Below are 57,671 nucleotides of genomic sequence, written 5' to 3'. Positions count from 1 at the left end.
TTTTTATTTTATTCCCAAAGAAAAACTCCAACTTTAATTTCTGTTAAAATTGGCGGAAAAAAATTATCTTTGTGAGAATTAATAAATACTCACCCATCATTCTTACTTCGTGGCAAACATTGTAGAAGAAATCAAGCAGCCAATCAATGAGGAAATGAAACTTTTCGAGCAGAAGTTTTATGAATCTATGCAGAGCAGAGTCGCTTTACTAGATAAAGTTACCCGTTTTATTGTTACCACAAAAGGAAAACAGATGCGTCCAATGTTTGTGTTTTTGTGCGCAAAACTGATTGGAGACGTCAACGAAAAAACGTATCGTGGAGCTTCAATGATCGAGCTGATTCACACGGCAACTTTGGTGCACGATGATGTGGTGGATGAAAGTTTCAAGCGTCGTAATTTCTTTTCAATCAATGCGTTGTGGAAAAATAAAATTGCGGTTTTAGTCGGTGATTTTTTACTTTCAAAAGCTGTTTTACTTTCTACCGACCATAAAGATTACGATTTACTTTCCGTAATTTCCAGAACCATCAGAGAAATGTCTGAAGGTGAACTTCTTCAGTTGGAAAAAGCAAGAAAACTCGATATTACCGAGGATGTTTATTACGAAATTATCCGTCAGAAAACGGCTACTTTAATTGCTGCATGTTGCGAAATCGGAGCTTTATCAAATGGAGCTGATGAAAATTTAGCTAAAAAAATGATGCAGTTCGGTACGTACACCGGAATGGCTTTTCAGATTAAAGATGATTTATTTGATTATTTAAGTTCAAATGTCATCGGAAAACCAGTTGGAATCGATATCAAAGAACAGAAAATGACGCTACCTTTGATTCATACTTTAAAAATAGCCAACGAAACCGACAGAAAATATTATTTCAACACGATTAAACGTTATAATAACGACCAAAAGCGAGTAAAAGAACTGATTGCTTTTGTGAAAAGTTCAGGCGGTTTAGATTATGCTATTACTGTGATGAAAGATTTTCAGCAAAAAGCAAAAGATATTCTTAATGAATTTCCGGATTCTCAGGTTAGAGAATCTTTACATAAAATGCTTGATTACGTTATCGAAAGAAAGTTCTAAAAAATTTTTTTGTTTATTTTAATTCTCGAAGATTAGGGAAACTTAACAGATTTAAAATAGATCAGCGCAATCTGCAAAATCAGCGAGAGATATTTATAGATTAAATTTTAAAATGATTTTAAATAAGTTCTTAATCTAAAATCATTGTTGTAATCATAATCACCGACAAAACAATACAAAATAAAGCGGTTAAAAATAAATAATCCGCAATCTGCTCGTATCTATTCTCCATCTTTTCTTTCTTTGATCTTATTGACATAAATGAGAAAAAACAGCTGCATGCAAAAAATACGCATGCAACTCCCGCAAACTCATCTAAATAAGTGTTGTGGCTCGTTTTTGTGATTTTAAGTGAAGTGATAATCAGCATCGAAAAACCCAGTAAATTGCTGGATGCATTCAGAATATGGGACGATTTTTTTTCCATTTTTTTATATTATGTAAAATTAAGATAGAATAATCTTGATTATCAAATTTTTAAAAAACATTATTGAAAATTAAAATTAATATAAAAAGTGTATATTAGCAAAATACTTCATTAATAAAATTAATTTAATATTTGGCAATGCAAACAACCTATATTGAAACTCAACAGATCTCCTTTCAAGATTTTAAAAATCAAATACTTGAAGACTATAAGTTAGGAAGAATCTCTCGTGAAATGTCTTATCTGGGCAGAAGAGAAGTACTTACCGGAAAAGCTAAATTCGGAATTTTTGGAGACGGAAAAGAGCTTCCGCAGCTTGCAATGGCAAAAGTTTTCAAAAACGGAGATTTCCGTTCAGGATATTACAGAGATCAAACTTTTGCTTTGGCAGCAGATGCTTTGACGGTTGAAAGTTTCTTTGCTCAGTTGTATGCCGATACCAATGTAGAAAGAGAGCCTGCTTCAGCCGGAAGACAGATGAATGGTCACTTTGCAACAAGAAGTTTGAATGAAGACGGAAGCTGGAAAGATTTAACAGCACAGAAAAATATTTCTTCAGATATTTCTCCAACGGCTGGTCAAATGCCTAGATTATTAGGATTGGCACAGGCTTCAAAAGTATATAAGACCGTAAAATTTGACGGTTCTGAAAAATTCTCAAGAGAAGGTAACGAAATTGCTTTCGGAACGATTGGAGATGCTTCTACAGCAGAAGGTCATTTCTGGGAAACGTTGAATGCTGCTTGTGCGCTTCAGGTTCCTATGATTGTTTCAATTTGGGATGATGGGTACGGAATTTCGGTTCCAACAAAAAACCAGAGAGCAAAAGCTGATATTGCTGAAATGTTGAGCGGTTTCCAAAGAAAAGAAGGTGAAAACCAAGGTTGTGAAATTATTCAGGTGAAAGCTTGGGATTATCCTGCATTATTGGATGCTTACGCAAGAGCTGAACAGTTTGCAAGAATGGAAAGCGTTCCTGTGGTAGTTCACGTTATTGAAGTTACGCAGCCTCAAGGTCACTCAACTTCAGGTTCTCACGAAAGATATAAGAATGAAGAGCGTTTGTCTTGGGAATCTCAGTTTGACGGATTATTGAAATTCAGAGAATGGATTTTGAATTATTCAATTGAAATTGAAGGAAATGAAGAAGTTTTGGCAACTGTTGAAGAATTAGACTCAATAGATGATGAAGCTAAAAAAACGGTAAAAGCCGGGCAGAAAAATGCTTGGGAAAATTACCAGAAAACAATTACAGATTTGATCAATTCAGTTTTACCTTTAGTTGAAAACCTTAAAGGACAAAACTCTGAAATTGAAAACTATATCGGCCAGTTCAACAAATTAGTTTCAAAAGCGAAGAAAGATGTTTTCCATTTGGTAAGAAGATCTTTATTGGCTACGAGAGGAACCAATTCTGCGGAAAGAAACCAATTGATGCAGAAATACAACGAGATTTTTGAGGTTGAAAAAGACAATTATTCTTCTCATTTATATTCTCAGTCTCAATGGAAGGCTGAAAACGTACAGGAAATCAAGCCGATCTATTCTGATGCTTCAGAAGATGTAGACGGAAGAGTAGTGGTAAGAAATAATTTCGATAAAATATTCGAAAAATATCCTCAAACTTTGGTCTTTGGTGAAGATGCCGGAAATATCGGTGACGTAAACCAAGGTCTTGAAGGAATGCAGGAAAAATATGGCGACGTTCGTGTTGCCGATACAGGAATCCGTGAAGCTACAATTTTGGGTCAAGGTATTGGAATGGCAATGAGAGGTTTAAGACCAATTGCTGAAATCCAGTATTTAGATTATATTTTGTATTGTTTACAAGGAATGAGCGATGATTTGGCGACAGTTCAGTACAGAACAAAAGGTGGTCAGAAATCACCTGTAATCATCAGAACGAGAGGTCACAGATTAGAAGGAGTTTGGCATTCAGGTTCTCCAATGGCGGGAATTTTAAACCTTTCTAAAGGTATTTTGGTATTAGTTCCAAGAAACTTGACGAAAGCTGCAGGATTCTACAACACAATGCTTCAAAGTGACGATCCTGCTGTAATTGTTGAATGTCTGAACGGATACAGATTAAAAGAAAAACAACCTGATAACTTAGGTGAATTTACTGTTCCTGTAGGAAAAATTGAAGTTACAAAAGAAGGAAAAGATGTTACTTTGGTAACATATGGTTCGACTTGGAGAATTGTAATGGAAGCAGCGGAAGAACTTGAAAAATTAGGGATCTCTGCAGAAGTTATTGATGTTCAGTCTTTAATTCCTTTCGATTTAACTCATGAAATTGCTGAAAGCGTAAAGAAAACCAACAGATTGGTTGTCATCGACGAAGATGTAGAAGGAGGAACTTCAGCGTTTATTCTTCAGCAGATTTTAGAAAAACAAAAAGCTTTCAGATTTTTAGATTCAGATCCGTTGACGATTGCTGCAAATGATCACAGACCTGCTTATGCAAGTGACGGAGATTATTTCAGCAAACCATCTTCTGATGATATGGTTGAAAGAATTTACGCCATGTTTAATGAAACAAATCCTCAGAAATATCCTGCGATATTTTAATTGAGATTTTAGATAAATTTTGAAACCGCTTTCTTTTTGGAAGCGGTTTTTTTGTTGAAGAATATGTAAATTTGAAGGCTATCAAAATTTAGTGAAAATACAGATGAAAATCACAAAACTTGTAATTCTCTTCAATTACCAAAAAATAGTTTTAGGAATTATTGTTTCTATTGTTCTTTTTGGATTATCGTTTTTGATTAATTCGAGTCTTTTAGTTTTGTTTTTCAGAGTTTTAAGTATTCTTATTATTCTGAACATTATTGCTTCACTCGTGGCTTCTTATATTTTATATGACAATTCAGACTTATATGAATTAAATAATTTAAAAATAATTGTAGATTGGAATACAACTGAAAATATTATTTTAGTTCACGCCGGTTTTGATCCTTTATCGAAAAGCTTGGAAGAGAAATATCCAAATTTAAATTTAACAGTTTGTGATATTTTTGGAAACCGTCACGAACAGGAAAAAGGAATTGAAACTTCAAAAAAAATATTTCCTCCCAATCCTAAAGAAATAAAAATAAAACCTCATCAATTGCCTTTTGAAGATGGTTCTCAAAATGTAATTCTTGCCGTAACTGCACTTCATGAAATTTTAGATCACGATCAAAGGGTTTTATTCTTTAAAGAAGCTAAAAGAGTTTTAAGAGATGATGGTTTAATCATCGTTTCAGAACAGTTCAGAGATTTTACCAACTTCGTTTTTTTCAATATCGGAGCCTTTCATTTTTTAAGTAAAAAGCAATGGAAAAAAGCAATTTCGGAAGCAGGATTAGTGATTGTTGAGAATAAAAAAATTACACCGTTTGCGAATATGCTAATCGTAAGAAAATAATATTTTTGAAATTGTTATTTAAAATCTAACCGCATGAAATTCAATCTGAAAAATAAAATAAATTCAAATATTTCTTTCCTTACTAATGTTTTTAAAATCTGGATTTTAACAAGCATTACAATGGGAATTGCTGTCATGATTATAAATCTTGTAGAGCAAGATATTCGTACTATTCAGGGATTCACGATATTAATATTATTAATTTTTATATTTTCTTTTCCTGTAATAATAATTTTGACTTTTATTGTAAAATATATCAAAAAACGATTTTTTCGCTAATATTAGAGATTACGAATTATTGTATGATAATTTTTCAATATTTTAAACAATAGCATTTTTCTTCTCCCTTTTTTCCAAAAGCATTTTACAATCCTTCTCTTTCTCAGGATCATAAACATGATATTTTGTTTCCCATTCTTCTAGTTGATATAAGATAGGTAAAAGTGCCAAGCCTTTTTCAGTCAACGAGTATTCCACTCTTGGCGGAAGTTCTTTAAACTCTTCACGGATGATTAATCCGTCAGTTTGCATTTCTTTTAATTGATCGGTCAGTACTTTTCTTGAAATGACATTAATGCGTACGGCAAGTTCTCCAAAACGTAGTTTTCGGTCTTTAATTACCAATACGATAATTGGTTTCCATTTGCTTCCCAATGCAGACATTGCTTTGCCTAAAGGGCAGCTGTATTGCATCAATTCGTTCTGTTTCATAAGGTATATTATTAAAAAATTAACCACAAAAGTTAAATATCTCAGAGAAGCTTTTAATGCAAATACAAGTTCACAAAATAAAAATCTTTGATTTTTTTTTAAAACTTATGTGTGCTTATTTCTACACAATTATTAAACTTAAAACTACTCCAAAGTCTTTTGTGACTTTTGTGGTTAAAATAAAACCAAACTAGTTGTTAAGATTACATACGTTACTTTCAAGTTACTAATGTAAGTTACTGCAAAGTTACCACTATTTTCTCATTGAAAGATACAAAAACAAACTATTATTAGTTACTTTGTGTAACAATTATAAACAAATACTTTAAAAATGAGTACAGAATCATTGTTTAAACCTTTTCAATACAAAAATTTAGAACTAAAAAATAGAATAGTAATGGCTCCGATGACGAGAGCGCAATCTGATAACGGAGTTCCCACTCAACAAATTGCAGATTATTATGCAAGAAGAGCAGCTTCGGAAGTTGGATTGATTCTTTCTGAAGGAACAGTAATCAACAGACCCGGATCTAAAAATCTACAAAACATCCCTGATTTTTATGGAACTGAAGCATTAAACGGCTGGAAAAACGTAATCGATGCAGTTCATCAAAATGGAGGAAAAATGGGACCACAGATTTGGCATGTTGGTGATACCAGAATGGCAGAAGATTATCCTTTAGTGGATATGGAAAAAGTTTCTACAATGACTTTGGAAGATATTCAGGATACGATTGCTCAATTTGCGGCTTCGGCAAGATCGGCGAAAGATTTGGGATTTGATGTTTTGGAAATTCACGGCGCTCATGGCTATTTAATCGACCAGTTTTTCTGGGAAGTAACCAATACAAGAACTGATGAATACGGTGGAAAAACCTTAAAAGAAAGAAGCAAATTTGCAGTAGATGTTGTAAAAGCAATGCGAGCTGCAGTAGGAGAGGATTTCACCATTATTATCCGTCTTTCTCAATGGAAACAGCAGGATTATAAAAGCAGATTAGCTTTAAATCCTAACGAAATGGAAGATTGGTTATTGCCATTAAAAGAAGCCGGAGTTGATATTTTCCACTGTTCACAAAGACGTTTCTGGGAACCTGAGTTTGAAGGTTCAGATTTGAACTTCGCAGGTTGGGCTAAAAAAATAACAGGTCAACCAACAATTACCGTTGGTTCTGTAGGATTAAACGGTGATTTTATGGCAGCTTTTGCAGGAGAAGGTTCTGAAAAAGCAGACCTTAAAGAATTGGTAAGAAGACTTGACCGTGAAGATTTTGATCTGGTTGCGGTAGGACGTGCTTTGTTGAGCGATTATGAGTGGGCAAAGAAAATTAAAGACGGCAGAGTAGAAGAGCTTACAGATTTTGCTGGTTCTAGTTTAGGAGTGCTTTATTAAAAAACTACAGTGAATTGCAGGTTTGCTTCGTGGTCAATTTATTATTTAAACTTTTTTCTACAATTACCTGAGAAGTAAAATGAGCAGTTCACTTTTATTTTATACATAATTTTACCTATAATTTTTTTAATTTTTAGAGAAACCGTTTTCAATTTTTTTGAAAGCGGTTTTTTTGAATTTATTTTAACGCAAAGTCTGCAAAGATTTTTTTAATTATTGAAAATATTCTTCGTTCGCAAAGGCGTTTCACTCAGCAAAGAAATGGAAGCCTTCGCTGAACGAAGTGCCTTTGAGAACGAAAAATATGCAGTATGCGAGAAAAAATACCTTTGCGGACTTTGCGTTTAAAAACAACACTAAAAAACCGTCTGAAAAAATTCAGACGGCCTATTAACAAGTTTAAATATCTAAAATTGTCACCTAGTAGACAATAATGATTTCTTACAAACCAATGCTTTTGCTTGGCTTCAATTGCTTTCTGATGTTCTTAGGAATTGCATTTTTGTGAACCAAAATTGCAGTAGATTTATACTCAACATAAGGTCTTGTTACATATAAATATCCATCAAAATCATTGGTTACACCCCAAGAATTTTTCACCATATAATATTCTTTACCCGACTGATCTTTTGCCAAACCTACGATGTGCATTCCGTGGTCATCGGTGGTAGAAAGATTGTTTAAAGCTTTCTGACGCATATCTTCAGTAATGGTTTTATCTTTTTTAGGCTGAGTGAATAGATCTTTTTTTACTTCCGGAGTAATTTGATCAAGATCTACATCTGGAACGTAAGCAACTCCATTTTTGTATGAAAAATAAGGCTCAGAAACGTCTGTTGCCCAACCTACAGAATATCCTTTGTTGACGGCATTATCGATAATTGCAGTCAGATCATTCATTGGAATATTCCAGTCAGAATCATGGCTCCAGTTATCAGGGATCGGAACTACAAATTTCTGGTAATAAGGATAATCTTTGTATGAAGACAACTCAACATAATCTTCAGGTTTAATTCCTACTACTTCTTTAGCAAAAGTTTTCGGAGTATAATTTTTTCCTTCGTAGGTAAAGTTAGAAGGTACTTTTCCTAAATACTCATCTAAAATAGCATCCACAGAAGCCATCCAATTATCTGAAAGTTTTCCTTTTGAAGAAGCTTCAACCAAACTGTCTAAAACCGGCTTTAATTTACCCTGCATTTCTTTAAAATTATTTAAAGTTTGCCCTGCTTTCAAACCTGTATAAACATCTTGTGGAACTGCTCCGTATTTTTTGTACATGTTAACAACATCGTGAAGCTCACCTCCATCTCCCCAACTGATCGCTCCGCCATTTAACACGTATAATTTTGCTTTATCGTGATAAGAATTTCTTGCGGTAAAGATCTCAGCCAAATCAACTGGCTTTTTGCCCATCCTCTGCATTTCAGACTCCAGAAAAGAGTTTCCAGAATAGCTCCAACAAGTTCCTGATGAACCCTGATTTTTTACCGAAGTTGCTCCAACATCTTTTAATGTGGTAAACTGGAAATTAGCATTTTGAGAGTGATTGTTCTTCAATTTGTTGATCAGGTCATCCTGAGCAAACACCATACTTCCTGCGTATAAAACAAAAAGTAATGACGCAAATCTTTTGTTTTTCATAAGTAACGATCTATTTGTTTTTAAAGGTGATCTTTAAATTGTTTTTGACTAAAATTTATCGTCTTAATCAAACGTAATTTTATCAGCTTTAAATTGATATTCTAATAGTCTGCAATGTTAAGGATATGTTACAATATATTATGTTAAAAAAGGGTTAAAATTGAGTGGGAGAGTTTTAGTGAATTAGAGGAGTAGAGTTTTAGAGTTTTAGAAAAAAAATTATATCATAGAAAACCTCAAAAAGTTTGTGAAATAAATATTTAAGAGATTGATAGATTGTTCCTTAGGAGCTTTATACTTTTATGATCCCAATTTTCTATTAACAATAAATCGCGTTGGAATAATTACAGCTCCATCAGGAGCAAACTGTTAATAGCTAATAGTTGTTTTAAGATTATAGCTCCAGAGGAGCGACCTGTTATTTTCATTTTTATTAAATAATAATGATTTGAAATTTTAAACTTAAAAAAGTTTTTTATAGAACCTCAACCTTTCAACTATCAACTAAAAACTATCAACAACTTTCCTTATTTTTAAAAAAAGTTTATCATGTTTCCAACCTGCCCGAAATTTCCTGCATCTATAAGAGTATAAAGCCTGACTATGGAAAAAGAATTACTGATAGAATGCCAAAAAAACGACCGCAATGCACAGCGGAAAGTTTACGAAAAAATGGCGGGCAAACTGTACACAGTCTGCAAACGCTATCTGAAAAACGATGAAGACATACAAGAAGTATTGGCCGATACTTTTTATAAAATCTTCACGAAACTTAATCAACTGCAAAATCATGATATTTTCGAAGCCTGGGCTAAGAAAATTGCAGTGAATGAATGTTTACAGAAACTGAGAAGTATGAAAGCTTTGAATGTTTCGTTAGAAGAAGATTTTGTAGAATCGACAGGCTCTCCAACCGACAGTATTTCTTTTGAGAAAGATATTTTGAAGCTTCTGAATTTTCTTCCAGAAGGTTGCAGAGCGATTTTCAATCTTTTTGCAATTGAAGGTTATCCACACAAAGAGATTGCAACGATGCTTTCTATAAGCGAAGGAACTTCAAAATCTCAGCTGAATTTTGCAAGAAAAAAATTGCAGGAACTTTTGGTTAACCATAACATTTAAACTTTTACACAATGGAAAATAATCACGATATTGATAAAAAATTCAATGAGGCTTCTCAATCTTTGGAAGAACCAGCTACTTTTCCGGGTTTTGATAAAGTTTGGGCTAAAGTTGAAGAAAAATTAGATAAAAAAGAAGACAAGAAGAAAATTATCCCAATATGGTTTCCTTATGGAATTGCTGCAAGCTTAATTATTGGTTTAGGAGCATTTTATTTCATTAATAAAAATAATGTTTCTGAAATAAATAAACCTGCAATTGCTCATAACACGGTTTCTCCTAAAGTAAATTCTAGTGTTCAGGCGATTGACAGTATGGTAAAATCTAATATTGAGAAGGAAATTTATACTCAAAAAGAAGTTCAGAAGCCTGAAGTTTTAGTATATGAGTCAGTTGTTCCTATACCTAGAATTTCTCCGATTTATCATAATGAAATACCGTCGCAGAATTCAAATATAGCACAAGGAAATGTAGTTTACATGGAACGAGATGGTGACGGGGTTTTAGATAAAGATGACAAAGAAACTAATATTGAAGAAGTTGTAGTGACCGGTTATAGAGCTGTAAAAAAACAATCTTATACTTCAAGTGCTACTTCAATAACATCTACAGAAATTGTAAACAATCAAAAATCCAATTCGCAGGGTTATGTAAATTCATCACCAATAATTGCGATGGGAAATAATAATAGTACTCAATATCAAAATTCTGCACCAAATTATAATATCAGAAATGAATTCAAACAAAATAATAATATTTCACAAACTTTAATTGGAACAATTTCTGGTTTACAAATAGCACCAAACCACGGAATATCTGGTTCTTCTAATCCTATTATAATCAGAGGTATGAGTTCTTTAAATGCAAGCTCAAATCCTTTATATATTATCAACGGAAAAATTTCAGACAGTAAAGCTTTTAGCAATTTAAATCCGAATACGATTGAAAGCGTTTCTGTTTTAAAAGATGCAGCAGCTACATCAATCTACGGAAACAGAGCTTCAAATGGAGTGATTGTAATTAAAACTAAAAAACTTTCGAGAAAAGAAAGAAAAGCTTTTGAAAAACTGCAGAAAGTTCAGGATAGCATCAATGTATCAAAACAAATTCAACAAAAGAATAATGAAGAATATGATGCTTTTGTAGAAAATCCGTTTGAGTTGACGAAGAGTCAGCCAGTTTCTACATTCTCGATTGATGTAGATAAAGCGGCTTATTCCAACATTCGAAGAATGATTAATAATGGAGAATATGTGAATAAAAATGCGGTAAGAATTGAGGAAATGATTAATTATTTTAAATATGATTACCCACAACCTAAAAATAATGAACCGTTTTCAATCAATACAGAATACAACGATTCACCTTGGAATAGTAAACATAAGTTATTGAAAATCGGTTTGCAAGGGAAAGAAATTCCAACAAATAAACTTCCCAACTCAAACTTTGTTTTTCTTATTGATGTTTCTGGTTCGATGAATGAACCGAATAAATTACCACTGCTAAAATCATCTTTTAAAGTTCTTTTAGATCAATTAAGACCAACCGATAAAGTAGGAATTGTAGTTTACGCAGGAAGTGCAGGAATGGTTTTGCCACCAACTTCAGCTAAAGAAAAAGGAAAAATCATTGAAGCTTTAGATAAACTTCAGGCAGGTGGAAGTACAGCAGGTGGACAAGGAATTGAATTAGCCTATAAATTGGCTCAGGAAAATTTTATAAAAAATGGAAATAACCGAGTGATAATCGCTACAGATGGAGATTTTAATGTGGGAACATCTTCTACGGGCGATCTTCAGACTTTGGTGGAAGAAAAAAGAAAATCAGGAGTTTTTCTTACGTGTTTAGGTTTCGGAATGGGGAATTTTAAAGATAACCGAATGGAAACTTTAGCGAATAAAGGCAACGGAAATTATGCTTACATCGACAATCTTCAGGAAGCCAATAAATTTCTTGGAAAAGAGTTTGCCGGAAATATGTATGCCATTGCTAAAGATGTCAAAATTCAGATTGAATTTAATCCGAAATATGTGAAATCGTATCGCTTAATTGGCTACGAAAACCGAAAATTGAAGAATGAAGATTTTACCAACGATAAAATTGATGCCGGAGAATTAGGAAGCGGTCATACCGTTACCGCTTTATACGAAGTCATTCCAAACGATGTGAATTCTGAATTTTTACCAAAAGAAAACGATTTAAAGTATACGAAAAACACAAATGATGAAAATTTTAATGATGAATTGGCAACCGTAAAATTCAGGTATAAAAAACCAGATGGTGATACAAGTTCTGAAATATTTCAGGTGGTTAAAAATACCAATCAATCTTTTTTATCTTCAAGCGATGACTTTAAATTTGCTTCATCTGTAGCTTGGTTTGGCTTGGTTTTAAGAAATTCTGCTTTAATTAAAAATAAAGATGTAAAAGAAATAGAAAACTTGGCCAAAAAAGGAAGAGGAAAAGATGATGAAGGTTACAGAGCAGAGTTTGTGAGATTGGTGGAAACATATAGGTCGACACAAAAATAACATTTCAAAAAAAGAAATTTCTTCGGAGATTTCTTTTTTTTCTCTATTTTTAGAAATATTATCAAAGATGAAAAAAGTTTATCTGTTATTGCCTGTTTTTGCGGTGCAATTTGCTTTTGCACAAGATTCTCAGCGTTATTATTCGGGGACTTTTCTTAATGAAAAGAAAAAGCCTCAGAATTTTCTTAAAATATTCAATAAAAACAGTGGAGTTTATGAATTGACCGATGAAAAAGGCTACGCAATTATTGCTGCAAAAGAATACGACACTTTAGTTTGGAATAACGGAAAAAATATTGAGGTTGTTCAAGGTGTTTATGAGCTAAAATATCAGCAAAAATCGGAATTCCTGCCGGATTGACTTTACAAAATGCATTGTTGAAAGATTTGGTTGATAAAAAGCAGGTTTCTTATTATGAAATCTTCGATAATTATCTGGTTTTATATTGGGAACATTTTGATGCCAATGAAACAAAAACCATTAATCTCGATTTAAAAGTAGAATTTGCAGGTGAATATACCGGAAAAGCGAGTAATGTTTATCTTTATTATATGCCGGAATCTAAGTTTTGGAATGAAGGAATTAAAACTAAAATAGAACCTTAAAATTTAATCTTATTATAAAATCACACAATATGAACAAAATTAGTTTAACAATCGTAGTATTAGCAATATTAGTAAGTTGCCAAAAGAAAAAGGAAGAAGCAGTTTATTCTTCAATGGATATGATATCAGAAGCTCCAATGGTTTCCAAAGAAATGAAAATTGACGAAATTGCTCAAGATGATCACGCCAATAACCCTGAAATTGACACCAATGATGAAGAATACGCTTCTTTGATAGAAAACCCTTTTGAACTGACGAAAAGTCAACCCGTGTCTACTTTTTCTATCGATGTAGACAATGCTTCATACTCCAACATCAGAAGAATGATTAATGAAGGTCAAGCTGTGGATAAAAACGCAGTGAGAATTGAAGAAATGGTGAATTATTTTAAATATGATTATCCTCAACCTCAGAATAATCATCCGTTTTCAATTAACACAGAATACAGTGATTCTCCTTGGAATCCAAATCATAAATTGTTAAAAATCGGACTTCAGGGTAAAAATGTTCCTATGAATAATTTACCTTCTTCCAATATTGTTTTCCTGATTGATACTTCAGGCTCAATGAATGAAGACAACAAATTACCTTTGTTGAAAGAATCTTTGAAAGTTCTTCTCAATCAGCTTAGACCGCAGGATAAAGTCGGAATTGTAGCGTATGCAGGAAGTGCAGGAGTTGTTTTACCATCAACTTCTGCCTCAGATAAAAATAAAATTCTTGAAGCTTTTGAAAAACTTGAAGCAGGTGGAAGTACTGCGGGAGGAGAAGGTATTGAATTGGCTTATAAACTGGCAAAAGAGAGTTTTATAAAAGGAGGAAACAACAGAGTGGTTTTGGCAACAGACGGAGATTTTAATGTTGGAACATCATCCGTTGCAAATCTTGAAACTTTAATTGAAGAAAAAAGAAAAACAGGTATTTTTCTTACATGTTTAGGCTACGGAATGGGCAATTACAAAGACGATAAAATGGAAACTTTAGCGAATAAAGGAAACGGAAATTATGCTTACATTGATAATCTACAGGAAGCCAATAAATTTCTTGGAAAAGAGTTTGCCGGAAACATATATACGATTGCAAAAGATGTGAAAGTTCAGATAGAGTTTAATCCAAAGTTTGTTAAATCTTACCGTTTGATTGGTTATGAAAACAGAAAACTCAGAAATGAAGATTTTGTTAACGATAAAATTGATGCCGGAGAATTGGGAAGCGGTCACACTGTAACTGCATTATATGAAATTATTCCTGTGAATGTTGACTCTGAATTTTTACCTAACGAAGGTAAATTAAAATATTCTTCAAATACTTCTTCAAAAGGCTTTGGAGATGAATTGGCAACCGTAAAATTCAGATATAAAAAACCAGATGGAGAGAAGAGCACAGAGATTAGTCAGATTGTGAAAAATTCAAGTTCAGGAATTTCATCAGCAAGTCCTGATTTTAAATTTGCCACTTCAGTAGCTTGGTTCGGATTGGTTTTAAGAGACTCAAAACTGATTAAAAATAAGAACTTAAATGCTATAGAGAATTTAGCAGGAGAAGGCAAAAACCGAGATGAAGAAGGTTATCGTTCAGAATTTATGAAACTCATACAGAGTTATAAAGCAACTCGAAAGTAGTTCTAAAACAGACATTTTTTAATATGTCTGTTTTTATTTTAAATAAACTTTCAAAAATTATTGAAAATTCAAAAACTATTATTACATTTGTAATAGAAATTAAAAAGATAAGAAAATGCAACTTTCAGAAGCTAAAGAAAAATATATTCAGACTTGGGGAACATTTGCTACGAGTTGGGGAATTAATCGTACAATGGCACAGGTTCATGCTTTACTTTTAGCCAACGGAAAACCGCTTTCTACCGATGAAGTGATGGAAATGCTTGAAATTTCAAGAGGAAATGCCAATATGAATCTTCGTGCATTGATGGATTGGGGCATCGTAAAGAAAGAGTTTATTAAAGGTGATCGTAAAGAGTATTTTATCGCTGAAAAAGATGTTTGGTTTTTATTTAAGCAAATTACAAAAGAGAGAAGAAAACGAGAAATAGAACCGGTTGTAGCTTTTTTGGAAGAACTAAAAAATATTGACGACAACGATTCTGAAGAAGCTAAAGAATTTATCAAATTGATGGATGATTTTAGCAACGTAACGAGCAAAATAAATAATATTATGGATCTCGCGATAAAAAGTGATGATCATTGGTTGGTCGGGAAGATTACCAACTTATTAAAATAGAAAGGACTTTAAAATCCTTTTTTATTTCAAATTAACTTTCAAAAATTATTGAAAATATTATAATTATGAAAAATTTAATCATTCATTTAGTCCTGATTTTTTATTTCGGAGGAAAAACGAAAAGACTCAACTTTTAAAATGTATTGCTATGAAAACTTTTATTAAATATGATTATTATACCCAAATGTTTGTTGCTTTGAGCTTTATCATACTTTTGATTACAGATATTGCGGTTTTTCAAAAAGGTTATAGTTGGTTAGGATATTTCGTGATGGCAGCTTTCCATACGGTAAGTTTTCTGATTAGAATGTTTTCAAAAGATTATTCCAAAAGCACAGAATTTAAAATTTATTCATTTATAAGTCTTACAATTCTTATCTCACTGCTGTTTGTAATGATCTTTGACGATATAGATTGGGTGATAAATTTTATAGGATTTATTTTAATGTTTGGAATTCCTCTTACACCAATTTTAGCAATCTGTTATTTAATTATTGTTTATAAAGACTATCATGAATTAGTGCAAATTTCTTAATGAATTAAAATTATAAAAATGAAAACCCTACAAAATCACACCCTGATCTACGACAACGAATGTCCGATGTGTAACATCTATTCAAAAGGTTTTATAAAATCCGGAATGTTGGATGAAAGTGGAAGAGAAGACTTTACTGAACTCAGTTTTAAGAATAAAAACCTCATCGATTTCAACCGTGCAAAAAATGAAATTGCTTTAGTTGATCACAATAAAAATAAAGTCATTTACGGTTTAGACAGTTTGCTGTTAATCATCGGAAACTCGTTTCCGACGTTAGAAAAAGTTGCGAGAATACAACCTTTATATTGGTTTTTCAAAAAGCTGTATTCTTTCGTTTCTTACAACAGAAAACAGATTATCCCGTCAAAAAATGATACTGAGAATTCTTGCGTTCCAGATTTCAACTTGAAGTATAGATTGATTTATATAGGTTTTGTTGTTCTTTTTTCGGGATTGGTTTTGGGTATTTTTAGCTCTAAATTAGGTTTAAATTTAAATCAGAATTTCGCCAGAGAATTAATCATTTGCTTAGGTCAGATTGTTTGGCAAACTTTATTTTTAAGAATGTATTTAAAAGAAAAAACTTGGGATTACCTCGGAAATATGATGACAGTTTCTCTAATCGGAACCTTGCTTTTAGTTCCTGTTTCATTCATCAATTTAAGTTCTGTTTTTAATCTTGTTTACTTTGGAATTGTAGTTTTCATCATGTTTTTAGAACACATCAGAAGATGCAGAATTTTAAAATTAAATCTTCTTCCTACAATATCTTGGATGCTTTTCAGATTGACAGCTTTGGCAATCATTATTGGGTTAAATTTCTAAAAAAACGCAAAATGAATCATCTTGAACTCACCAAAAAAGTAGTATGGAAAGATCTTAAAAAGCTTTCCGTAAAAGAAATGTTGATAGAAAATAATATCTCTTTGCCATGGCTTTTTATTTCTCTGTTTTTGGCTTACAAAGGATATTATTGGGCAGCGCTTCCGTTTTCCGGATTCTATTTTTTGACTGCCTTAAGACAGGTTCACAACGGATTTCACAACTCTTTAGGAACTGGCAAATTTCTTACCTGGTTTTCAATGTATCTCAACAGTATTTTGATGATGGCATCTATTCATGCTGTGAAATTTAATCATATCAGACATCATAAATTCTGTCTTTCCGAAGAAGATTATGAAGGGAAATCGGCTTCAATGAAATGGTATGAAGCTATTTTATACGGACCAAAACATATGTTTTTGATTCATTGGATGACATTTAAGTTGGCTAATAAAAACTATAAAAAGAATATGTTTTTAGAATTGATTTCGATTGCTGTTTTTGTTTTCATTGCTTTTTATTTCCAGATTGATTTTTTAATATATCATGTTTTAATTATGTTTTTTGGTGAATTTTTAATGGCGTTTTTTGCAGTTTGGACGGTTCATCATGACACAAACGAAAACCCAAACATTGCAAGAACCCAACGCGGATTTTGGAAAAATAAATTGACCTTCAGCATGTTTTATCACATGGAACATCACCTTTTTCCCGCAGTTCCCACCATAAAATTACCTGAATTAGCAGCAAGAATCGATAAAGTTTTGCCGGAATTAAATAAGAAGCAAACATTTTAATAAGGTCTAAAATAAAGTCCCAACGGGACGGCTTACCAAAGGATAGGATGAAATCCTATTAACCATCAACCATAAATAATCAAAATATGTCAATAATAATTCTAAATACAACCATTCAAGCTGATATTCATAAAGTTTTCGATTTGTCGAGAAATATTGATTTGCATCAAAAATCAACTTCAAAAACCAATGAAAAAGCAATTGCAGGAAGAACTTCAGGAATGATTGAACTCAATGAAACAGTAACCTGGAGAGCAAAGCATTTAGGATTTTATCAAACTCATACTTCAAAAATTGTAGATATGAAGAAGCCTTATCAATTCACAGATGTTATGCTGAAAGGAAGATTTAAATCTTTTAAACATCAGCATATTTTCAGAGAGGATGGCAAAAACACGATAATGACAGATATCTTAGAGTTTGAATCGCCTTTTGGAATTATCGGTAAATTATTCAACTATTTTTTTCTGAAAAATTATATGAAAAAATTTTTATTAAAGAGAAATGAGATGATTAAAAACGCAGCAGAAAATAATAAAATAAACGGTTAGTATTAGAATGTTCATGCTAAGCTTGTCGAAGCATTTTAACTGAAGACCATCAACTAACAACAATCAACCAATACCAACAATCATGAAATTTTTAAAAGCCGAATGGCGAAAGTTAGCCATCATCAACTACGAAATTAACCCCGAGATATTATTAAAATATCTTCCAAAAGGAACAGAATTAGACTTCTACCAAGGGAAATGTTATGTAAGTTTGGTTGGATTTATGTTTTTAAATACCAAATTATTGGGACTTTCAATTCCTTTTTATCGAAATTTCGAAGAAGTGAACTTAAGATTTTATGTCAAGAAAAAAGAAGAACACCAATGGAAAAGAGGAGTAGTTTTTATCAAAGAGATTGTTCCTAAATATGCATTAAGTGCAATTGCAAATTCTGTGTATAAAGAGAATTATAAAACTTTAAAAATGAAAAATCAGATAAAATTCACCGACGACGATTTGATTGTAAAATACTCATGGAAAGATAAGGAGTGGTATTCTATAGAGATTACCGCCGAAAATAAATCTAGAACGATGGAAGATGATTCTGAATTTGAGTTTATCACAGAGCATTATTGGGGATTCACTAAAAAAGATGATAAAACTTCAGAATACGAAGTTTGCCATCCAAAATGGGAGTGGTATATGGTGAAAAATCATCAGCTTGAAATAGATTTTAAACAAGTGTACGGAAGTGGTTTTGAATGTTTGAATCATCAGAAACCTATCTCTGTAATGCTTGCAGAAGGCTCTGAAATTGAAGTACGAACGAAAAAATATTTGATGCAAAAGTAAAAAGAGCCAAATAAAAAGTAAGTTGTAAATTTTTAAAGAAGTTAGTATTAGAAATGTCATGCTGAGCGAAGTCGAAGCATCTTACACAACCATCAACTAGCAACCAACAACCAACAACCAAGAACTAAAATAAAATCCAATGAAAATAATCATCGCTGCCGGAACCGGTTTCCTCGGAAAAAATCTCGAAAAATATTTTACTGAAAAAGGAAATCAAGTCTATATTTTAACGAGAAATCCGAAACGTAAAAACGAAATTTTGTGGGATGCAAAAACGTTGGGTGAATGGAAAAATTTGCTTGAAAATTCAGATGTTTTAATCAACTTAGCGGGAAAATCTGTCGATTGTCGATACACAGACAAAAACAAACAGGAAATTTACGATTCAAGAATTAACAGCACAAAAGTGCTTCAACAAGCAGTTGATCAGTGTGTTAATAAGCCTGAAGTTTGGTTGAATGCAAGTTCGGCAACCATTTATATTCATTCAGAAACGCAATTAAATAGAGAAGAAAATGGCATAATCGGCGACGATTTTTCAATGAATATCTGTAAAAGCTGGGAAAAAGAATTTTTTAAAACTGAAAATAAAGACACCAGAAAAGTTGCATTAAGAACATCGATTGTTTTGGGAAATAATGGAGGCGCTTTTCCAAAATTAAAATTGATTACAAAATTGGGTTTAGGCGGAAAACAGGGAAGAGGAAATCAAAACATAAGCTGGATTCATATTGATGATTTTTGCAAAGCTGTAGAATATATTATTGAGAATAAAAATCTTTCAGGAGAAATTAATGTGACTGCTCCAAATCCTTTGTCTAATGAAGAATTTATGCGAAAATTAAGAAAAGAAATGAAAATTCCCTTTGGTTTAAATGCTGCATTTTGGCAACTGGAAATCGCATCGATATTCTTAAAAACAGAAACGGAATTACTCCTCAAAAGCAGAAATGTTTATCCTGAAAAATTAATAGAAAACGGTTTTGAATTTATACACCCAAATGTAGAAATAGCTTTTGAAAATTTGATTTAAGATAATTAATATCCCACAGATTCCGCAGATTTTCACAGATTTAAAATATTTGTCTTAGAAAACATTGCCCAGAAAATCTCCGATTTTCAAATTGATGTGCTCTAAAATATTTTCAAACATTTAAAACTAAAAACTTTGTGACTTATGTGTTAAAATTAAGTCGTCACATTATTAATTTCAATTAATTCCAACTCTTTTTTGAACTTTTCAAGCGCAGAATTAAGCTTCAAAGTATGTGTATAAAAACTTTTGTGTTTTTTGTGGTTAAAAATTTATGGTGAAACATTAAATTAGCAAAAACTAAACTTCATGTTCACCAAGCCAAAAACGAAAACCTTATTTTTCTCATCATTACTCATCTCAACCACTTTTTTTTCACAGGCACACAACGTTTCCGATGGTTATCAAAAACCTACAGATCCTTTAGTTATTCAAAATCTTGAAAACTGGCAAGATTTAAAATTTGGTTTGTTCATGCATTGGGGAACCTACAGTCAATGGGGAATTGTTGAAAGTTGGAGTCTTTGTCCTGAAGATGAATCGTGGACGCAGCGTAAACCCGAACACGGAAAGTCATACAACGAATATGTAGAAAATTATGAAAATCTACAGAAAACTTTTAATCCGACTCAGTTTAACCCTCAAAAGTGGGCAGATGCAGCAAAGAAAGCGGGTATGAAATATGTGGTTTTTACTACAAAGCATCATGATGGTTTTGCGATGTTTGATACGAAGCAGTCTGATTACAAAGTTACTTCTTCAAAAACTCCTTTTTCAAAAAATCCAAAAGCGGACGTGACAAAGGAAATTTTCAATACATTTCGAAATGATGGTTTTAAAATCGGAGCCTATTTTTCAAAACCCGATTGGCATTCTGATGATTATTGGTGGTCATATTTCCCGCCAAAAGATAGAAATGTGAATTATGACCCTAAAAAATATCCAGAAAGATGGAATAGTTTCAAAAATTTCACCTTTAATCAACTCAACGAAATTACTTCAAACTACGGTAAAGTCGATATTCTTTGGTTAGATGGAGGTTGGGTTCGCCCGTTTCACACAATCGATCCGAATGTTGAATGGCAAAGAACCATTAAAGTTGAACAGGATATCGAAATGGATAAAATCGGGACGATGGCTCGCAAAAATCAATCAGGAATTATCATTGTAGACCGCACCGTTCCCGGAAAATGGGAAAATTATGTAACTCCCGAACAAGCCGTTCCCGAAAAGCCTCTTACAATTCCTTGGGAGAGCTGTATTACGATGGGGGATTCATTTTCTTATGTTCCCAATGACAATTACAAATCATCTCAAAAAATCATTGAAACTTTAGTTAAAATTATTTCAAGAGGTGGAAATTACCTGATGAATATTGCTCCCGGACCAAACGGAGATTATGATGCAATTGTTTATGAAAGATTAAAAGAGATTTCAGCTTGGATGAATGACAATCAATCTGCAGTTTTCGCAACAAGAAGCATAGCTCCTTATCACGAAGGAAATTTTTATTATACTCAAAGTAAAGACGGTAAAACAGTGAATGTTTTCCATTTAGAAGATAACAAAAATTATCAGTCACCATCAAGTTTAAGCTTCTCAATTCCTGAAAATTTTAAACCAAAATCTTTGAAAATTTTAGGTTTAAAAAATAAAATTCAATGGAAAACAACAGGAAATTCAATTGAAGTTACTTTACCAAAAGAAAGAACTCAATTAAAATATTCAACCGTAATTCAAATTACACAATAGTTGAATTTGTAATTAAAGTGATCTAGGAAATCGAAGCGTTAAGAAAATTAAAACTTAATCCGTTAAGAAATTCCCATTGTTTGAAGCGCGACACAAATATTGAACCGAAGAAAGTATATTGAATTCGCGCAAGTTTTGGGAATTTTAGGATTAAATTTTAATTTTTAGCGGAGAGTTCCAAGTCTTGAATTTTTGGTTCTTTTGTTTCAAGACAAAAGAACTGATTTTAAACCAAACTATTTACAATGCTTTTTAAACTCAGATTTAAAATTACAGTAATTTCATTATTGAGCACAACATTTATTACCGCTCAAAAACCCTTATATAAAGACCCAAAACAACCCACTGAAGCTAGAGTTCAGGATTTACTGAAACGCATGACGCCTGAAGAAAAATTCTGGCAGTGTTTTATGATTCCCGGAGATTTAGATAATGTTCCGAAAGGTCAATATTCCCACGGAATTTTCGGATTGCAGGTGAGTGCAGGAAATCAAGGCGGTGGAGCTGCCGGACAATTGTTGAAATATAATGCGAATGAAGATGCGGAAAGACTAGCGAAAAAAATAAATGCCATTCAAAAATATTTTGTGGAAGAATCCCGATTGGGAATTCCGATTATCCCTTTTGACGAAGCCTTACATGGATTGATGCGTGAAGGCGCAACCGCTTTTCCACAGGCGATCGGTTTGTCGGCAACCTTCAATCCTGAGTTAATGAAAGAAGTTTCGACAGCCATTGCAAAAGAATCAAAATTGAGAGGAATTCGTCAGATTTTAACTCCGGTTGTTAATTTGGCGAGTGATGTTCGATGGGGAAGAACTGAGGAAACTTATGGTGAAGACCCATTTTTGACCTCCGTGATGGGCGTGAATTTCGTCAGTTCTTTTGAAAATCAGGGGATTATTACCACTCCAAAACATTTTCTGGCAAATGTTGGCGAAGGCGGTCGTGATTCTTATCCAATTCACTGGAGCAAAAGATATTTGGAAGAAACACATTTAGTTCCTTTTCAAAAAGCCTTTACTCAAGGGAAAAGTCGTTCGGTGATGACTTCTTATAATTTATTGGATGGAAGACCTTCTACGGCAAATCATTGGCTGTTGACCGAAAAATTAAAAAATGAATGGAATTTCAAAGGTTTCGTTATCAGCGATGCAAGTGCGGTTGGTGGAGCAAATGTTCTGCATTTTACAGCAAAAGATTATGATGACGCTTCTGCACAGGCGATCAATGCGGGACTTGATGTGATTTTCCAGACCGAATATCAACATTATAAATTGTTTATTCTGCCATTTTTGGATGGACGAATTTCGAAGGAAAGAATTGATGATGCGGTTGCAAGAGTTTTAAGAGCGAAATTTGAACTGGGTTTGTTTGAAAATCCTTACGTATCAAATAAAAATATTGAAGAATTAAAGAAAATTAATCATAAACCTTTAGCAGAAAAAGCTGCTGTTGAATCTTTTGTTTTGCTTCAAAATAATAACAAAACGCTTCCGGTTTCTGAAAAGTATAAAAAGATTTTGGTTGTTGGAACCGATGCGGTTGATGCAAGATTGGGAGGTTATTCCGGTCCGGGAAATAAGAAAGTAAGTATTTTAGATGGAATTAAAAATTTCGTTAAAAATAAAAATATTGAGATCACTTATTCAAAAGGAATCGATTGGAATCTAAAGAATTTTGTCACGATTCCTACAGAGTTTTTATCTTTCGAAAATAAAAAAGGATTAAAAGGAAATTATTTTTCTAATTCAGATTTAAAAGGAAATCCTGCTTTTGAAAAACAGGACGAACAATTGAATTTCAAGTGGACCTTATATTCTCCAAATCCTGAAAAACTGCAGCCAGACAATTACAGCGTTCGTTGGACAGGAAAACTGGAAGCTCCAAGTTCAGGAAAATATCAATTGGGACTTCGTGGAAATGATGGTTTCAGATTGTATTTAAATGGAAAATTATTAATTGATAATTGGGAAAAGCTGAGTTATTCAACAAAAACGGTTGAGCTTAATCTTAATAAAGGTCAAAGATCTGATATTGTTATTGAGTTTCATGAAAATAGGGGAGAAGCAAATATAGAACTGATCTGGAATTATGGTTTGAACTATTATCAAAAAGAGTTTAATGATGCTTTACAATTGGCTCAAAATGCAGATTACATTATCGTTACAACAGGAATTCATGAAGGTGAATTTCAGGATCGTTCTTCTTTGAGTCTTCCGGGAAACCAGGAAAAATTTATTCATGAAGTTTCAAAGTTAAATAAACCGACAACAGTTGTTTTGGTCGGCGGTTCTGCGATAAAAACGACCGATTGGAAAGATAAAGTAGGAGCGATTTTAGATGTTTGGTACCCCGGAGAAGAAGGTGGAAATGCAATTGCAAAAGTTCTTTTTGGAGCAGAAAATCCTTCAGGGAAATTACCGATTACGTTTCCAATCGAGGAAGGTCAGTTGCCTTTAACATATAATCATCATCCGACAGGAAGAGGAAATGATTATCATGATTTAAGCGGTGAGCCATTGTATCCGTTTGGTTTTGGATTGAGTTATACGACTTTCGAAATTTCTGATTTACAATTAAATCAAACGAAATATTCTGAAAATGAAACTGTTATTGCAAAAGTAACTGTAAAAAATACTGGCTCAAAAGCAGGAAGTGAAGTTGTTCAATTGTATGTAAAAGATTTGCTGGCTTCAGTTTCAAGACCGATTATTGAATTGAAAGGATTTAAAAAAGTATTTTTAAAACCGGGAGAGTCTAAACAGATCTCGATTGAAGTTCCTGTGAAAGAACTACAGTTTTTAGATGAGAAAATGAACTGGATCGTGGAAAAAGGAACCTACAGAATTTTTGTAGGAAATTCTTCTAAAAATCTTCCTTTAAAACAGAATATTGAAGTTCAATAAATTGAGGATATAAAAATATGGTACGATATCTGTAATAATCACTTTAAACCAGAATGAAATTAATTAATCTTAAAATCATTCAAAAAAATTAAATGTTATGAAAAAGCTATTGATATCAACCATTTTGTTAGTAGGATTGTCAACAGGTGTTGTAGCACAAAAACATCCAACTCCGCCGCCACATCCTTCGAAAACACAATTATACAACAGTAAACTGAATGAGTTAAATAAAAGGTACAATACTGAAAAAAAACTGATCATAAATCATCCGGTTGCTACCAAAAAAATGAAACAAGATCAGCTTAAAGCTTTAAACGTACGTTATCAAAACGAAAAGAAATTGTTGAGATCTGCCAAATAGATGTACAAAATATGGTAAAAATGAAAATTTGAACAACTGTTTAATTTTACGATATTTTTACTATTCAATAAATTTATTAAAAGAGAATACGTTTTTGTGTTCTCTTTTTTGTTTATAATTAAATGAAAACCATGTTCGTTATGCATTGCTTCACGAATTTTCAGAAACGTAAAACATCCAATATTTTTCCTTAAATTCGCATAAAAATTTTAAGCTAATGAATTACGATATTATTGTCATCGGAAGTGGTCCTGGTGGATATGTTACAGCAATCAGAGCGGCACAATTGGGTTTCAAAACTGCAATTATCGAGAAAGAAAACTTAGGAGGGATTTGCCTTAACTGGGGATGTATTCCAACGAAAGCTTTGTTGAAGTCGGCTCAGGTTTTTCATTATATTAATCATGCAGAAGACTATGGTTTGAATAAAGTAGAAGCTAGTTTTGAGTTTCCAAACGTTATTCAGAGAAGCCGTGGCGTTGCTTCTAAAATGAGCAAAGGAATTGAGTTCTTGATGAAAAAGAACAAAATTGATGTAATTTTAGGAACTGCAAAAGTACAAAAGGGTAAAAAAGTTTCTGTTACAGATAAAGAAGGAAAAGTAGCTGAATATACAGGAACTCACATTATTTTGGCTACAGGAGCTCGTTCTAGAGAGTTACCAAACTTACCTCAAGACGGTAAAAAAGTAATCGGATACAGACAGGCATTATCTCTTCCTGAGCAGCCAAAATCTATGATTGTTGTAGGTTCTGGAGCTATCGGAGTAGAATTTGCTGATTTTTATAACACAATGGGTACAAAAGTAACTGTTGTAGAATTTTTACCAAATATCGTTCCTGTAGAAGATGAGGATATTTCTAAGCACTTAGAAAAATCTCTTAAGAAATCAGGGATTGAAATCATGACAAATGCTTCTGTAGAAAGTGTTGACACAAGTGGAAACGGTGTGAAAGCTACTGTAAAAACTGCAAACGGAAACGTAACTCTTGAAGCTGATATCTTGCTTTCTGCTGTAGGAATTGCTGCAAACATCGAGAACATTGGTCTTGAAGAAGTGGGAATTCAAACAGATAAAGGCAGAGTTTTAGTAAATGAATGGTATGAAACTTCAGTTCCTGGTTACTATGCAATCGGAGATATTATCCCAACTCAGGCTTTGGCACACGTTGCTTCTGCTGAAGGTATTACTTGTGTAGAAAAAATCAAAGGAATGCACGTTGAGAAAATCGACTATGGTAATATTCCTGGATGTACTTACTGTCACCCGGAAGTTGCTTCAGTTGGTCTTACAGAAAAGCAGGCTAAAGAAAAAGGTTACGAGCTTAAAGTGGGTAAATTCCCTCTTTCTGCAAGTGGAAAAGCTACTGCAAACGGAAACACAGATGGTTTCATCAAAGTAATTTTTGACGCTAAATACGGTGAGTGGTTAGGTTGTCACATGATTGGAGAAGGGGTAACTGATATGGTTGCTGAAGCTGTTGTTGCTAGAAAACTTGAAACTACTGGTCACGAAATTATTAAATCTATTCACCCGCATCCAACAGTTTCTGAAGCAATTATGGAAGCTGCTGCCGCTGCTTACGGTGAAGTGATTCACATTTAATATTTACTTTGTCAAAGTTGAAAATCTTTGACAAAGTTTATCAATATCAAAACCACAGATTTTGTCTGTGGTTTTTTCTTTTTAATGGTTTATTTAAATTTTGATATTTAAAATTTTTATTACTTTTAAACGCAAAGTTTTAATTCTATTTTATCCATAATTTTTAGGAAGCAAAGGTAAGTAATATTTGCTTTGCGAAGCTTGAAAACACAGCTTCATCAAATCAACTTGTTGATTCTTCTTTGTTCACTTAAATAATTAAGTCTTTAAAGAAAATCTTTGCGTCAAAAAATAAATAAAGATTTTAATATCTAGTCAAATTTGAATAGAATCCAGGATAATTTTTTTTCATTTTTATCTCGCATATTTTATTAATTTTATCCACTTAATAAAGTACAAATTTTATGTTTAAAAAATTAGCTGCAGAAGCTTTAGGGTTAGGTGATATCGGTAAAATTATTCCATCTCAGGATTATGATAAAGTAGATTCTGATGATTATATTTTATCTGAGGATAATGAGAAAATATTCTTTTTAATTAAATCTAAAAGAGATGAATATTGCTTTACCAACAGAGCTTTAATTCACATCGACGGAGCAAGTGCATTGGATAAAAAGAGAGTTTTAAAGAGATACGAATATTATCAGTTTCCTTTTTCAAATATCGCATTGCAGACTGCAGGAACCATTGATTTGGATGTTGAAATTTCATTTAATATCGGGAATGTTCCTTTGATGATTAGTGTTGCAAAAGGTCAGATTGATCAGTTAAAAGATTTGTATAAGGCACTTTTAGCGATTCAGCAGGAAGTTCATCACAATCATTCATTATTAAATTTTTCTAATGACAGTATTCAGAAAGCAATAACGAGTGTGGCATCAGGAAAGCAGGAAAATGTTTCTAAAAGTCAGGAATTAAAGGCGATCAACGAATATATTTTTGCCTGGAATACCAATAGTTTTGACAGATACACCCAAAAAGATTTCTCTAAAATTTTTGAAAAGTATATTAATAATTAACTTTTCAATTCTATTTATAAAACTAAACCACAGCTATTGTCTGTGGTTTTTCCTTTTAAATAATTAACAAAATATTTAGATTCCTTAAATGTGATGTTTAAAGATGTTTTTCTTACATTTATTTAATGAACTTTGAAAAAACAGGATTGGTTTTATCAGGCGGCGGTACCAAAGGAATCGCTCATGCCGGAGTATTAAAATTCTTGAACGAACAAAACATTGATGTAGATATTCTGGCTTGTTGCAGCGCTGGTTCTATTGTGGGCTGTCTTTATTCAATAGGAAAAAAGCCTGAAGAAATTTTAGATTTCTTTCAATCGGTGTATTTTTTTAATTGGAAACATTTTACATTCAATCAGCCTGGCTTGGTTTCTTCGGTAATTTTTAATACTTATCTGAAACCGATTTTCAATGATATGAAAATTGGTGATCTTGACAAAGAAGTAAAAATTGTTGCAACCGAATTGGTTGGTGGAACTGAGAAAATTTTCGATGAAAACTTTTTAATAACTGATGCTATTATTGCTTCATGCTCGATTCCGGGAATTACGACTCCTTATATTTTAGGCGAAGAAATGTTCTGTGACGGAGGTGTTTTGAATAATTTTCCGGCAGATATTATCCGTGATGACTGTGAGAAACTGATTGGCGTGTTTGTTTCGCCACCTCACAACATTAAAATCGATGATTTAAAGACGATAAAATCAATCGTTTCCCGATCGTATGATTTGCTTTCTTATCGTATCGAAAAGGTGAAGTTTGAGCATTGCGACTGGCTGATTTCGTCTCAGGATTTGTCAAGCTACGGAACTTTTGAACGTAAAAAAGACCGTTTAGAACAAATATTTAATATAGGTTATCGTGCTGCGAAAGAAAGTTTTGCAGAAAGTAATTATTTTACGCAGTTGAAAAAGTTTGGTTCTTAAAACAAAAAAACTCTCACTTTATAGCGAGAGTTGATGAGTTTTAATTTTTTACAACTTGTGCATCCTGTCTTACCAAAGTTTCACCATTTTCACCGATTACGACTAAAGTGTAAGGTGCTTTTTTCGGAGAGTCTGTTAAGTAATTTCTCCATACCTGATAAAGAGTTCCGTTGTTATTGAATTCGAAATAATAATTACCTCCGGATCCGTCCGGAATTAATTCTCCGTTACTGATAATCATACTCGGTTTTGCTGTAATTTTTGTATTGGCTCCCCAAGATTGATACAGATAATTTCCATTCGGTTGTTTATCAATTCTTACTTTGAATTTTTTGGTTTTAATAATAACCGTTTTAGGTACATTTTGAAAATATCCTGTTCCGTTATCCTCCCTAAAATTTGAAGTTTGTTTTAAATCGTGAGCTGCAATGAGAGAAAACTGAGCGATGCATAAAGTTCCCAATAATAATTTCTTAATCATGTTGATTTTTGTTTTAATTATAAGTTGGGAATCAAATTTAAAGCCAATAAATTATCTAAAAAGTTTTTACTTTTTAATTACTTTTTAAGCCTTAGTCTCAACTTCAACCTTAAAATCCTGCGTATAACTCGCAAAAGCATCTTCTAAACTCTCAAATTTCCCCTTAAATTCTTCAATATTACAATCCTGAATAATATTTCCCTGATGAATAAGAATTACTCTTGTACAAAGCGCCTCAACTTCCTGCATAATGTGTGTAGAAAGTAAAACTGTTTTTTCTTTACCAATTTCTTTCACCACATTTCTGATTTCTAAAATCTGATTGGGATCTAAACCATTCGTTGGCTCATCTAAAATCAATAAATCAGGTTGATGAATAATTGCCTGCGCCAAACCAACTCTCTGTTTATAACCTTTAGAAAGCTGACCGATTTTTTTAGATTTTTCGGGAGTAATTCCAACCAATTCTATCACCTCATCCACTCTAGCTTCAGAAATTTTATGAATATTGGCAACAAACTGCAGATATTCTTTTACATACATTTCAAGGTAAAGCGGATTGTTTTCAGGAAGAAATCCTATATTTTTTTTGCTTTCAATTTCGTACTCTGAAATATTTTTTCCGTTAAAGATAATTTCACCTTCATCAATTTTCAATGCACCGACAATAGATTTCATCAAAGTAGATTTTCCGGCTCCGTTAGGACCCAAAAGACCGATGATTTCACTTTTATCAATGTTGATGTTAATATTGTTTAGAGCAGTCTGCTCACCAAATTTCTTTGTTAGATTAATTACCTGAAGAGACATAGTACAATGAAATATTTTGACAAAAATAGAAATAAAAAAACTCATTCGGGAAGAATGAGTTGATATATATTGAAAAAAACGGATTTATTTTCTTTTTTTTGGAGATTTTTCCGTTGTTTTTTGAGTATTTGTTTGAGAGGTATTTGAATGATTTTGTGTGTTATTCATAGCGTTTACCGGAGTTTGTTTTACTGCAGATTTGGTATACAGTGCAGCTTTTGGAGTTCCGATACCGAAGATTTTATCAATCTGTTTTTTATTTAAAAACTGAGATTTACCCACATACTTTTTATTCTTGTTGATGTATTGAATAATCTGTACCGTTGGCTGACCGTAGTTTTTCTCGTATTGTAACTCAATAATATCGTTGGGAAGCTCTAAAGAAATATTTCCACTGGGCTGATCAATAAATCCATCAGTAATCATTTTATAAAGCTCTTGTACATCACCATTCATATCATTAAATGAAAATGATCTGAATGTGTTTAAGTTACTCGTATTGATATCCTGATAATTAAAAGTAAATTTATTTTCCTTTTTGTATAAACCAACAGAATTATCTTTTCCTATTTCGACTAATGTTTCATTTTTCAGAACCCTGATCTGTGAGAATGCAGATATTCCGGAAAATAAGGTGAGGAGTAAAATTATTTTTTTCATGCTATTGTAAATTTAATATTTTGGTTGGTAATGCTAATTTACAGATAAAATTAGAATTACCATTTCTTTTTGTTAAGCAAAAATAATGCTTTTTTTTAATTTGTCTTTTTTTGAATATTATGCAAATCGTAATATTATAGTGTAGAAAATAATTTTGAAATTTATTTTATTCTACCGGTTTGGAATATTTTTTCCACATTAGTTAGATAGAATAATTAGTTTATTATGTAGATTTTCAATAGATTATGAAATGTTTTTAGTTGTTTGTCTAAGATGGTTTTTATTTTCTTGAAATATAATTTTTCAACCAAAATGATTAATTTAAAATTGGATTTGTTTATTGATAAGTCGTTTTAATGCCTTTAAATACAGGGTTTTATGAACTGGTTTTTCTAGGTTGAATTTTAATTAAAATTTAATATTACATAAACAGCTTATGAATTAATTGTAGAAATCTGCAAATAGCTTTTTTCTCGATTTATAACTTATGTTACTTAAAGTCAATTAGTTGTATTAATGACAGGAAGCTCTCAAAGGTGAAATGTTTGGATTATGTAGTTTTAAAAACGATTTAAATATTATTTAAAAAATAGAAAAAGTATAAAAATATACAATTTTCAATACCAATTTGATAAAATTTAAATTTGATTTATCATTAATCATAATCACTTTTTTTAAAGAATTTAGCAAGAATTCAATTCAAAAACCAAATTTCAAATCTACTTCCTCGATCTAATGCTTTATAATTAAGATAACCTTTATGCGCTTCAATAATACTTTTGCTGAGTGTCAATCCAATTCCCGAACCGCCATTTCTTGTTGTAAAAAAGGGAAGAAAAATCTTATCCTGAATTTCCTTCTGAATCCCGATTCCACTATCTTCTACGCTTAAAATAATACGTTTGTTAAGGGTCTTTATTTCTGTTTTGATGATTCTTTCGTTTGTATTAGAAACTGCAAAAATCGCATTGAGATAAAGATTAATCAAACAACGTTCAATCATTTTTTCATCTGCAAAAACCACCTGATTTTCTAATGAATTAACAATCGTGATATTATTTTTCTCAAATTCCGGCTTTAAAAAATTAAGCGCAGATTCTACAATATTCGTCAATGAAATTGTTTTGAAAACAGGCTTTGGTAGTTCTGCAACCTGTCTGTAATCGTCCACGAAATTCAACAATTGTTTTGATTTGTTGTTGATAATCATCAGACTTTCTTTCATATCTTGCTGGTCTTCTTTTTCAATAATTTCCTGATTGGCAATATATTCAAGATTTTGAATTAAGCTATTAACAGGCGTTAAAGTATTTAAAAGTTCGTGTGAAATCACTTTCATCAGATTGTTCCAAGCTAATTTTTCCTTTTGCTCAATAATTTTCTGAACAGATTCTAAGCTGATAATACAAAATCGGTTTTGTACATTTTCAACTTTTTTGGTTCTGAGAGAAAATGACTGTTTTGTATTTTCATTAATAGAAATATCAAAAAATTCCTGTGAATTTTCGTATTGCGTTTGTTCAATGATATTGTAAAAATTGGGTGTTTTATTTTTGTAAAGATTCCAATAATTATATTTCGGAATTTCCAGAATTTCCAGAAAAACAGGATTCACATAAAAAACTTCCCATTCATTATTTTTCTCAGAGAGAATCATCAATCCAATTTCGAGTTGATTCAAAATTTCTTCATATAAAAGCTTATAAGAAGAATGAGAAAGGTGCTCTTCTTTGCTTTGGTAATAAAGTTTTACAGCATTTTCAACCAAACTGTTTCCGTCGGTTTCAGGAAATAATGAAAAATCTTTTTTCTGAATTGCCAAAAGCAATTTTTCAGTTTTTTGGATGTAAGATAAAGCCGAAGTCTGCGCCAAAACAACGCAAACCAAGCTTATTGAAGAAAACAGAAAACAATTAATCCACCTGTTTTCCGAATAAAAATCAAAGGCAAAAATTCCGCTGACAATTGCAAGCAGAATAAATAATAACCAAAAAAACTGTTGCTTTTTCATTGTTTTTTCAATGTTCATTGATAGGATTTTATCCTACCCTTTGTTAAATCGTTCCTTCGGAACTCTGATGTATTTTTTTCTGGGAAATTTGTCTTCTAACTTCCAGCTTCCAGCTTTTACAACTCAAATTTTTCCATTCTTCTGTACAATGCCGCTCTCGACAATCCCAAATCTTCTGCAGCCAAAGAAATATTTCCACGGTGTTTTTTCAACGCTTTTTTAATGAGGATTTCTTCCATTTCTTCGATGTTGAGATTCACAATAGTTTTTTCTGATTCTTCATCTTGAGGCATCAATAATTTCAGATTTTTCTCATTAGAAAGAATCACGCTTCGCTCAATGCAATGGTCGAGTTCGCGAATGTTTCCAGGCCAGGAATAAGTGGTTAATTCGTTAATCAAAGATTCGTTTAAAGCTAAATCAGGTTTGTGATATTTCTGTTTATACTTATCTAAAAAATAATTGGCTAAAGTCGAAATATCTTCCAATCGCTCTCTCAGACTCGGAATTTGCAATTCAACGGTATTGATTCTGTAATACAAATCTTTCCGGAAACGGTTTTCTGAAACTGCTTTTTTAAGATTTTCGTTAGTTGCAAAAATAAATCTCACGTCCAATAATCTCTCTTTACTTTCTCCGATTCTCGATAATTTTCGGTTCTGAATCAAACTTAATAATTTAGTTTGAAGATGAAGCGGAAGATTTCCAATCTCATCAAGGAAAACCGTTCCATTTTGAGCATTTTCAATTTTTCCGGAATAATCCTGATTAGCATCTGTAAAAGCTCCTTTTTTATAACCAAACAATTCGGCCTCAAACAAACTTTCTGAAAGACTTCCTAAATCGATGTGTACAAAAGGCTGATTTTTTCTTTCAGACAATTCGTGAATGTGTTCCGCTAAAACATATTTTCCGGTTCCATTTTCTCCTAAAAGTAAAATATTAGCATCAGTTGGCGCAACTCTTGCGATATGATCCATCACTTCCTGCATTGCAAAAGACTGCGTTTTCAGTTGATATTGATTGGTTTTGATGCTTACATTTTCCCATTGATTGAGCTTTTTGTTTTTTCGGGAAATATCGACAGCGAGATTAACGGAAGCGAATAACTTTTCGTTATTCCAGGGTTTTAAAATAAAATCAGAAGCCCCGTTTTTCAAAGCTTCAACTGCCAATTCCACTTCACCATAAGCGGTCATCAGAATGATGGGAAGTTGCGGTTCTAAAGTTTTAATTTCCTGCATCCAATACAAACCGTCTTTTCCGCTTTCAAAACCTTTCCTGAAATTCATATCAAGAAGAACAGCATCAACCTGTTGCTCGGTTAAAAACTTCAAAATATTTTTTGGCTGACTGAGACAGCTCACTTCCGTGAAAAATTTCTTCAACCACACTCTCGCCGAAAACAAAATATCTTCGTCATCATCTACAATTAAAATATGAGCATCTTTTTTTCGCATTTTTTGAATTTAATAATAAACAAGAATTACAGCAATTTTTTACGTTCGAAACGTTCTTTTGCTTCAATTAGAGCCAAATGTAATTTTCGTTCGAGTTCTTTTTTCGATGGTAATTCCGTCCAGTATTCTGCAACCATAATTCCGTCTTTGTGCATTTCCAAAAGTTCGACTTGTTCTTTACTGCTTTCTGCACAAAGTATTAATCCTATTGGTGTTTCTTCGCCTTCTTGTCTTTCATTTTTGTTGAGCCATTTCAAATATAATTCCATTTGTCCTTTATATTTGGCTTGAAATTTTCCTAATTTCAATTCAATTGCTATCAATCTTTTAAGTGAACGATGATAAAACAGAAGGTCGAGATAAAAATCTTCTCCATCGATAATCATCCTTTTTTGGCGTTCAACAAAAGCAAATCCTTTTCCTAATTCTAAAATAAATTTTTCCAGTTCGTGAAGAATTGCTGTTTCAATATCTTTTTCAAGATAATCGTTTTGCAAGCCAAGGAAATCTAATAAATATGGGTCTTTGAATGTATTTATTGGAAAATTTTCGTTCTGTGACGATTGTAGATTGGCAATTTCAGTTCTTTCAAAAGCTTTGCTGGCAATTTGTTTACGAAGTTCTCTTTTTCCAAGTGTTCCTTCGATTGTTAATTCTGCATAAAATAATCTTTGCTCCACTGATTTTAAGGGAATTAGAATTAAAAAATGTGACCAGCTTAATTGTCGTGCCAGTGGAACGACAATTTGCATTTCGGAAAATACCTCTGCAAACTGCATCATTCTCCGGACGTTTTTTTCAGCAAAATTTCTTCCGTAAGAAGTTTCCAATTGTGCCGATACTGTCGATACAATTTGCTTTCCGTATTCTGCACGCTGATTTTGGAGGATGTCGTCATTGATACGTTTTCCAACCTGCCAAAATAAAATGGTAAGCGTACTATTTGCCTGCATCGCAACCTGTTGACGACTTTGCTCAATTAATTGGGATAAATCCACAAATAGTTTTTCGTTTGAAAATGCTATTTGATTATCGGGAGATTCTGTGTTTTTTAATTTTTTAGCCATATTTTGTATTCATCATTTGTAAATTTTGTCGAATGAAATCATCATTTATCAATTATAATTCATCATTAATAATTATTATGTCCGTTTTCGCACAAAAAGTGTCCGATAATGAACAGTCTTAAAATTAATTAAAATATATTTAATCACATTTACAGAGAGTTACAAGATTATAAATTTGTGGTATTTATATTGTGTAATTATCTGTAAGTGAAATAGTTATCTCAAATATGGATACGAAAATAGTAAAAAAGAAGTCTAAACTAAAATTAATATTAATCATCATTGTTTCAGCTTTGGCGGTTTGGGTTTTTGGATGGTACTTTCTGAATCAGAAAAAAACATTTAATGTAAAGTTAGAAGATATTACGACTGATGAAGTGACGAAAGGAAAATTCGAAGATATGTTGATGGTAACGGCACAAACACAATCTCTTAACTCTTCTTTGGTGAATGTTTTGGAAGGTGGTGCTGTGAAAGAAATTTTTGCAGAAGACGGACAAATGCTGACGAAAGGAGAACCTATTGCGAGAGTTTATAATCCAAATACGGAATTTAATTATTTGAATCAGGAAACGGGGATTATGCAGCAAATCAGCCAAATGAGAAGCTCGCTTTTAGAATTGAAAAATCAGGAATTTAACCAGGATAAAGAATTATTGCAGTCTCAGAATGATTACAATACGGCTTTGCAGACTTATAATCTTCAGAAAAGATTGTACGATGCAGAAATCGGAAAGAAAACCGATTATGATATGGCTTTACAAAATCTGAATTATCAAAAACAAAGAAAACAAATTGTTGAAAAAGGAAGTGCCAATGAAAAAACATCCAGAAATTCTCAGTTCGCAGCCATTAATAATTCGATCAATCAAATGGAAAAAAGCTTGAATATTTTGCGTTCTAATAAAAATAATTTCCTAATTATGGCGCCGGTTTCCGGAAGATTGTCTTCATTTAATATTTCGCTTGGGCAGAATCTGACAACCGGTGAAAGTATCGGAAAAATAGATTTGATGGGCGGTTACAAACTGATTGCAAAAGTGGATGAATATTACATTAATAAACTTCAAGTCGGTATCAAAGGAAGTCTGGAAAGTAATGCTAAACAGTATGAAGTGATTATTTCAAAAATTCTTCCCGAAGTAAAAGACGGACAGTTTTCTGTGGAACTAAATTTCATTGATGCAAAAATTGAAAACTTAAAAATCGGGATGACTTTCGGAGTGAAGCTGAAACTTTCTGCCGATACGCAAAGTATGATGATTCCGAAAGGAAATTTCTACAAAGACACGAATGGAAAATGGATTTTCGTTCTGAAAAATAATAAAGCTGAGAAAAGAAATATCAGTTTGGGAAGAGAAAATCCAATGTATTACGAAGTCGTTTCAGGTTTGAAAGCCGGAGAAACCGTGATTACTTCAGATTATTCTGAATTGAAGAAATACGAAATATTAGATATAAAAAAATAAAATAAGCATGATTTGGATTAAAAAACTTTGGACGTTAATTGTTCTTTTTATTTCAGTTTTAAACTTTTCGCAGGAAAAATTAATTCCTAAAGTAGATGAAAGAGTAGAGATTGTAAGCATTGTTTTTCGATTGGCGGGAGCGAAAGAATATAGCCAAGATTACAATAAAAAATATGTGGCAGATATCAATACTTATTTTGATGCCTATAAAAACTCAGAAATTGTTGAATTTATTAAAGAAAACAGAAACAAAAACGGTTTAGGATATGATGCTGTGATGTCGATGGCGCTTCATTTATCTTTTAAAAACGGAAAATTCAGCCAGATAAAAGAAAAAGTAAATTCTTTAGATAAAAGATGGGAAAAAGTAGATAAAAAGCAGTTTGTTTCTTTGTTGAATCAATTTTACAAAAACACAAATTTTCAGCAGTTTTTTAATAATCATTCAGCAGATTATAAAAATGCAGAAGACAAATATCAAACAACTATTCTGTCTGATTTTAATCAAGATTGGTATTCTAAATTTTATGGTAAAAAAGCCAATGAAGATTACAACATTATTTTAGGCTACGGAAATGGTGGTGGAAACTATGGAATTAAAACTCATCCGAAAAACCAAAAAGAAAACGTAAATGCAGTAGTTGGAATATGGTCATTTGATAAGGATGGAAGTACAATATTTGATAAAAACGAGTTTCAGCCTTTACTGATTCACGAATTTAACCATTCGTTTATCAATTACATTTTGGAGATGGACGATAACAAATCAAAATTAGAAAATTCGGGCAAAATTATTTACGAATTGGTGAAAGAAGATATGGAATCTCAAGCATACGGAAATTGGGAAACGATGATTAATGAAAGTTTGGTACGAGCTGCTGTCATTCACTATATGATGGATAATAAATATTCGCAAAAAGACATCGATGAAGAAATTTCCATCCAAGAAAAAAGAAAATTTTTATGGATAAAAGATTTGGTGGAATTGTTAGAGAAATTTGATAATAACAGAAAACAATATCCAACGCTGGAAAGTTTTTATCCTGAAATTATTTCTTTCTATAATCAGTTAGCTCCAAAAATGATTATTTATGAGAAAAATCGACCTAAAGTATTGTCTATTTCTCCCGATATCTGGAACAAAAATGATGTAGATCCTACAATCAAAGAAATCACGATTAATTTTGACAGAGAAATGATTGAAAAAGTTTCTATAAATATGGGAGAATCTGGTAAAGAGCATTTCCCGCTGCAGAAATTGGAAGGTTTTGTCAATGGTCACAAAGGACTAAAGCTCTTGACAGATATGAAACCTAATACAGAATATGAGTTTGTATTGACCGATCAAAGCTTTAAATCGAAAGAAGGATATCCTCTAAAACAAACGGTGATAAAATTTAAGACAAAATAATTTTCCGATTATTCTAAACTCAAGAAATATGAGAGATTAGACGCTGGAAAATAGACTGATAGATTCAAGACACAATACACAAAATTTTAGATAAAAATCATTTAATTCAAATACTAATTTGTCACCTACCAAAAACAATCAACTAACAACTAATTACAAATAACTAATTATGATAAACATTACAAACCTTTCAAAAGTATATAAAACCGAAGACGTACAAACCAACGCACTCAATAACGTAAGTTTACGCATAAAAGAAGGTGAATTTGTTGCAATAATGGGACCTTCAGGTTGCGGAAAATCTACTTTCCTGAATATTATCGGATTGCTCGACAGCGCTTCTTCCGGTTCGTACAAATTTGCTGAAACCGAAACACAAAGTCTTAGTGAAAAGAAAAAATCTGAGATCAGAAAGAAAAATATCGGCTTTATCTTCCAAAATTTTAATCTGATTGATGAATTAACGGTTTATGAAAACATAGAATTACCATTAATTTACAACGGTATTTCTTCCTCGGAAAGAAAAAAACGAGTAGAAGAAATTATGGAGAAAATAAATATTGCTCATCGCGCAAAACATTATCCACAGCAACTTTCCGGAGGTCAGCAGCAAAGAGCTGCCGTTGCGAGAGCCTTGGTTACAAAACCAAAACTAATTCTTGCCGATGAACCAACGGGAAATCTCGATTCTTCCAACGGAAATGAAGTGATGAATCTTTTGGCAGAACTTCACCGCGAAGGTTCTACAATTGCGATGGTAACACACTCTTCTTACGATGCGGGTTATGCCTCAAGAATCGTAAATATGAAAGACGGCGAAATTTTCTCGGAAGAACATTCTTCTCAAAGAAAAGATGTTTTCGAAAAAGCAGATGCTAAAAACTTTAGTTGATAGTTGTCGGTTGTTAGTTGATGGGAATTCTCAAAACTAACAACAATCAACTAACAACAATCCCCAAAATCAACAATTATGCTACAAAACTGGCTCAAAATTGCCTTCATCAATTATAAAAAAAACTGGCTTTCCACGATAATTAATTTATTTGGATTGACGATTGGATTGACAGGATTTATGCTCATTCTAATGCATTGGAATGATGAAGAATCTTACGAAAAATGGAATCCCAAGAAAGATAATATTTATTACTTTCAAACGTACTACAAAAAAGATAATATTTATGGCGGTGCTATTTCGATACCTTTAGCCGAAAATGCATTAAAGCGAATCTCTGAAGTTCAGGATTATGCTTTGATGAGCGGTACAGATATCGCCTACAAAATGACCACGAAAAATAAAACAGCTTATCAGGAGGGTGGTATGGCGGCGTCTGAGAATTTTTTCAATGTGTTCCCATTCAAATTGGTGGCAGGAAGCTATAAAAATGTTTTTAAAAACGATAACAATATTGCTATTTCCAATGTTGTTGCAAAAAATCTTTTTGGAAAAACCGACGTTACGGGAGAAACAATTAAAATTAACAAGACAGATTACATCGTTACAGCAGTTTACGAATTACCAAAAGAAAACAGCCAGATAAAGCCTGATTTTATTTTTAAACCTGCAGAACGTTTGAAAGAGGATAAAGAAGCTTGGGGGAATTTCAATTATGGATGCTTTTTTCTGTTAAAAAAAGGTGCAGACCCAAGAAGTTTTGAGAAAAAATTTCTAGATGTCATTATGTTGCGAGCAAAAATAAATTCTGAAGGTGCAGGAATAACACCTCAACAATATATTGATACGTATGGACCAACGGATTCATTACTTACACCGCTGGATAAAATAAAACTGCATTCAGAAATGACTTGGTTTGGGAAACCGGATTTCAAATCATTAATGATTTTGTTCGCACTTTCTGTTTTAATTGTGATTTTATCAGCCATCAATTTTATTAATTTAAAAACAGCACAAGCTTCTCAAAGAGCTAAAGAAATCGGGGTAAGAAAAGCGATTGGAAGCACAAAATCTAGTTTGGTTCTTCAATTCCTGATGGAAACTTTTTTAATTTGTTTTGCTTCTTATCTTTTGTCTTTGGCTTTAACAGAGCTTCTTTTGCCAAGTCTCAACAAGTTTTATAACAAAGAAATTGTGATGAGCGATTGGAGAGTTTATTTTTATTCATTTGCGATGGTAGCTTTGGTTACGGTTGTTTCCGGGCTCATTCCGGCTTTATATTTATCTAATTTCAAAGCGATAGAAACTTTAAAAGGAAATTTTGCCAGAAGTAAAAATGGTGTTTGGCTGAGAAACGGAATTCTGACTTTACAACTTATTATCTCTTCTTTTTTCATTATCGGTGGTTTGATTGTAAATCAGCAGGTAAAACACATGATGAATAAAGATTTGGGCTTTAACGGGAAACAGGTTTTTCAAATTAATTTTAATGAAGATAACAACGGAAAACCTTGGCTAAAATATGAAAGACTGAAAACTGAAATGGCAAAAATTCCTGGTGTAGAAAGCATTTCTTTTACAGAAGCGCCTCCCGGAACAAATGGCCAGAGCAGTTCAAATGTAGATTATCTGAATACAAGTATTCAGGCTCGTCATGGCTCTATGGATTATAATTATCTTCAGTTTATGGGTGTTAAATTGCTTAAAGGACGCTGGCTAGATCCAAAATTATCCTCAGATACAATTAACAATGCATTGGTGAACGAAGCTTTTGTAAGAAAATTTGGATGGACAGATGAACAGGCAATGAAAAGAGAAGTAAGACCAGGATTCGACGATAAAGCTTATCATATTGTAGGAATTACAAAAGATTTCAACATCAGAAGTTTGAAGAGCGAAGTGGAACCCATGATTTTTTTCCACTATAGAGAAACTACCTGGAAACGATATAACGTAGGTAATATTGAATTGAAATTAAAAGCAGACGATATCGATGGAACTGTGAAAAGGCTAAAAACGTATTGGCAAAATAATGTAGAACCGGGTTACCCATTCAAGTCTTATTTTATTGATAAACAATTTGCGAAAACTTTTGAAACGTATCAGAAACAACAGACGCTTTTCACAATTTTAAATGCAATGGTTTTAATGGTGGCATTACTCGGATTATTCGCTTTGTCTTCATTAATGATTGAGCAAAAATTAAAAGATGTAGCCATCAAAAAAACATTAGGTGCATCAGACGGAACTTTGATCGTAGGATTGACGAAACAGTTTCTGTGGATTACTTTTATTGCGGTTGTTGTAAGTATTCCGATCAGTTATTATCTGATGAACGAATGGCTGAAAGATTTTGCTTACCGAATTGATATGCCAATTTTTCCATTCATTCTGAGTATGATTTTATTATTAGTTTTAACATTTGCGGTGGTAAGTATTAAAGCATACCAAGCCACAAAAGTGAATCTTGTGAAATATTTAAAATACGAATAAAATTAGTTAATAGTTATTGGTTCTCAGTTGATAGAGAGTTTTGAAACCATCAACTGACAACTATTAACTAACAACCAAAAACCACCAACTATGCTTAAAAACTGTCTCAAAATAGCATTTGTCAACTATAGAAAAAACTGGCTTTCCACGATGATCAATGTTTTAGGATTGAGCGTTGGTTTGTGTGTCTTTCTGTTGATTTTTATTCATTGGCAGGATGAGAAAACATACGAACAATGGAATCCTAATAAAGATAATATTTATCTGGTAGAAAATTTTAATTCCTCTTTTGGAACAATGCCTGTTTCAAGTTATCCCGAGATATTCGGATCAAAAGAAATGTTTTCGGAGATTGAGGATGCTACAATATTTAATGATTGGGGAAGAAAAAAAGTGAGCTTCGGAAATAATTCAGCGTATGTTTCTGCCGGAGCTACGGTAAATTCTTTTTTTAATTTTTTTCCTTTTGAAAAAGTTGCCGGAAACTTTAAAGATGCTTTATCCGATGTAAGTAAAGTTGCTTTATCAGAAGAAACGGCAAAATTGCTTTTTGAGGATGATTATTTGAACTCAATTGGGAAAGCTGTTAAAATTGAAGTTGATGACAAAAACTATATTGTAACAGCAATTTATAAAATACCTGTTGCCAATACAGTTTTTAAACCTGACTTTGTTATTATGAATCCTTATATGGAAGGCAATAAAACACAGTGGACGAACTACAGCTATAATGGTTTTTTTAAAATAAAACCGGGTTCTGATATTAAAGCCCTTGAAGATAAAATAGCAAGAAAAATGCGGGAACAAGATGAGATTTCTGCAAAAAAATGGGGTTACGAAACAGATAAAAAAAATCCTTTAAAAGTGTATCTCTCACCACTAGAAACCATAAAGCTTGATGCAAAAAGTGACGGGATAAATAAAGGAGATAAAAAATCGATAATGATTTTGCTTGGAATATCTGCTTTGATATTGCTTTTATCGGGGATTAATTTAATTAATTTAAAAACCGCTCAGGCGGCTCAAAGAGCAAAAGAAGTTGGGGTAAAGAAAGTGATAGGAAGTTCAAAATCAAAACTGGTTTTTCAGTTTTTAATGGAAACTTTTATTATTTGTTTCGTAGCTTATATTTTAGCTTTTGCTATGGTTGAGCTTTTGCTTCCTTCGTACAATAAATTTTTGAATAAAGATATTCAGCTAAAAAACATAAGTCTCTTTATTTATACAGCTTTGTTACTGATTATTTTTTCTCTGGTTTCAGGGTTGATTCCTGCACTTTATCTGTCAAATTTTAAACCAATCAATACCTTGAAAGGAAATTTTGCCAGAAGCAGACATGGTATTTGGTTAAGAAACTCCATTCTTACTTTACAGTTAATTATTTCTTCATTTTTTATTATCTGTTCTTTAATTATTCATACTCAGGTTAAATATATGATGAATAAAGATTTAGGATTTAAAGGGAATCAGGTGGTTCAAATTGATTTTAAAAAAACAAGTTGGGAGAATAATTATAATGCGAAAAAATATCAACTTCTAAAGAGTGAAATTGCCAGAATAAAAGGTGTTGCGGATATTACAGGTTCTATACAATCCATAGGAAGAGGTGCTGCCAATACTTCTGTTGCTAAGGATGCACGAGATAGTACCAAAACAGTAGAAGGTACAGGTCTTGGAGCAATTGACGAGAACTATCTTCGTTTTTACAAAATACAGTTTTTATCGGGGCGAGATTTAAATTGGAAAATAGCTTCAGATACAATTAACGGAGCGGTTGTAAACGAAACTTTTGCAAAGAAGTTGGGCTACAATTCAAAAAGCGCCTTGGGAAAAGAGATTTTAACAGGTTGGGACGACCGTAAGAAATATAAGATTCTGGGTGTAGTAAAAGATTTTTACTATAACGGTGTTGATAAACCAATTGAACCTGTGGTTTTTTTCAATTATGACAGAACCTGGGTTAAAAATAATATGTCTAATCTGCAAATAAAGCTTTCAGGTGATGATATCAACGGAACTTTGGAGCAAATTAAAGAATTCTGGCTCACAAAAACAGAACCGGGTTATCCTTTTGAATACGAATTTGTGGATAAACAATTTGCTAAAACTTTTGAACGATTTCAGAAGCAACAGACTCTTTTTACAACGCTTAATATTGTTGTTTTGGTGATTGCATTATTAGGATTATTTGCATTGTCATCACTTCTTATTGAGCAGAAACTGAAAGATGTTGCCATTAAAAAAACTTTAGGAGCAGACGAAAAAACAATTGTCTGGGATTTGACCAAAAGATTTTTACTGATTTGTATAATCGCTGTTTTAATAAGCATCCCGTTTGGATATTTTGCAATGAACGAATGGCTGAAAGATTTCTCTTACCGAATTGATATGCCGGTTTGGCCGTATGTTCTAAGCATGATCTTGCTTTTGCTCTTAACGTTTTTTGTTGTAAGCTTCAAAGCGTATCGTGCAACGAAAATAAATCTTGTTAAACATTTGAAATACGAATAATGTTTGAAGTTAGATGATGGAAGTTGGATGTCTTTGATATCCCAATATTCACTTTCGGCTTCTGTCATCCATCTTCCATTCAAAAAAATCTACAATGAAAAAAATAGTCTTCATTTTTATAATAAATCTTTTCCCGGCTCAACAAAGTTGGACGCTCAAAGAATGTCTCGATTATGCTTCAAAAAATCATCCGTTGGTAAAACAGGCAACCGTAAATATTCAAAAAAATGACCGACAGATTGCAGCTTCAAAAGGAATGTTGCTTCCGTCTGTCAATGCTGGTGTCAATCACAGTTATAGTTTGGGTTCGTCAATCAATCAGTCGAGTAATCAAAGAGAGGCGCTTAATACACAGTATGATCAGGTGATTGCTCAGGCAAATGTTGAATTGTTTAATTGGAGGAATTATTTGAATATTTCTTTGTCTAAATTGAATAAAAATGCGAGTACATATAGGCTTAAACAAGCTCAGAATGAAGTAAAACTTACTGTAATTCAGAATTTTTTCATGTATCAAAACAGCAAAAGCTGGCTGGAAGTTTTAGAAACACAGATTGCAGGAATCGAAGAACAAATTAAACGTACTGAAAAAGAAGTGGAAATAGGAAGTCGCTCAAAAAGTGATATTTATGATATTAAAGCCAATTTGGGAACTTTACAGGAGCAGTGGGTTTCAGCAAAAAACCAACGTGATCTGGCAAAAATAAATCTTCTGAATGCACTGAGTATTACACAGGATTCTATAGATTTTGTGATGGATGACAATGAATCTTTAGTTCAGGAAGATTTTAATACTGCAGATTTTACCAATAAATTAATAGAAAATAACCCAGCTTACAAAACGGTTATTGCTGAAATCAGGGCACAGGAAAAAAATATAGATATTGAAAAATCTTACTATCTTCCAACATTGACTGGAAATTACAGTTGGTCTACTTTTTATAATAAATCTTTGGGCAGCAATGCTCTTTCCAATGCAAATTTTTCTGATCAGTTTAGTCAGAATAAAAACCAGTCGATTTCTTTTGGTTTAAATATTCCGATTTTTAATAAATTCCAAATAAAAAATAACGTAGAAATAGCAAAACTAAACGTTATCAATTTCAATTACAGCAAAGATTTAATCATTAATGATTTAACAAAATCGATCAATTCTATAAAAGCTCAGTTTCTGAATGCGCAGGAAAAATACAGTCTTTTGGAACTTAATTTCGAAAATCAAAAACTGTCTTTTCAGAAATCTGAAGAAAAATATAAAGAAGGTTTAATGGATGCTTATACGTTTTTTGTGGTGAGGAATAACTGGCTTCAGGCGAATTATAATTTAATAAGCAGCAAAAATGATGTCAATCAGCAAGTCGAATTATTGAAGGTTCTTCAATCTGAATTTTAACATCATGCAAATAATTTTTCGCTGATTTTTTATCTATTGTAAGCTCAACCTTGTCAAGGTTAATAATTCACATATTTATTAACCTTGACAAGTTTTTTTTTGAAATATTTTTAAAGAAAATGAGTACTATGGTTGTTGCTTTGTAAGCTTTTGAATTTCTCTTTTTTCATCATTTCTTTTGATACTTTTGCGGTGAAAAATATTCTTATTTTTTTTGAAATCAGGATAATAATTTGATGTTTTCAGATAAAATCTTAATGCTTTTATCCATTTCTGTCAGATTTAAATTTCCAAAACCCAATCGCATTGCTGTAAGATCTTTGTTCTGATAAAGCAGGGTTTTAGGAATGAAAAGATTGTTTTTAGTACAGTTTCTACTGAGCTGCATTAGATTTACAGGGATTTTCCACTTCATCCACACTGCTAAACCTCCTGAAGGTTTTTGAAAATCGATGTAGTCTCCCAAGTTTTTTTCTAAAAGAGAAACGAAATAATCTCTTCTTTCCTGATAAGTTTTTAATGATTTTTTTAAATATCGGTTAATTTCACCTTCAGCAATCATTTCTCCCAAAACGTGTTCCATCAGAACGTCGCCCTGTCGGTCTATAATTCCCAAATATTTTCTCATTTCGATCATCAGATTTTCTGGCGCAACAATAAATCCCGTTCGGAAACCGGGAACCAAAGATTTTCCGAAAGATCCAATATAAATAACCATTCCGTTGGTATCTGCGCTCGCCAAAGGAAGAATAGGACTTTTATCATAATGGAAATCATAATCGTAATCGTCTTCCAGAATGATAAAACCAAATTCATTGGCAAGATTAAGTAACTCCAACCTTCGTTTTGCACTCAGGGTGACTGTAGTAGGATAGTGGTGATGCGGTGTGAGATAAAGCATTCTTATTTTCTGCTTTTTACAAGCTTCTCTTACTTCTTCTACATTAATTCCTTCTTCATCAATTGAAATGGGTTGAATTTTTACTCCTGCTTTTTGGAAGATCATATTGACTGAGAAATAGCTTAATTCTCCGACCAAAACAACATCTCCTGCCGAAAGTAAAATTTCAGAAACAATATAAATACTCATTTCCGTACTTCTCGTAATCAAAAGATTGTTTTTTGAGATCGGTAAGCCTCTTGATAGATTTAAAAATTGTGAGAGGTTTTTTTTGAAAAATTCACTTCCATCCTGATTGTATTGTCCTATTTTATGAGCTTTTCTTTTTAAAATGGAACTGTAAATTCGGGAATGATGGTCAATTTGCGTTAAACGAATATCCGGAACGCCGTCATTGAAAATATATTCGCAATCAGAATACTCAAACGGATTATCTAAAATATTTGAAGTTTTAAATGAAAAACCTGTTGATTTGGGATAATGTTCAAGGTTGTTCTTCTCAAAATCTTTAATTTGAAATGGTTTTTCCTGATTTTTTCCAATCACAAAAGTTCCTTTATTAGGAAGGCTTTCTACCCAGCCTTGTGCAAACAATTCGTCATAAGCAGCAACAATTGTATTTCTGTGAACCTGCAAAATGATGCTTAAAGCCCTTGTTCCCGGAAGTTTTATGCCAAAAGGAAGAACGCCTCTTTGTATCGCATTAATTAATTGATTGGAGATTTGCATGTAGATAGAAATCTCTGAATTTCTATTGATTAAAATAAAACTCTCGTAAGGAAATTCAGCCGGACTATTCATAATGTTAAAACTGGTACTATCTAACCATCCGGTAATATACTACTTTTGAAACAAAATAAAAACAAATGGAATTTTATAATCTTATTGATAAAATCGTAAGCGATAATGAAGCTCATTCAAAATGGCTCAATACGCTGTCTTTTATGGAAAATGCGGGAGCAAGAAAAATTTCTGCTTGCGAACATCCTACAAAAGTAAATTTAATACAGTTGAAACATGCTTGTGAAGAGCATCGTCATGCATATTATCTTAAAAAACAAATTGGGAAAATAAATCCTGAATTATGTAAAACTTATGAAGGCAACGAGCTTTTAGCACCGATCGCAACACGACAATATCTTCATGCTCTGGATGTTAAAGCGTGTAAGTATCTTCTTGCTCATTTCGATTTGACAAAAGAAGAATTAAAATATGCGGCTTATCTTTTCGTGACGTATGCAATTGAAGTTCGTGCTGATGAATTATATCCTGTATATCAGGAAGTTCTTACCAAAACCAATTCAAAAGTGATGGTGAAATCGATTATATTGGAAGAAGAAGGACATTTGGAAGAAATGATCCATCAATTGGATGAATTTTCTGAGTACTGGAAACCACACGCAGAGAAAATTATAGAAATTGAAAAAGATTTGCACACCGACTGGGTGAATGCGATAACTGAAGAAGTGATGAAACCGGATTATGCTTAATCATCTTCATTATTTTCAGGAGGCTCTGGATAAAAGAAAAGCAGATCAAACTTTAAGAATATTAAAACCCAAATTAGAAGGTATCGATTTTTATTCTAATGATTATTTGGGATTGGCAAGAAATGAAGAGTTACGAAATTTATTATTAAAACAAATTAATGATCATCCTCATTTGCTTTCAGGAAGTACTGGTTCGAGATTGATCAGCGGAAATAGTACAGAGGTTATCGAAACAGAAAACTTTATTTCAAAAGAGCATCAAAATGAATCTGCATTGCTTTTTTCTTCCGGATACAATGCCAATTTAGCTCTGTTTTCTACACTTCCGAACCGTCATGATACGATTATTGTTGATGAAAAAATTCACAGATCCATACATGATGCCTGTAAAATGTCGCATGCTAAAAAATTAAAATTTAAGCATAATGATGTTGGCGATTTGGAACAAGTTTTAAAAAGACAAAACGGGAATTGTTACGTTGCAATAGAAAGTCTGTACTCGATGGATGGAGATTTTGCGCCAATTCGTGAAATTGTAGAAATCACTAAAAAATATAATGCTTTTTTGATTGTAGATGAAGCTCATTCTTTTGGTGTTTTTGGATACGGTTTGGTTGAAAAATACCAATTGCAAACAAAGGTTTTGGCAACGGTAATTACTTACGGAAAAGCGCTCGGTTCACATGGTGCGGCAATTTTATGTGATGAGGTTATCAAATCTTATCTTGTGAATTTTGCATCACCATTTATTTACACTACCGCCACTCAGGATATTCAGTGGAGAAGTGTAAAAACCGGATATGAATTTTTAAAAATAAATTCCAATTTATCTTCCAGCTTACAAGAAAACATTAAAATTTTTCATCAGCAAAATATAAAAACGCCATCTTCTGAAAATAGTCCGATTCAGGCAGTTTTAATATCAGATAATCATCGGTTGAAAGATTTGCAGGAAACTTTATTGCATGAAGGATTTTTAACCTATGCTGTTTTTAGTCCGACGGTAAAAGAAGGAACAGAAAGATTGAGGATCTGCCTTCACAGCTTCAATACAGAAGAAGAAATTGTAACACTTAGTGAAATTATTAAAAGATTTATTTAAATGAAATTATTTGTAACCGGAATCGGAACCGAAGTCGGAAAAACTGTTTGTTCATCAATTCTCACAAAATACTTTAATGCTGATTACTGGAAACCCATTCAGTCTGGAGATCTACATTTTTCAGACAGCATGAAAATTAAAGAATGGGTGGGTGAAAATGTGCTCATTCATCCTGAAAAATATCGATTGCAACTTGCGGCATCACCTCATCAGTCGGCTTTGGAAGAAGGAGTTTTAATTAACAGTGATGATTTTAAACTTCCTGAAACTCAAAATAATTTAATTGTAGAAGGAGCGGGAGGATTGATGGTTCCAATTTCTGATGAGGAATTCATTATTGATTTAATTGAAAAACTAAACCTTCCCGTTGCTTTGGTTGTGAGAAATTATTTAGGATGCATCAATCATACTTTATTATCACTGATGGCTTTAGAGCAAAAAAATATTAAGCTTGAGTATTTGATCTTAAATGGAGATTTCCCTGAAGATACAGAAAGAGTGATTTGTAAAAATATTCAGGAGGAAACCAAAATTATAATAATTCCCGACATAGAGAAAATAACAAAAGAAAATATAGAACGTATTACAAAACAATTAGAGAAAATATGATAGATAAAACAAAATTGAGAAATGATTGGACAAAAGAAGAGATCGAAAAGATTTACAATCTTCCTCTTCTCGAATTGATTTATAAAGCAGCAACCGTTCACAGAGAATGGCATGATCCGGAAGAGGTACAAATGTCAACTCTATTATCTATAAAAACTGGTGGTTGCGTAGAAGATTGTTCGTATTGCGGACAGGCTGCACGTTATCACACCAATATTAAAGTTCAGGCTTTATTGCCAACTGAAAAAGTAATCGAACATGCTCAAAAAGCAAAAGACAACGGCTCTTCCCGTTTCTGTATGGCTGCAGCTTGGCGAGAAGTACGAAATAACCGTGATTTTGATCGTGTAATTGACATGGTAAAAGGAGTGAATGAACTCGGACTTGAAGTGTGCTGTACGCTCGGAATGTTGACAGAAGAACAAGCTGTTCGTCTTGAACAAGCTGGTTTGTATGCGTACAATCACAATTTGGACACTTCAGAGCAATATTATGAAGAAATTATTTCCACAAGAACTTTTGATAATAGAATTAATACCATCAACAACGTCAGAAAAGCAGGAATTACAGTTTGTTCAGGCGGAATTATCGGTTTGGGCGAAACGCATGCAGACAGAATTTCAATGTTGTTGACATTATCAACGATGCCAAAACATCCTGAATCTGTTCCTATCAACGCATTGGCAAGAGTTGCAGGAACACCTCTTGAAAATAATGAAAAAACTGACACTTGGGAAATGGTAAGAATGATCGCTACCGCAAGAATTGTAATGCCTTCATCGATGGTTCGTCTGAGCGCAGGAAGGATTGAAATGACAGAATTTGAACAAGGGTGGTGTTTTATGGCAGGAGCAAACTCAATTTTTACAGGGGAAAGAGAAACTTTATTGGTAACTCCAAATCCAGGAGTTTCTGAAGATATGCAAATGCTGCAGACCTTAGGATTGAAACCGATGAAAAGACAAGCTGAAAAAGTAATAGATCAATTTGAAACCTGGAAAGCTAACTTCTAGTTTCTAATCTCTATAATCTATGAATTTACAAGAGCGAGACAGAGCCGTCAATTGGCATCCTTACACGCAAATGAAAACTGCAGATGATGCAATTCCTATCGTTAAAGGAAAAGGAGTTTACCTTTTTGATGATAAAGGAAACAAATACATTGACGCCGTTTCTTCATGGTGGGTTACGCTTCACGGTCATGCGCATCCTTACATTGCACAACGGGTTTCTGAACAGTTGAATACTTTAGAGCAGGTTATTTTTGCGGGTTTTACTCATGAGCCAGCGATACAACTTTCTGAAAATTTACTAAAACTTCTTCCTCAAAATCAGCAGAAAGTTTTCTATTCTGATAACGGATCGACCGCCGTGGAAGTCGCTTTGAAAATATGTATTCAACATGCTTACAATCAGGGAAAGGAAAAGACGAAAATTTTAGCATTTAAAAACGCTTATCACGGCGATACTTTCGGGGCAATGTCGGTAAGCGGAAGAAGTGTTTGGACAAAACCTTTCGGAGAAATGTTATTTGAAGTCATTTTTATTGATACTCCTACTTCTGAAAATATTGAAGATCTCAAAGCCCAAATTTCAGCGTATCAGGATGAAGTTGTTTGTTTCATTTACGAACCGCTCATTCAGGGAGCAGCAGGAATGTTGATGTACAATGCTGAAGATTTGGATAACTTAATGAAATTCTGCAGAGCAAATGGAATTTTGATGATTCAGGATGAGGTTTTCACAGGTTTTGGACGAACAGGAAAATTGTTTGCAGCTAATTATCTTTCAGAAAAACCAGATATTATGTGTTTTTCTAAAGGTTTGACAGGTGGTACGATGCCAATGGGAATTACAACATCTACTAATGAAATTTTCGAAGCATTTTTGTCTGATGATAAATATAAAACGTTGTTTCACGGGCATTCTTTTACAGCAAATCCGTTAGCTTGTACTGCTGCTTTGGCAAGTATGGAGCTTTTGTTGAATGATGAAACACAAAAAAATATCCAGCGAATTTCGGAGCAACATTTTCATTTTTTGAATATTTTAAAAGAGCATTCAAAAGTTGAAAACGTACGACAAACCGGAACTATTTTAGCTTGGGAAATTAAAAATGACCATAAAACTTCTTATTTTAACGAGATAGGTAAGAAGCTGTATGATGAATTTTTATCTCGAGGAATTGTCATGCGTCCATTAGGAAATGTCATGTATTTGGTTCCACCTTATTGTATCAGTTCAGATGAATTAAATTTCATTTATGAGAATATTTTGGAGGTGCTAAATTGCCTTTAAAAATATATATTTATAATTAGAGGTTATTTAAATTTGATATTTATTTTTAACATTAAGAAATTAAGATCATTGTCTTAAAAACTTAATACAAAATCAATGTGTTGATTTCTTAATCATATCCTGCTTAAATAACTAAATACTTTAATTTAGACAATTAAGACAAAGGCAATAGAAAACATTTAATAAAAAATTAAACAGGTTCTTAGTTTGGGTTAAATTCTTTTGAATTTGTTTAAAACCATAAAAAAATAAACATTTCAATATTGAAATGTTTATTTTTTCTAATTATTAATTTATCCTTAAATGAGGAATGAAAAGTGACTGATACTCAGAAAAAAAATATTTTTTTCCAAATTTTCTTATGTTAACTTTTGTGATAAGGGCAACCTGAAGGAGCATTTGCAACACGTTCGGTAACTGAAGCAGGTGTTGTCATACTCATTGCAGAAGGAGCGTTGAAGAACTGCTCTTCAATTACTTTTCTTTGATCTGCAGGAATATCCTCAATTTTTCGAAGCGTATTTACCTGAATATGAGGCCAGCTTGTTGTACCGCCGTCATTTCCAAAATCGAATTCGAAAAATATAATTTGCTCGTACTGCAGCTGAAGAATTTCTTTTCCGTCTTCAATCACGGTTTCAATCCACAAGTTAAATTCTATTTCTACAGTGGGTACAAAACGATTAACAAAAGGAACGTTTAAAATACCGCCTTGTGCACCGGTTGCCATTTTGGATGACATTTGGATAAGGACGTAATTGGCAACAGTTTGCCCGCTCAACGTATCTCTTAATCGCATATCCGGTCTTACACAGTAAGGGTACAATTCATCGGCCAATATTCTCTGCGTATAAATTTTGTTTGAACCCTTATCATTTTCATCGTTTAATGTTTCGTGAACCCAAGCCGGAGCTGGTTCGTCAAGGTTAATCGCACCTCCTGCACCACCCATTGTAGGTGAAATTGCAAGGTGAGGAGGATCCCAAGTTGCAATACCGGTAGGAAATTTTGGAGCACCTTTTCTAAGATAGAATGTTTTGTTATCAACACTTTCCGGGGTAATATCTCCCAAAACGGTAATCGTGCTTCCATGCGGAATAACGCCACTTCTTGAGATAGAATAATCAGGGATAAAATAAGGTCCTGAAATTCCATCCATTGGTTTAATTTCCTGTGCAGGAATAATTTCGTAATATTTTTGACCTTCTTTCAACTGGCTCAAAAGAATGTATGAAGAATTACCGTTTTCGTCTTTTACTTCGACCAATGGCTCATTTCTGTATTCGCCTTTGTATCCGTATTTTTCAAAATCTTCAGTAGAAAATGCGTGAATTCCACGATCTTTTTCTATGGTTTCTTTCGTTGCAGCATAATTGTAGACATCACTTAGCCAAAGATACATTCCGTTTTCTTCATGAATTCCGGCGTATTGCAACTCTGAATTTCCTTCTACTTTATTTACACTTTTAATGGTTTGGTCATATTTTACAGCACCGCAAAATAATTCGGTTGCACCACCACGGTTACGAACACCTCCGGGAACGATTTCGAAAGTTAATTTTTCAATATATTCTTCAGTATCAAAGCTGAATTTTCCGGGAATTGTACTCGGATTCGTACCCGGAGAAGGCATAATGGTCGTATGTATTCCGCTTCCCAGAGAAGGTCTGCCTATGTTTGTATTGTAATTGGCATTATAACTTACCCAAGTTCCATTCAGTGCTTCCAAAACACCATAATCTACATTATTTGCAATTTCCTGAAGATTTTCTTCACTAAAAGGTCTCACCGGATCATCGATCAAAAGCTTAGAGTAATCCTTCATAAGGTTTGCTAAATAATCTTTCGTGCCCTGATCCTGATTTGGAGCAGCAGTTCTTAGAAACTGGTTTTCCTGTCCGAAACTTTCTTTATTTCTTTTTAACATGGTATTAGTTTTTGATGGTTTAGTTTTAAATTTAATTTGCAGGATATTCAAAAGTAGGCCCTGCATTTTGAGTCGAATTTAAAGGCTGACTCATCAATCCGATGGCCTGTTCTTTCAACGCATACATATACATAATTGATTTTTCCAATTCTTTCGCATTACCTTCTACTGCAGCCTGAATGGCATCCAAAAGGTTTTTATACGTTTGGTTAAATGCTTTTCCCTGTGCGTACAATTGCGGATTCGATTGGTAATCGCTCATTTTCGGGTTGGGCTTCATCGGATAAGCTGCATTCCAGTCAACCGGTAATTCTTTTCCTACAGGTGGAGTGGTTACAGGCATCATTCCGTTTTCATCGGTGAAAGGTCTGTAATCTCCTCCAAGATAAAAATGCTCATGAAAAACTTCTTTAAATCTGAAATAATGCGCCAATTCTGCACCTTCCTCAAACTGCGAAGGATCTACATCAAAAATAGAATCGTCTGCACCTTCACCTTGTCCTTTAATTTCTTGAAAAACAGCAATTACTCCATCCAAAGCTTCTACAGGATGTAGTTTTCCTCCGCTTCCGTAATACTGTTCCGGACGAATTTGTTTTGTAGGATCTCCAGTGAAAATTCCACCTGTGTTTAATTCCTCAAAATTTTGCGGAAGCTTTCCGTTCGTTTTGTAATAAGCAATGATTTGGAAAACAACGATGTAAAAGAATAAAACGTCATAATATTCACCAATGGTATGAACATTCTGCATCATAAAATCTTTCATGTTTTCCAGCGTCCACAGATTATTTTCCTGAACCGCACTTTTAGAATATAAAGCCGAATTTTCTGCTTCAGGAGTATATTTCGGAGCTTTTACCAAAGGATTACTTGGACTTTCAATCGCAATAAAAGTAGCAATACTGTTTGTAGAAAAAGTTTCCAGACCAACAAAAAAATCAACATTCATCGGCAATTTCATCGGATAATTAGGGTAGTTCTGAGGTCTGTTTACCGATGGCTGAATACTTACCGCATTCATTACATTACAAACCATAATCATGTGAAGCATTTCTTCCACAGCAACACTTCTGATAATTTGTGATGCTAAAATATTGGTGCCGTCTTTAATGGAATATAAAGCCGTAAGATAAGGTGGAATCGTAGAATGCTCGATTAAAATTGCTGTTTGCAAAAGATCCTGTAAAATAGGGCGATAGTCTAATTCTGTTAATCCTTTTTTTACTTCAGAAAGTTGTCCTTTCGAAAGCTCTGCAGAAGGTTGTAAATTTGAAATTTTACCGGAAAATTGTGAACTTAAATAGTCATTAAATTCTTTGATCTGATTATTTAATAGCAGATTTGTAAGCGTTTTGCTGTGGTATTTTAAACCTTCAATCCAGTCTTGTTTATTTATTGTTGAATCAAATAATAAGGACTGAAGCGAAATTGCCTCTGCTTCGATTGTATTTTGGGCTAAAGAACTTCTTGAAGATATGTTAATATTACTTTCCTGAGGTTCTGTTTTATTGATAAGTCTTTGTCTCATTTCTTTCTATTTTAAAATTGTTTCCAGATCCTTCAATATAGATTCTACCGAACGTATTGTGAATGCTGATAAGGTTAATGTAGGATTTGAAGTTCCTAAAGTGGTCATGTTTCCTGCACCGACGATGTATAAATTCGGGTGATCCCAAGATTTACAATAGCTGTTGGTTACAGAATCATCCGGCGTGTCGCCCATTCTGTGAGTTCCCACGATATGACCGGCTCCGTTGTAAGAATATCTCACATTGTTGTACACGAAAGTATTGTTATCTGTTGCGTTATACTTTGTGAAATCTTCAATATTCAATCTTGCAAACATTTGATCAGAAGCCAATTTTGCCTGTTCCATTGCTCTCATTTCATATTCATTCAGTTCATAATTGATAACAGGACGCGGAATTCCCAATGCATCAAGATATTGATCATTAATGGTAACTCTGTTGTTAGGATTTGGAAGCTGTTCTATTTCAAAATGGAATAAAACCTGTCTCGAAAGTCTGTAGGTTAACGCTTCTTTTAATTCTTCGCCGAAAAGTCCCTGTCCCAAAAATTCTGAAAGATCAGATCCCGGTGAAAAAGCAGGCCAACTCCATCCCCAATTATCCAGTGGAGAAATCCACGCAGAAAATTCGCTTCTGAAATCTCCGTCGCGGAAAGATGAAATGTTGGTGGTAGAACCGGGACCTCTGTAAGAGTAAACCGGATCCGGGAACAATCCCCAAGTAAGCATCACCATGTGATCCATGAGGTTTCTTCCTACCTGATCGCTTCTGTTGGCAACTGTTTTTTCAACTTTTTGTCCGTTTTCGATAACGGTGTATTTTGAATTTAAAAGAATTTTAGGATTTTCAAAAGCATTGGCTGCAAGAATGACAACAGAATTTGTAGTGTCGATTTCTTCTTCAATAAAATCTGTTTTTTCTCTGGAAGTGTACCTTCTTATATGAACTTTTGAAATTTTTTCCTGATTAGCCTGATCCACACTTAATCTGTAAACTACACTCTGCGCCTGAATCTGAATATGAGGATTTCTCTGCAGGTTTTCGTTTTTATTGACTTTATAAAGTGCTTTTTTCAGGGTTTTCAAAGCGTTGTATTTTGCCTGAACCGGACAGATCGGAACACAAGAAGCATTTCCTTCGCAACGTTCTCCCATGTAAGGATTCCAGACTGCGCCCAATGCTTTGTAATCTTCGTGTTCGATATTATTTAATGATAATTTATATCCTGAATCTGAAGAATTTGCTTTGATTAATTTTGCTTTTCCATAAGCAATATTCGGAGTAGAATTTCTTCCCTGCGGAGAAGGAACCATCATCAACGGAATATTCTTAAAATTCAACTGAACCGAAGTTCCTGCTAATCCGCTAATAATCTGCTGATCCATATAACTTTGCGGAATTTCATCCATCGGAAAAACATAATCTTTACCATAATATTCTTCCATACTTTCCTTGATTGGATATTCCTGAGCAGAAACATTTCCTGAAACTCCTATTTCAAACTCAGCCATTTCATAATAAGGCTTCAGCGTTTCATAATCAATCGGCCAGTCCATTGCTCTGCCGTATTTTTCTTTTAATCTAAAGTCATTCGGAAGCATTCTCGGTGTAGTTCCCAACCAGTGAAGGGTAGTACCGCCTCCAACTCTTATCGCATCACTCGCAAAAGGCATCGGACCAAACTGAACCAAATATCCTTTTTTATCAGGAAACGGCGGAATGATGGGTTCCATATCTAAAACATTGGGTGAAGGTGCCTGTTTCAGATTCGGATAAGGCGAGTTCGGAACTTTAGCTTCTTCCATGTAAAATTTACGGATGTAATCGTTGTAAGTCGTCATAGAAGTTGCGGAATCCAGTTCTATTCCGGCTTCTAAACCGGCTTCGTACATGAGAATAGATAATTCTTTATATGTTTTTGAATCGTTCATTTCAGAACGATGGATCATTTTTCCTTTTTCTGTATCAAAAACATGATCGGTTAAAAGTTTTGCAATCAGAGATCCGGCAATTCCGGTTCCCACAATGATTACATCTTTTTTCTGCTGTAATTTTTCTTTTTGATTCATGAGTTGCTGTTTACAGGTTTTATGCCCCAAGATTTAAAGCCAGGTTGTTTTGCTCCGGGTGGATGAGCTTGCATTACATTCCAGACCAATCCTTCTTTGTAAGATAAATCGTTGACGTAAGCGCCTTCCCAGGTTCCAAGGTACCAAAGCGTGATAATGCTGTTGGCAATATCCTGAGTCGCAGGATTGGCAAGAATGTCAGAAGAAATAGCGTTATTCAGTTGGTTTTGTGTAGTAGAATTTTCAAGAATATCTTTAGAAATATTCAGAAATTCTGTAAAAGTTACAGCTTCTATCTGATGAAGAATATGCGTGTAATAAGTCTCGGCTAAGCCTGTAGCCTGCAGTTCGTTCACGGAAAACCCGGTGAGAGATTCTGAGATAGCCATGAACACGTCGTAATAATAATCGTCGACGTTGAAGATTTTTTGGATAATCATTTCGTTGGAATTTGGTGTTACTATAACTTGTCTTCTTATCATTTTAGGAAGACATTAATACAATTGAAAAATAAAAATTGTGATATTTTAGTCCTGATCAGACCGCATAGAAATTTTGCAAAGTTTTTTTAAGTTAGACATGGTTAATAGTTTTAGTTGCCCAAATTTATTGAGTTTTTGTTTTTTGAAATTCAGTATTTTTACTGTAATGATGCATGCGTGTGGTATTTGTAATTATTATAAAAAAGCTTTTTTGAAGAATGATTTTTGTTATTCTTTTTTATTTAATTTAGAATTGTTCTATTTTGTGGAATCGCTTAGAATTAAAATCATCTCCTCAAACCTCTAACTACTATTAAAAATTTATTAA

At 33.0% G+C, this 57,671-nt stretch carries 48 protein-coding genes (1 of these 48 only partly in view); 34 read left to right on the top strand and 14 right to left on the bottom strand.

Annotation, left to right across the window (positions count from 1 at the left end; translation table 11 throughout):
• Positions 1–37, top strand: partial view of a hypothetical protein gene (locus OEW74_RS02405; protein WP_265426971.1) — the final stretch only. 842 nt of this gene lie to the left of the window's left edge; 37 of the gene's 879 nt are visible here — the last part of the coding sequence; its start codon lies beyond the left edge, outside the window; its stop codon occupies positions 35–37.
• Between the two features lie 72 nt (positions 38–109).
• Positions 110–1,087 (top strand): polyprenyl synthetase family protein, encoded by a 978-nt coding sequence (locus tag OEW74_RS02400; protein ID WP_265426970.1) that lies wholly within the window; start codon positions 110–112, stop codon positions 1,085–1,087.
• A gap of 130 nt (positions 1,088–1,217) precedes the next feature.
• On the opposite strand, the gene OEW74_RS02395 is transcribed toward OEW74_RS02400, so the two are convergent.
• Complete coding sequence (locus OEW74_RS02395; RefSeq protein ID WP_102978599.1) at positions 1,218–1,514, bottom strand: hypothetical protein; 297 nt, start codon at positions 1,512–1,514, stop codon at positions 1,218–1,220.
• A 138-nt stretch (positions 1,515–1,652) separates the two neighbouring features.
• On the opposite strand from OEW74_RS02395, the gene OEW74_RS02390 reads away from it, so the two are divergent.
• Positions 1,653–4,085, top strand: a complete 2,433-nt coding sequence (locus OEW74_RS02390) for an alpha-ketoacid dehydrogenase subunit alpha/beta (protein WP_265426969.1) — start codon at positions 1,653–1,655, stop codon at positions 4,083–4,085.
• A gap of 103 nt (positions 4,086–4,188) precedes the next feature.
• Positions 4,189–4,923 (top strand): class I SAM-dependent methyltransferase, encoded by a 735-nt coding sequence (locus tag OEW74_RS02385; protein WP_265426968.1) that lies wholly within the window; start codon positions 4,189–4,191, stop codon positions 4,921–4,923.
• 321 nt (positions 4,924–5,244) lie between these two features.
• Here the strand turns inward: OEW74_RS02385 and OEW74_RS02380 are convergent, their stop codons facing one another.
• On the bottom strand, positions 5,245–5,634 hold the full coding sequence (locus OEW74_RS02380; RefSeq protein ID WP_074229462.1) for a winged helix-turn-helix transcriptional regulator: 390 nt from the start codon (positions 5,632–5,634) through the stop codon (positions 5,245–5,247).
• A 331-nt stretch (positions 5,635–5,965) separates the two neighbouring features.
• Here OEW74_RS02380 and OEW74_RS02375 point away from each other — a divergent pair, with 331 nt between their 5' ends.
• Positions 5,966–7,027 (top strand): NADH:flavin oxidoreductase, encoded by a 1,062-nt coding sequence (locus OEW74_RS02375; protein WP_265426967.1) that lies wholly within the window; start codon positions 5,966–5,968, stop codon positions 7,025–7,027.
• A gap of 441 nt (positions 7,028–7,468) precedes the next feature.
• Here OEW74_RS02375 and OEW74_RS02370 read toward each other — a convergent pair whose 3' ends face one another.
• Entirely contained in the window at positions 7,469–8,671 is a 1,203-nt protein-coding gene (locus OEW74_RS02370) for an aminopeptidase C (protein WP_265426966.1), read from the bottom strand.
• Positions 8,672–9,274: 603 nt separating this feature from the next.
• On the opposite strand from OEW74_RS02370, the gene OEW74_RS02365 reads away from it, so the two are divergent.
• The 18 genes from OEW74_RS02365 (at position 9,275) to OEW74_RS02280 (ending at position 28,278) form a co-directional block, all read left to right on the top strand.
• Complete coding sequence (locus OEW74_RS02365) at positions 9,275–9,793, top strand: RNA polymerase sigma factor (protein WP_102978606.1); 519 nt, start codon at positions 9,275–9,277, stop codon at positions 9,791–9,793.
• An 11-nt stretch (positions 9,794–9,804) separates the two neighbouring features.
• On the top strand, positions 9,805–12,324 hold the full coding sequence (locus OEW74_RS02360) for a vWA domain-containing protein (protein ID WP_265426965.1): 2,520 nt from the start codon (positions 9,805–9,807) through the stop codon (positions 12,322–12,324).
• Positions 12,325–12,391: 67 nt separating this feature from the next.
• Positions 12,392–12,685 carry a hypothetical protein gene (locus tag OEW74_RS02355; RefSeq protein WP_265426964.1) on the top strand — a complete coding sequence of 98 codons (294 nt, stop codon included), beginning with the start codon at positions 12,392–12,394 and terminating at the stop codon, positions 12,683–12,685.
• Positions 12,682–12,930, top strand: coding sequence for a hypothetical protein (locus OEW74_RS02350; RefSeq protein WP_265426963.1), 249 nt, complete (start codon positions 12,682–12,684; stop codon positions 12,928–12,930). Before OEW74_RS02355 ends, OEW74_RS02350 begins: the two co-directional genes overlap by 4 nt.
• 29 nt (positions 12,931–12,959) lie before the next feature.
• Positions 12,960–14,552 carry a VWA domain-containing protein gene (locus OEW74_RS02345; protein ID WP_322645502.1) on the top strand — a complete coding sequence of 531 codons (1,593 nt, stop codon included), beginning with the start codon at positions 12,960–12,962 and terminating at the stop codon, positions 14,550–14,552.
• 115 nt (positions 14,553–14,667) lie between these two features.
• Entirely contained in the window at positions 14,668–15,171 is a 504-nt protein-coding gene (locus OEW74_RS02340; RefSeq protein WP_265426962.1) for a GbsR/MarR family transcriptional regulator, read from the top strand.
• A gap of 148 nt (positions 15,172–15,319) precedes the next feature.
• A complete protein-coding gene (locus tag OEW74_RS02335) occupies positions 15,320–15,706 on the top strand; it encodes a hypothetical protein (RefSeq protein WP_265426961.1) in 387 nt (128 codons plus the stop codon).
• An 18-nt stretch (positions 15,707–15,724) separates the two neighbouring features.
• Positions 15,725–16,534 carry a DCC1-like thiol-disulfide oxidoreductase family protein gene (locus OEW74_RS02330; RefSeq protein ID WP_265426960.1) on the top strand — a complete coding sequence of 270 codons (810 nt, stop codon included), beginning with the start codon at positions 15,725–15,727 and terminating at the stop codon, positions 16,532–16,534.
• 11 nt (positions 16,535–16,545) lie between these two features.
• Complete coding sequence (locus OEW74_RS02325; RefSeq protein WP_265426959.1) at positions 16,546–17,328, top strand: fatty acid desaturase family protein; 783 nt, start codon at positions 16,546–16,548, stop codon at positions 17,326–17,328.
• A gap of 86 nt (positions 17,329–17,414) precedes the next feature.
• A complete protein-coding gene (locus OEW74_RS02320) occupies positions 17,415–17,879 on the top strand; it encodes an SRPBCC family protein (protein WP_265426958.1) in 465 nt (154 codons plus the stop codon).
• Between the two features lie 82 nt (positions 17,880–17,961).
• Entirely contained in the window at positions 17,962–18,672 is a 711-nt protein-coding gene (locus OEW74_RS02315; RefSeq protein WP_265426957.1) for a YqjF family protein, read from the top strand.
• Positions 18,673–18,811: 139 nt separating this feature from the next.
• Positions 18,812–19,705, top strand: coding sequence for a TIGR01777 family oxidoreductase (locus OEW74_RS02310; RefSeq protein ID WP_265426956.1), 894 nt, complete (start codon positions 18,812–18,814; stop codon positions 19,703–19,705).
• 309 nt (positions 19,706–20,014) lie between these two features.
• Positions 20,015–21,457: an alpha-L-fucosidase gene (locus OEW74_RS02305; RefSeq protein ID WP_265426955.1), complete on the top strand. Its 1,443-nt coding sequence runs from the start codon at positions 20,015–20,017 to the stop codon at positions 21,455–21,457.
• Between the two features lie 245 nt (positions 21,458–21,702).
• Complete coding sequence (locus OEW74_RS02300) at positions 21,703–24,366, top strand: glycoside hydrolase family 3 N-terminal domain-containing protein (RefSeq protein ID WP_265426954.1); 2,664 nt, start codon at positions 21,703–21,705, stop codon at positions 24,364–24,366.
• 97 nt (positions 24,367–24,463) lie between these two features.
• On the top strand, positions 24,464–24,727 hold the full coding sequence (locus OEW74_RS02295) for a hypothetical protein (RefSeq protein WP_074229447.1): 264 nt from the start codon (positions 24,464–24,466) through the stop codon (positions 24,725–24,727).
• 217 nt (positions 24,728–24,944) lie between these two features.
• Positions 24,945–26,333, top strand: a complete 1,389-nt coding sequence (gene lpdA / locus OEW74_RS02290) for a dihydrolipoyl dehydrogenase (protein WP_265426953.1) — start codon at positions 24,945–24,947, stop codon at positions 26,331–26,333.
• A 404-nt stretch (positions 26,334–26,737) separates the two neighbouring features.
• Entirely contained in the window at positions 26,738–27,352 is a 615-nt protein-coding gene (locus OEW74_RS02285; RefSeq protein ID WP_265426952.1) for a PH domain-containing protein, read from the top strand.
• Positions 27,353–27,477: 125 nt separating this feature from the next.
• The gene (locus tag OEW74_RS02280) at positions 27,478–28,278 is read left to right on the top strand and encodes a patatin-like phospholipase family protein (protein WP_265426951.1); all 801 of its coding nucleotides are present in this window, start codon (positions 27,478–27,480) and stop codon (positions 28,276–28,278) included.
• Between the two features lie 40 nt (positions 28,279–28,318).
• On the opposite strand, the gene OEW74_RS02275 is transcribed toward OEW74_RS02280, so the two are convergent.
• From OEW74_RS02275 to OEW74_RS02250, 6 genes are all read right to left on the bottom strand, one after another.
• Entirely contained in the window at positions 28,319–28,759 is a 441-nt protein-coding gene (locus OEW74_RS02275; protein ID WP_265426950.1) for a hypothetical protein, read from the bottom strand.
• An 84-nt stretch (positions 28,760–28,843) separates the two neighbouring features.
• Positions 28,844–29,569 (bottom strand): ABC transporter ATP-binding protein, encoded by a 726-nt coding sequence (locus OEW74_RS02270; protein ID WP_265426949.1) that lies wholly within the window; start codon positions 29,567–29,569, stop codon positions 28,844–28,846.
• A gap of 84 nt (positions 29,570–29,653) precedes the next feature.
• A complete protein-coding gene (locus OEW74_RS02265) occupies positions 29,654–30,229 on the bottom strand; it encodes a hypothetical protein (RefSeq protein WP_265426948.1) in 576 nt (191 codons plus the stop codon).
• Positions 30,230–30,923: 694 nt separating this feature from the next.
• Positions 30,924–32,258 (bottom strand): sensor histidine kinase, encoded by a 1,335-nt coding sequence (locus OEW74_RS02260; protein ID WP_265426947.1) that lies wholly within the window; start codon positions 32,256–32,258, stop codon positions 30,924–30,926.
• A 98-nt stretch (positions 32,259–32,356) separates the two neighbouring features.
• A complete protein-coding gene (locus OEW74_RS02255) occupies positions 32,357–33,700 on the bottom strand; it encodes a sigma-54-dependent transcriptional regulator (RefSeq protein ID WP_265426946.1) in 1,344 nt (447 codons plus the stop codon).
• Positions 33,701–33,726: 26 nt separating this feature from the next.
• Positions 33,727–34,767, bottom strand: a complete 1,041-nt coding sequence (locus OEW74_RS02250) for a PDDEXK nuclease domain-containing protein (RefSeq protein ID WP_265426945.1) — start codon at positions 34,765–34,767, stop codon at positions 33,727–33,729.
• 227 nt (positions 34,768–34,994) lie between these two features.
• Here OEW74_RS02250 and OEW74_RS02245 point away from each other — a divergent pair, with 227 nt between their 5' ends.
• The 6 genes from OEW74_RS02245 to OEW74_RS02220 all read left to right on the top strand — a co-directional run bounded on the left by OEW74_RS02245 (position 34,995) and on the right by OEW74_RS02220 (position 44,936).
• Positions 34,995–36,236 (top strand): efflux RND transporter periplasmic adaptor subunit, encoded by a 1,242-nt coding sequence (locus tag OEW74_RS02245; protein WP_265426944.1) that lies wholly within the window; start codon positions 34,995–34,997, stop codon positions 36,234–36,236.
• 7 nt (positions 36,237–36,243) lie between these two features.
• Positions 36,244–37,647 carry a DUF4932 domain-containing protein gene (locus OEW74_RS02240; protein WP_265426943.1) on the top strand — a complete coding sequence of 468 codons (1,404 nt, stop codon included), beginning with the start codon at positions 36,244–36,246 and terminating at the stop codon, positions 37,645–37,647.
• A 169-nt stretch (positions 37,648–37,816) separates the two neighbouring features.
• A complete protein-coding gene (locus OEW74_RS02235) occupies positions 37,817–38,539 on the top strand; it encodes an ABC transporter ATP-binding protein (protein WP_265426942.1) in 723 nt (240 codons plus the stop codon).
• Between the two features lie 78 nt (positions 38,540–38,617).
• Positions 38,618–41,032 (top strand): FtsX-like permease family protein, encoded by a 2,415-nt coding sequence (locus OEW74_RS02230; RefSeq protein WP_265426941.1) that lies wholly within the window; start codon positions 38,618–38,620, stop codon positions 41,030–41,032.
• A gap of 90 nt (positions 41,033–41,122) precedes the next feature.
• Positions 41,123–43,543 (top strand): ABC transporter permease, encoded by a 2,421-nt coding sequence (locus OEW74_RS02225; RefSeq protein WP_265426940.1) that lies wholly within the window; start codon positions 41,123–41,125, stop codon positions 43,541–43,543.
• A gap of 94 nt (positions 43,544–43,637) precedes the next feature.
• Entirely contained in the window at positions 43,638–44,936 is a 1,299-nt protein-coding gene (locus OEW74_RS02220; RefSeq protein WP_265426939.1) for a TolC family protein, read from the top strand.
• A 220-nt stretch (positions 44,937–45,156) separates the two neighbouring features.
• On the opposite strand, the gene OEW74_RS02215 is transcribed toward OEW74_RS02220, so the two are convergent.
• Positions 45,157–46,638: a PLP-dependent aminotransferase family protein gene (locus OEW74_RS02215; protein WP_265426938.1), complete on the bottom strand. Its 1,482-nt coding sequence runs from the start codon at positions 46,636–46,638 to the stop codon at positions 45,157–45,159.
• 65 nt (positions 46,639–46,703) lie between these two features.
• Between OEW74_RS02215 and OEW74_RS02210 the strand changes: the two genes are divergently transcribed.
• The 5 genes from OEW74_RS02210 to bioA are packed head-to-tail and all read left to right on the top strand — an operon-like array spanning position 46,704 to position 51,336.
• A complete protein-coding gene (locus OEW74_RS02210) occupies positions 46,704–47,327 on the top strand; it encodes a hypothetical protein (RefSeq protein WP_265426937.1) in 624 nt (207 codons plus the stop codon).
• Positions 47,320–48,429, top strand: coding sequence for an aminotransferase class I/II-fold pyridoxal phosphate-dependent enzyme (locus tag OEW74_RS02205; RefSeq protein WP_265426936.1), 1,110 nt, complete (start codon positions 47,320–47,322; stop codon positions 48,427–48,429). The genes OEW74_RS02210 and OEW74_RS02205 overlap by 8 nt, the downstream gene beginning before the upstream one ends.
• Entirely contained in the window at positions 48,430–49,038 is a 609-nt protein-coding gene (gene bioD / locus OEW74_RS02200; RefSeq protein WP_265426935.1) for a dethiobiotin synthase, read from the top strand.
• Positions 49,035–50,051: a biotin synthase BioB gene (gene bioB / locus OEW74_RS02195; protein ID WP_265426934.1), complete on the top strand. Its 1,017-nt coding sequence runs from the start codon at positions 49,035–49,037 to the stop codon at positions 50,049–50,051. Before bioD ends, bioB begins: the two co-directional genes overlap by 4 nt.
• 19 nt (positions 50,052–50,070) lie before the next feature.
• The gene (gene bioA, locus OEW74_RS02190) at positions 50,071–51,336 is read left to right on the top strand and encodes an adenosylmethionine--8-amino-7-oxononanoate transaminase (RefSeq protein WP_265426933.1); all 1,266 of its coding nucleotides are present in this window, start codon (positions 50,071–50,073) and stop codon (positions 51,334–51,336) included.
• A 364-nt stretch (positions 51,337–51,700) separates the two neighbouring features.
• On the opposite strand, the gene OEW74_RS02185 is transcribed toward bioA, so the two are convergent.
• Genes OEW74_RS02185 through OEW74_RS02170 form a run of 4 tightly spaced genes read right to left on the bottom strand, consistent with a single transcriptional unit; the run spans position 51,701 to position 57,301 of the window.
• Positions 51,701–53,263 (bottom strand): peroxidase, FMP-type, encoded by a 1,563-nt coding sequence (locus tag OEW74_RS02185; RefSeq protein ID WP_265426932.1) that lies wholly within the window; start codon positions 53,261–53,263, stop codon positions 51,701–51,703.
• Between the two features lie 31 nt (positions 53,264–53,294).
• Entirely contained in the window at positions 53,295–54,791 is a 1,497-nt protein-coding gene (locus OEW74_RS02180) for a ferritin-like domain-containing protein (RefSeq protein WP_265426931.1), read from the bottom strand.
• Between the two features lie 6 nt (positions 54,792–54,797).
• Positions 54,798–56,861, bottom strand: a complete 2,064-nt coding sequence (locus OEW74_RS02175; RefSeq protein ID WP_265426930.1) for a GMC oxidoreductase — start codon at positions 56,859–56,861, stop codon at positions 54,798–54,800.
• A complete protein-coding gene (locus tag OEW74_RS02170; protein ID WP_265426929.1) occupies positions 56,858–57,301 on the bottom strand; it encodes a sugar dehydrogenase complex small subunit in 444 nt (147 codons plus the stop codon). The genes OEW74_RS02175 and OEW74_RS02170 overlap by 4 nt, the downstream gene beginning before the upstream one ends.
• Positions 57,302–57,671: the final 370 nt, after the last annotated feature.

Source organism: Chryseobacterium sp. YIM B08800 (assembly GCF_026163565.1).
GTDB lineage: Bacteria > Bacteroidota > Bacteroidia > Flavobacteriales > Weeksellaceae > Chryseobacterium.
The sequence above is the reverse complement of the archived record's forward strand: the minus strand, read 5'-3'. Positions and strand labels throughout refer to the sequence as shown.

Excerpts from the sequence above, each read along its gene's own strand:
- OEW74_RS02265 (WP_265426948.1), bottom strand. The coding sequence starts at position 30,229 with ATGAAAAAAATAATTTTACTCCTCACCTTATTTTCCGGAATATCTGCA.
- OEW74_RS02220 (WP_265426939.1), top strand. The coding sequence starts at position 43,638 with ATGAAAAAAATAGTCTTCATTTTTATAATAAATCTTTTCCCGGCTCAA.
- OEW74_RS02365 (WP_102978606.1), top strand. The coding sequence starts at position 9,275 with ATGGAAAAAGAATTACTGATAGAATGCCAAAAAAACGACCGCAATGCA.
- OEW74_RS02370 (WP_265426966.1), bottom strand. The coding sequence starts at position 8,671 with ATGAAAAACAAAAGATTTGCGTCATTACTTTTTGTTTTATACGCAGGA.
- OEW74_RS02180 (WP_265426931.1), bottom strand. The coding sequence starts at position 54,791 with ATGAGACAAAGACTTATCAATAAAACAGAACCTCAGGAAAGTAATATT.
- OEW74_RS02245 (WP_265426944.1), top strand. The coding sequence starts at position 34,995 with ATGGATACGAAAATAGTAAAAAAGAAGTCTAAACTAAAATTAATATTA.
- bioD (WP_265426935.1), top strand. The coding sequence starts at position 48,430 with ATGAAATTATTTGTAACCGGAATCGGAACCGAAGTCGGAAAAACTGTT.
- OEW74_RS02280 (WP_265426951.1), top strand. The coding sequence starts at position 27,478 with ATGAACTTTGAAAAAACAGGATTGGTTTTATCAGGCGGCGGTACCAAA.
- OEW74_RS02395 (WP_102978599.1), bottom strand. The coding sequence starts at position 1,514 with ATGGAAAAAAAATCGTCCCATATTCTGAATGCATCCAGCAATTTACTG.
- OEW74_RS02185 (WP_265426932.1), bottom strand. The coding sequence starts at position 53,263 with ATGTTAAAAAGAAATAAAGAAAGTTTCGGACAGGAAAACCAGTTTCTA.
- OEW74_RS02375 (WP_265426967.1), top strand. The coding sequence starts at position 5,966 with ATGAGTACAGAATCATTGTTTAAACCTTTTCAATACAAAAATTTAGAA.
- OEW74_RS02255 (WP_265426946.1), bottom strand. The coding sequence starts at position 33,700 with ATGCGAAAAAAAGATGCTCATATTTTAATTGTAGATGATGACGAAGAT.
- bioB (WP_265426934.1), top strand. The coding sequence starts at position 49,035 with ATGATAGATAAAACAAAATTGAGAAATGATTGGACAAAAGAAGAGATC.
- OEW74_RS02315 (WP_265426957.1), top strand. The coding sequence starts at position 17,962 with ATGAAATTTTTAAAAGCCGAATGGCGAAAGTTAGCCATCATCAACTAC.
- OEW74_RS02310 (WP_265426956.1), top strand. The coding sequence starts at position 18,812 with ATGAAAATAATCATCGCTGCCGGAACCGGTTTCCTCGGAAAAAATCTC.
- OEW74_RS02300 (WP_265426954.1), top strand. The coding sequence starts at position 21,703 with ATGCTTTTTAAACTCAGATTTAAAATTACAGTAATTTCATTATTGAGC.
- OEW74_RS02235 (WP_265426942.1), top strand. The coding sequence starts at position 37,817 with ATGATAAACATTACAAACCTTTCAAAAGTATATAAAACCGAAGACGTA.
- OEW74_RS02260 (WP_265426947.1), bottom strand. The coding sequence starts at position 32,258 with ATGAACATTGAAAAAACAATGAAAAAGCAACAGTTTTTTTGGTTATTA.
- OEW74_RS02360 (WP_265426965.1), top strand. The coding sequence starts at position 9,805 with ATGGAAAATAATCACGATATTGATAAAAAATTCAATGAGGCTTCTCAA.
- OEW74_RS02340 (WP_265426962.1), top strand. The coding sequence starts at position 14,668 with ATGCAACTTTCAGAAGCTAAAGAAAAATATATTCAGACTTGGGGAACA.
- OEW74_RS02330 (WP_265426960.1), top strand. The coding sequence starts at position 15,725 with ATGAAAACCCTACAAAATCACACCCTGATCTACGACAACGAATGTCCG.
- OEW74_RS02210 (WP_265426937.1), top strand. The coding sequence starts at position 46,704 with ATGGAATTTTATAATCTTATTGATAAAATCGTAAGCGATAATGAAGCT.
- OEW74_RS02175 (WP_265426930.1), bottom strand. The coding sequence starts at position 56,861 with ATGAATCAAAAAGAAAAATTACAGCAGAAAAAAGATGTAATCATTGTG.
- OEW74_RS02215 (WP_265426938.1), bottom strand. The coding sequence starts at position 46,638 with ATGAATAGTCCGGCTGAATTTCCTTACGAGAGTTTTATTTTAATCAAT.
- OEW74_RS02325 (WP_265426959.1), top strand. The coding sequence starts at position 16,546 with ATGAATCATCTTGAACTCACCAAAAAAGTAGTATGGAAAGATCTTAAA.
- OEW74_RS02250 (WP_265426945.1), bottom strand. The coding sequence starts at position 34,767 with ATGGCTAAAAAATTAAAAAACACAGAATCTCCCGATAATCAAATAGCA.
- OEW74_RS02380 (WP_074229462.1), bottom strand. The coding sequence starts at position 5,634 with ATGAAACAGAACGAATTGATGCAATACAGCTGCCCTTTAGGCAAAGCA.
- OEW74_RS02355 (WP_265426964.1), top strand. The coding sequence starts at position 12,392 with ATGAAAAAAGTTTATCTGTTATTGCCTGTTTTTGCGGTGCAATTTGCT.
- OEW74_RS02270 (WP_265426949.1), bottom strand. The coding sequence starts at position 29,569 with ATGTCTCTTCAGGTAATTAATCTAACAAAGAAATTTGGTGAGCAGACT.
- OEW74_RS02285 (WP_265426952.1), top strand. The coding sequence starts at position 26,738 with ATGTTTAAAAAATTAGCTGCAGAAGCTTTAGGGTTAGGTGATATCGGT.
- OEW74_RS02205 (WP_265426936.1), top strand. The coding sequence starts at position 47,320 with ATGCTTAATCATCTTCATTATTTTCAGGAGGCTCTGGATAAAAGAAAA.
- OEW74_RS02385 (WP_265426968.1), top strand. The coding sequence starts at position 4,189 with ATGAAAATCACAAAACTTGTAATTCTCTTCAATTACCAAAAAATAGTT.
- OEW74_RS02275 (WP_265426950.1), bottom strand. The coding sequence starts at position 28,759 with ATGATTAAGAAATTATTATTGGGAACTTTATGCATCGCTCAGTTTTCT.
- OEW74_RS02240 (WP_265426943.1), top strand. The coding sequence starts at position 36,244 with ATGATTTGGATTAAAAAACTTTGGACGTTAATTGTTCTTTTTATTTCA.
- OEW74_RS02390 (WP_265426969.1), top strand. The coding sequence starts at position 1,653 with ATGCAAACAACCTATATTGAAACTCAACAGATCTCCTTTCAAGATTTT.
- OEW74_RS02230 (WP_265426941.1), top strand. The coding sequence starts at position 38,618 with ATGCTACAAAACTGGCTCAAAATTGCCTTCATCAATTATAAAAAAAAC.
- OEW74_RS02295 (WP_074229447.1), top strand. The coding sequence starts at position 24,464 with ATGAAAAAGCTATTGATATCAACCATTTTGTTAGTAGGATTGTCAACA.
- OEW74_RS02305 (WP_265426955.1), top strand. The coding sequence starts at position 20,015 with ATGTTCACCAAGCCAAAAACGAAAACCTTATTTTTCTCATCATTACTC.
- OEW74_RS02320 (WP_265426958.1), top strand. The coding sequence starts at position 17,415 with ATGTCAATAATAATTCTAAATACAACCATTCAAGCTGATATTCATAAA.
- OEW74_RS02170 (WP_265426929.1), bottom strand. The coding sequence starts at position 57,301 with ATGATTATCCAAAAAATCTTCAACGTCGACGATTATTATTACGACGTG.
- OEW74_RS02225 (WP_265426940.1), top strand. The coding sequence starts at position 41,123 with ATGCTTAAAAACTGTCTCAAAATAGCATTTGTCAACTATAGAAAAAAC.
- lpdA (WP_265426953.1), top strand. The coding sequence starts at position 24,945 with ATGAATTACGATATTATTGTCATCGGAAGTGGTCCTGGTGGATATGTT.
- OEW74_RS02345 (WP_322645502.1), top strand. The coding sequence starts at position 12,960 with ATGAACAAAATTAGTTTAACAATCGTAGTATTAGCAATATTAGTAAGT.
- bioA (WP_265426933.1), top strand. The coding sequence starts at position 50,071 with ATGAATTTACAAGAGCGAGACAGAGCCGTCAATTGGCATCCTTACACG.
- OEW74_RS02335 (WP_265426961.1), top strand. The coding sequence starts at position 15,320 with ATGAAAACTTTTATTAAATATGATTATTATACCCAAATGTTTGTTGCT.